General features: G+C 36.0%; 48 protein-coding genes, 1 tRNA gene and 1 pseudogene (2 of these 50 cut by a window edge). 33 read left to right on the top strand and 17 right to left on the bottom strand.

Annotated elements, in window-relative coordinates; translation table 11 throughout:
* The 12 genes from leuS to CQ022_RS12440 form a co-directional block, all read left to right on the top strand.
* On the top strand, nucleotides 1–1,480 hold the 3' portion of the coding sequence (gene leuS, locus CQ022_RS12495) for a leucine--tRNA ligase (RefSeq protein ID WP_105681687.1). It extends 1,334 nt beyond the left edge of the window; 1,480 of the gene's 2,814 nt are visible here — the last part of the coding sequence; its start codon lies beyond the left edge, outside the window; the stop codon is at nucleotides 1,478–1,480.
* Between the two features lie 240 nt (nucleotides 1,481–1,720).
* Entirely contained in the window at nucleotides 1,721–2,584 is an 864-nt protein-coding gene (locus CQ022_RS12490; RefSeq protein ID WP_105681686.1) for a MotA/TolQ/ExbB proton channel family protein, read from the top strand.
* A gap of 61 nt (nucleotides 2,585–2,645) precedes the next feature.
* Nucleotides 2,646–3,254: an ExbD/TolR family protein gene (locus CQ022_RS12485; protein WP_034693033.1), complete on the top strand. Its 609-nt coding sequence runs from the start codon at nucleotides 2,646–2,648 to the stop codon at nucleotides 3,252–3,254.
* An 11-nt stretch (nucleotides 3,255–3,265) separates the two neighbouring features.
* Nucleotides 3,266–3,832: an ExbD/TolR family protein gene (locus tag CQ022_RS12480; RefSeq protein ID WP_034693034.1), complete on the top strand. Its 567-nt coding sequence runs from the start codon at nucleotides 3,266–3,268 to the stop codon at nucleotides 3,830–3,832.
* A gap of 28 nt (nucleotides 3,833–3,860) precedes the next feature.
* On the top strand, nucleotides 3,861–4,700 hold the full coding sequence (locus CQ022_RS12475; RefSeq protein ID WP_105681685.1) for an energy transducer TonB: 840 nt from the start codon (nucleotides 3,861–3,863) through the stop codon (nucleotides 4,698–4,700).
* Nucleotides 4,701–4,775: 75 nt separating this feature from the next.
* Nucleotides 4,776–4,973, top strand: coding sequence for a DUF308 domain-containing protein (locus CQ022_RS12470; protein ID WP_185126800.1), 198 nt, complete (start codon nucleotides 4,776–4,778; stop codon nucleotides 4,971–4,973).
* Nucleotides 4,963–5,835 carry a PstS family phosphate ABC transporter substrate-binding protein gene (locus tag CQ022_RS12465; RefSeq protein ID WP_105681683.1) on the top strand — a complete coding sequence of 291 codons (873 nt, stop codon included), beginning with the start codon at nucleotides 4,963–4,965 and terminating at the stop codon, nucleotides 5,833–5,835. Before CQ022_RS12470 ends, CQ022_RS12465 begins: the two co-directional genes overlap by 11 nt.
* An 89-nt stretch (nucleotides 5,836–5,924) precedes the next feature.
* A complete protein-coding gene (locus tag CQ022_RS12460) occupies nucleotides 5,925–7,577 on the top strand; it encodes a tetratricopeptide repeat protein (protein ID WP_105681682.1) in 1,653 nt (550 codons plus the stop codon).
* Between the two features lie 82 nt (nucleotides 7,578–7,659).
* A complete protein-coding gene (bshB1, locus tag CQ022_RS12455; protein ID WP_105681681.1) occupies nucleotides 7,660–8,379 on the top strand; it encodes a bacillithiol biosynthesis deacetylase BshB1 in 720 nt (239 codons plus the stop codon).
* 35 nt (nucleotides 8,380–8,414) lie between these two features.
* Nucleotides 8,415–8,490, top strand: a tRNA-His gene (locus CQ022_RS12450).
* 258 nt (nucleotides 8,491–8,748) lie between these two features.
* Nucleotides 8,749–11,061 carry a hypothetical protein gene (locus CQ022_RS12445; RefSeq protein ID WP_123864431.1) on the top strand — a complete coding sequence of 771 codons (2,313 nt, stop codon included), beginning with the start codon at nucleotides 8,749–8,751 and terminating at the stop codon, nucleotides 11,059–11,061.
* 46 nt (nucleotides 11,062–11,107) lie between these two features.
* Nucleotides 11,108–13,396: a hypothetical protein gene (locus CQ022_RS12440; protein ID WP_105681679.1), complete on the top strand. Its 2,289-nt coding sequence runs from the start codon at nucleotides 11,108–11,110 to the stop codon at nucleotides 13,394–13,396.
* A 185-nt stretch (nucleotides 13,397–13,581) separates the two neighbouring features.
* Here the strand turns inward: CQ022_RS12440 and CQ022_RS12435 are convergent, their stop codons facing one another.
* On the bottom strand, nucleotides 13,582–13,917 hold the full coding sequence (locus CQ022_RS12435; protein WP_002976288.1) for a DUF3276 family protein: 336 nt from the start codon (nucleotides 13,915–13,917) through the stop codon (nucleotides 13,582–13,584).
* Between the two features lie 99 nt (nucleotides 13,918–14,016).
* A complete protein-coding gene (locus CQ022_RS12430; protein ID WP_105681678.1) occupies nucleotides 14,017–15,678 on the bottom strand; it encodes an ABC transporter ATP-binding protein in 1,662 nt (553 codons plus the stop codon).
* 91 nt (nucleotides 15,679–15,769) lie between these two features.
* On the opposite strand from CQ022_RS12430, the gene CQ022_RS12425 reads away from it, so the two are divergent.
* From CQ022_RS12425 to CQ022_RS12405, 5 genes are all read left to right on the top strand, one after another.
* The gene (locus tag CQ022_RS12425; RefSeq protein ID WP_105681677.1) at nucleotides 15,770–16,675 is read left to right on the top strand and encodes a transcription antitermination protein NusB; all 906 of its coding nucleotides are present in this window, start codon (nucleotides 15,770–15,772) and stop codon (nucleotides 16,673–16,675) included.
* Nucleotide 16,676: 1 nt separating this feature from the next.
* A complete protein-coding gene (locus CQ022_RS12420) occupies nucleotides 16,677–17,183 on the top strand; it encodes a DUF1573 domain-containing protein (protein ID WP_105681676.1) in 507 nt (168 codons plus the stop codon).
* A gap of 10 nt (nucleotides 17,184–17,193) precedes the next feature.
* Nucleotides 17,194–17,556 carry a preprotein translocase subunit YajC gene (gene yajC, locus CQ022_RS12415; protein WP_105681675.1) on the top strand — a complete coding sequence of 121 codons (363 nt, stop codon included), beginning with the start codon at nucleotides 17,194–17,196 and terminating at the stop codon, nucleotides 17,554–17,556.
* Between the two features lie 97 nt (nucleotides 17,557–17,653).
* Nucleotides 17,654–18,388, top strand: a complete 735-nt coding sequence (locus CQ022_RS12410) for an SDR family NAD(P)-dependent oxidoreductase (protein ID WP_105681674.1) — start codon at nucleotides 17,654–17,656, stop codon at nucleotides 18,386–18,388.
* Nucleotides 18,389–18,695: 307 nt separating this feature from the next.
* The gene (locus CQ022_RS12405) at nucleotides 18,696–19,541 is read left to right on the top strand and encodes a mechanosensitive ion channel family protein (RefSeq protein ID WP_105681673.1); all 846 of its coding nucleotides are present in this window, start codon (nucleotides 18,696–18,698) and stop codon (nucleotides 19,539–19,541) included.
* Between the two features lie 75 nt (nucleotides 19,542–19,616).
* Here the strand turns inward: CQ022_RS12405 and CQ022_RS12400 are convergent, their stop codons facing one another.
* The 4 genes from CQ022_RS12400 to CQ022_RS12385 form a co-directional block, all read right to left on the bottom strand.
* Nucleotides 19,617–20,150, bottom strand: coding sequence for a hypothetical protein (locus tag CQ022_RS12400; protein ID WP_105681672.1), 534 nt, complete (start codon nucleotides 20,148–20,150; stop codon nucleotides 19,617–19,619).
* Between the two features lie 29 nt (nucleotides 20,151–20,179).
* Nucleotides 20,180–22,051, bottom strand: coding sequence for a DNA ligase D (ligD, locus tag CQ022_RS12395; RefSeq protein ID WP_105681671.1), 1,872 nt, complete (start codon nucleotides 22,049–22,051; stop codon nucleotides 20,180–20,182).
* 71 nt (nucleotides 22,052–22,122) lie between these two features.
* Nucleotides 22,123–22,728, bottom strand: coding sequence for a DNA polymerase ligase N-terminal domain-containing protein (locus tag CQ022_RS12390; protein ID WP_105681670.1), 606 nt, complete (start codon nucleotides 22,726–22,728; stop codon nucleotides 22,123–22,125).
* Complete coding sequence (locus tag CQ022_RS12385) at nucleotides 22,728–23,513, bottom strand: Ku protein (RefSeq protein ID WP_105681669.1); 786 nt, start codon at nucleotides 23,511–23,513, stop codon at nucleotides 22,728–22,730. Before CQ022_RS12385 ends, CQ022_RS12390 begins: the two co-directional genes overlap by 1 nt.
* 146 nt (nucleotides 23,514–23,659) lie before the next feature.
* Between CQ022_RS12385 and CQ022_RS12380 the strand changes: the two genes are divergently transcribed.
* A complete protein-coding gene (locus CQ022_RS12380; protein WP_105681668.1) occupies nucleotides 23,660–24,229 on the top strand; it encodes a Crp/Fnr family transcriptional regulator in 570 nt (189 codons plus the stop codon).
* 196 nt (nucleotides 24,230–24,425) lie between these two features.
* On the top strand, nucleotides 24,426–25,700 hold the full coding sequence (locus CQ022_RS12375) for an adenylosuccinate synthase (protein ID WP_105681667.1): 1,275 nt from the start codon (nucleotides 24,426–24,428) through the stop codon (nucleotides 25,698–25,700).
* An 86-nt stretch (nucleotides 25,701–25,786) separates the two neighbouring features.
* On the opposite strand, the gene CQ022_RS12370 is transcribed toward CQ022_RS12375, so the two are convergent.
* The 6 genes and pseudogenes from CQ022_RS12370 to CQ022_RS12345 all read right to left on the bottom strand — a co-directional run bounded on the left by CQ022_RS12370 (nucleotide 25,787) and on the right by CQ022_RS12345 (nucleotide 31,568).
* The gene (locus CQ022_RS12370; protein WP_105681666.1) at nucleotides 25,787–27,118 is read right to left on the bottom strand and encodes a M12 family metallopeptidase; all 1,332 of its coding nucleotides are present in this window, start codon (nucleotides 27,116–27,118) and stop codon (nucleotides 25,787–25,789) included.
* Nucleotides 27,119–27,933: 815 nt separating this feature from the next.
* Nucleotides 27,934–29,679: pseudogene (aspS, locus tag CQ022_RS12365) on the bottom strand (aspartate--tRNA ligase); the annotation flags it as partial.
* A gap of 137 nt (nucleotides 29,680–29,816) precedes the next feature.
* Nucleotides 29,817–30,179, bottom strand: coding sequence for an ankyrin repeat domain-containing protein (locus CQ022_RS12360; protein ID WP_123864430.1), 363 nt, complete (start codon nucleotides 30,177–30,179; stop codon nucleotides 29,817–29,819).
* Between the two features lie 144 nt (nucleotides 30,180–30,323).
* Nucleotides 30,324–30,767 (bottom strand): ankyrin repeat domain-containing protein, encoded by a 444-nt coding sequence (locus CQ022_RS12355; RefSeq protein ID WP_105681664.1) that lies wholly within the window; start codon nucleotides 30,765–30,767, stop codon nucleotides 30,324–30,326.
* 10 nt (nucleotides 30,768–30,777) lie between these two features.
* The gene (locus tag CQ022_RS12350) at nucleotides 30,778–30,981 is read right to left on the bottom strand and encodes a helix-turn-helix domain-containing protein (RefSeq protein ID WP_077418859.1); all 204 of its coding nucleotides are present in this window, start codon (nucleotides 30,979–30,981) and stop codon (nucleotides 30,778–30,780) included.
* Between the two features lie 2 nt (nucleotides 30,982–30,983).
* Nucleotides 30,984–31,568: a hypothetical protein gene (locus tag CQ022_RS12345; RefSeq protein ID WP_105681663.1), complete on the bottom strand. Its 585-nt coding sequence runs from the start codon at nucleotides 31,566–31,568 to the stop codon at nucleotides 30,984–30,986.
* A 198-nt stretch (nucleotides 31,569–31,766) separates the two neighbouring features.
* Between CQ022_RS12345 and CQ022_RS12340 the strand changes: the two genes are divergently transcribed.
* Complete coding sequence (locus tag CQ022_RS12340; RefSeq protein WP_105681662.1) at nucleotides 31,767–33,161, top strand: MATE family efflux transporter; 1,395 nt, start codon at nucleotides 31,767–31,769, stop codon at nucleotides 33,159–33,161.
* 348 nt (nucleotides 33,162–33,509) lie between these two features.
* Complete coding sequence (locus CQ022_RS12335) at nucleotides 33,510–33,629, top strand: 30S ribosomal protein THX (protein ID WP_105681661.1); 120 nt, start codon at nucleotides 33,510–33,512, stop codon at nucleotides 33,627–33,629.
* 59 nt (nucleotides 33,630–33,688) lie between these two features.
* Here the strand turns inward: CQ022_RS12335 and CQ022_RS12330 are convergent, their stop codons facing one another.
* The 3 genes from CQ022_RS12330 to CQ022_RS12320 form a co-directional block, all read right to left on the bottom strand.
* Nucleotides 33,689–34,345, bottom strand: a complete 657-nt coding sequence (locus tag CQ022_RS12330) for a DUF937 domain-containing protein (RefSeq protein ID WP_105681660.1) — start codon at nucleotides 34,343–34,345, stop codon at nucleotides 33,689–33,691.
* Between the two features lie 81 nt (nucleotides 34,346–34,426).
* Nucleotides 34,427–35,686: a protein O-mannosyl-transferase family gene (locus tag CQ022_RS12325; RefSeq protein WP_105681659.1), complete on the bottom strand. Its 1,260-nt coding sequence runs from the start codon at nucleotides 35,684–35,686 to the stop codon at nucleotides 34,427–34,429.
* A gap of 1 nt (nucleotide 35,687) precedes the next feature.
* Nucleotides 35,688–36,197, bottom strand: coding sequence for a DUF2480 family protein (locus CQ022_RS12320; RefSeq protein ID WP_105681658.1), 510 nt, complete (start codon nucleotides 36,195–36,197; stop codon nucleotides 35,688–35,690).
* Between the two features lie 78 nt (nucleotides 36,198–36,275).
* Between CQ022_RS12320 and lpxB the strand changes: the two genes are divergently transcribed.
* From lpxB to CQ022_RS12260, 12 genes are all read left to right on the top strand, one after another.
* Nucleotides 36,276–37,379 (top strand): lipid-A-disaccharide synthase, encoded by a 1,104-nt coding sequence (gene lpxB, locus CQ022_RS12315; protein ID WP_105681657.1) that lies wholly within the window; start codon nucleotides 36,276–36,278, stop codon nucleotides 37,377–37,379.
* A gap of 42 nt (nucleotides 37,380–37,421) precedes the next feature.
* Nucleotides 37,422–38,513 carry a glycoside hydrolase family 99 protein gene (locus CQ022_RS12310; RefSeq protein WP_105681656.1) on the top strand — a complete coding sequence of 364 codons (1,092 nt, stop codon included), beginning with the start codon at nucleotides 37,422–37,424 and terminating at the stop codon, nucleotides 38,511–38,513.
* A 141-nt stretch (nucleotides 38,514–38,654) separates the two neighbouring features.
* Nucleotides 38,655–40,427 carry a ComEC/Rec2 family competence protein gene (locus tag CQ022_RS12305; protein WP_228421550.1) on the top strand — a complete coding sequence of 591 codons (1,773 nt, stop codon included), beginning with the start codon at nucleotides 38,655–38,657 and terminating at the stop codon, nucleotides 40,425–40,427.
* Between the two features lie 145 nt (nucleotides 40,428–40,572).
* On the top strand, nucleotides 40,573–41,235 hold the full coding sequence (locus tag CQ022_RS12300; protein ID WP_105681654.1) for a succinate dehydrogenase cytochrome b subunit: 663 nt from the start codon (nucleotides 40,573–40,575) through the stop codon (nucleotides 41,233–41,235).
* Between the two features lie 15 nt (nucleotides 41,236–41,250).
* On the top strand, nucleotides 41,251–43,263 hold the full coding sequence (locus CQ022_RS12295) for a fumarate reductase/succinate dehydrogenase flavoprotein subunit (protein WP_105681653.1): 2,013 nt from the start codon (nucleotides 41,251–41,253) through the stop codon (nucleotides 43,261–43,263).
* A 24-nt stretch (nucleotides 43,264–43,287) separates the two neighbouring features.
* Entirely contained in the window at nucleotides 43,288–44,055 is a 768-nt protein-coding gene (locus CQ022_RS12290) for a succinate dehydrogenase/fumarate reductase iron-sulfur subunit (protein WP_105681652.1), read from the top strand.
* A gap of 308 nt (nucleotides 44,056–44,363) precedes the next feature.
* Nucleotides 44,364–45,905, top strand: coding sequence for a TlpA family protein disulfide reductase (locus CQ022_RS12285; RefSeq protein WP_105681651.1), 1,542 nt, complete (start codon nucleotides 44,364–44,366; stop codon nucleotides 45,903–45,905).
* Nucleotides 45,906–46,013: 108 nt separating this feature from the next.
* Nucleotides 46,014–47,426, top strand: coding sequence for a 23S rRNA (uracil(1939)-C(5))-methyltransferase RlmD (gene rlmD, locus CQ022_RS12280; RefSeq protein WP_105681650.1), 1,413 nt, complete (start codon nucleotides 46,014–46,016; stop codon nucleotides 47,424–47,426).
* Nucleotides 47,427–47,457: 31 nt separating this feature from the next.
* Nucleotides 47,458–47,934 carry a DUF6452 family protein gene (locus CQ022_RS12275; protein ID WP_105681649.1) on the top strand — a complete coding sequence of 159 codons (477 nt, stop codon included), beginning with the start codon at nucleotides 47,458–47,460 and terminating at the stop codon, nucleotides 47,932–47,934.
* Nucleotides 47,900–48,565 carry a DUF6048 family protein gene (locus CQ022_RS12270; RefSeq protein ID WP_105681648.1) on the top strand — a complete coding sequence of 222 codons (666 nt, stop codon included), beginning with the start codon at nucleotides 47,900–47,902 and terminating at the stop codon, nucleotides 48,563–48,565. Before CQ022_RS12275 ends, CQ022_RS12270 begins: the two co-directional genes overlap by 35 nt.
* Before the next feature lie 180 nt (nucleotides 48,566–48,745).
* Nucleotides 48,746–51,781, top strand: coding sequence for a reprolysin-like metallopeptidase (locus CQ022_RS12265; RefSeq protein WP_105681647.1), 3,036 nt, complete (start codon nucleotides 48,746–48,748; stop codon nucleotides 51,779–51,781).
* A 167-nt stretch (nucleotides 51,782–51,948) separates the two neighbouring features.
* On the top strand, nucleotides 51,949–56,379 hold the full coding sequence (locus CQ022_RS12260; protein ID WP_105681646.1) for a GEVED domain-containing protein: 4,431 nt from the start codon (nucleotides 51,949–51,951) through the stop codon (nucleotides 56,377–56,379).
* A 137-nt stretch (nucleotides 56,380–56,516) separates the two neighbouring features.
* Here CQ022_RS12260 and coaE read toward each other — a convergent pair whose 3' ends face one another.
* Both coaE and CQ022_RS12250 read right to left on the bottom strand, forming a co-directional pair.
* Nucleotides 56,517–57,146: a dephospho-CoA kinase gene (coaE, locus tag CQ022_RS12255; protein ID WP_105681645.1), complete on the bottom strand. Its 630-nt coding sequence runs from the start codon at nucleotides 57,144–57,146 to the stop codon at nucleotides 56,517–56,519.
* A 9-nt stretch (nucleotides 57,147–57,155) separates the two neighbouring features.
* Nucleotides 57,156–57,671, bottom strand: the 3' portion of a protein-coding gene (locus CQ022_RS12250) for an MBL fold metallo-hydrolase (RefSeq protein ID WP_105681644.1). 351 nt of this gene lie beyond the right edge of the window; 516 of the gene's 867 nt are visible here — the last part of the coding sequence; its start codon lies beyond the right edge, outside the window — the gene reads right to left on this strand; it ends in the stop codon at nucleotides 57,156–57,158.

The following is a 57,671-nucleotide window of genomic DNA, read 5'->3' as shown; positions in this document are numbered from 1 at the left end:
TTATAATGAGGCAAAGTCAAAAATAATTTCAGAGATCGAAACGAAAGGAATCGGTCATGGAACTACAAATTACAGACAGCGTGATGCTATTTTCTCAAGACAACGTTATTGGGGAGAACCTGTTCCTATATATTATAAGGATGGGATGCCTTACACGTTGCCGACTTCTGCTTTACCATTGGAACTTCCTGAAGTTGAAAAATATTTACCTACAGAAGACGGAGATCCGCCATTAGGAAATGCTAAAGAATTTGCATGGGATGAAGCTAACCAGAAGGTAGTCGCTACAGAACTGGTGGATGATAAAACAATTTTCCCGTTAGAATTATCTACCATGCCAGGTTGGGCAGGAAGCTCATGGTATTTCCTGAGATATATGGATCCGCAAAATGACGGAGAATTCTGTGCAAAGAATCTTTCAGACTATTGGGGACAGGTAGACCTATATATAGGAGGAAGCGAACACGCAACCGGACATTTGTTATATTCCCGTTTCTGGAACATGTTCTTAAAAGACAGAGGATATATCAATCATGATGAGCCATTCCAGAAATTGATCAACCAGGGGATGATCTTAGGAATGAGTGCATTTGTATACAGAATTGATGGAACTAATCAATATGTATCTAAAAATTTAGCTAAAGATTACCAGACTCAGCAGATTCACGTAGACGTATCCTTATTAAAAGGTACCTCAGACGAATTGGATACTGAAGCTTTCAAAGCATGGAGACCGGATTATGCTCATGCAGAATTTATTCTTGAAGATGGAAAATACATCACAGACCGTGAAGTAGAAAAAATGTCCAAGTCAAAATATAACGTAGTAAATCCTGATGACATCTGTGAAGAGTACGGAGCGGATGGGTTAAGATTATATGAAATGTTCTTAGGACCATTGGAGCAATCCAAGCCTTGGAATACACAAGGGCTAAGCGGAGTGTATGGTTTCCTTAAAAAATTCTGGAACCTGTATTTCAACGGTGAAGTATTTGAAGTTTCAGACGAAGAACCTTCAAAAGCAGAATACAAAGTTTTACATACCTTAATAAAGAAGGTTGTATATGATATTGAAAATTTCTCTTTCAATACCTCTGTATCTTCATTTATGATTGCGGTGAACGAGCTTCAGAAAATAAAATGCAACAAGCGCAATATTTTAGAACCACTGGCCGTTATCATTTCTCCGTATGCTCCTCACATCTGTGAAGAACTATGGAGTTTATTAGGACACGATACATCGATAGAATTTGAAAGATTCCCGGCATTAAATGAAGATTATCTGGTTGAAGACGAAATTGAGTATCCGGTAAGCGTAAATGGTAAAATGAAGTTCAAAATTTCACTTTCAGCTCAATTATCTGCTAAGGAAGTGGAAGATTTGGTGATTTCGAACGAGAAAATGCAACAGATTTTGGAGGGTAAAACCCCTAAAAAAATCATTGTAGTCCCTCACCGTATTGTGAATATCGTAATTTAAAAAAAAATTAACATTGGGAAATTAAAAAAAATGGGTGTCTTATTTTTTTGATTTTTTAATTCAAATGTTAAATTTGGAAAAAATAAATAAAATAATTTAAAATAATTACTATTTCGAAATCGTATTAAATTTTCTTTATCAAAAAAAAGCAAAATGTTTAATTAAGACTCTTGCATTTTAATTAATTTTGCCTTTAATTTACACCCTGTAAAATTTTAAAACAATATAATTTAGTTAAATATGGAAATGAATGTTTCAAAAAATGATGAGCAAGTAGTTGCTAGAAAGGCAGGAGGTTTAAATCCAGCTGTTATTATTCCTATTCTATTTGCTATAGGAGTATGTATTTATTTATTCGTTCTTGGTAGCCCAGGAAACTTTAAAGATGCAGATAAACTAGGAAGTGGTTCTGTAGCTTTTTCAAGTGTTGAAGGAAAAGACATTCACCCAGAATCGTTTTTAGGTATTATCTACAAAGGAGGGGTTATCGTACCAATCTTGATTACTTTCATGATTACTGTAATCGTTTTCTCTTTTGAAAGATATTTCGTTCTTGGTAAAGCGGCTGGAAAAGGAAACTTAGACAACTTCGTTGTTCAAGTAAGAAGCTTACTAAACCAAAACAAAATTGACGAAGCTATCGAAGAGTGTGACAGACAACAAGGTTCTGTTGGTAACGTAGTAAAAGAAGGTCTTACTACTTACAAAGCACTTTCTCACGATACTACATTAAATAAAGAGCAGAAAATGGTAGCTCTTAACAAAGCTATCGAAGAAGCTACTACTCTTGAGATGCCAATGCTTGAGAAAAACATGATGATCCTTTCTACTTTAGGTACTGTTGCAACGCTAATCGCACTTCTTGGTACTGTAATCGGGATGATCAAAGCGTTCTTTGCATTAGGTTCAGGAGGTGGTACTCCGGATGCTGCTGCTCTATCTACAGGTATCTCTGAAGCCTTGATCAACACGGCATTAGGTATTGGTACTTCAGCAATCGCTATTATCCTTTATAACTTCTTTACATCTAAAATTGATGGATTAACTTACAAGATCGACGAGATCTCTATGAGTATCCAACAATCTTTCGCTGAATTCAACTAAGAATTAGCAAGATATTTGCATTAGCAATTAAAAGAAGTTTAATTAAAAATATTTTATAATAATGGCGAGAGTCAAACCTAAAAGACATGGAGTCGTAACGGACATGACCGCAATGTGTGACGTTGCGTTCCTACTTCTTACGTTCTTTATCTTGACCACTCAGTTTAAAAAACCTGACGTGGAGCAGATCAAACCGCCATCTTCAATTTCGGAAAAATTGCTTCCTGATGCTAGTTTAATGACTATCAACGCTACTCCGGACGGAAAATTCTATTTCCAGCCAGTAGAAAATGCATCAGAAAGAATTGCTCTTTTGGATAAAATGGGACAAAAGTATGGTATTACTTTTGACAACAACCAAAAAGCTGCTTTCCAGAAAGTTCAGGCAATTGGAGTTCCAATGAACCAGCTTAAAGGGTACTTGGATATGCCTGCAGATGAGCAGAAAAATTATAGAAGTCCATCAGGAATTCCTATGGACAGTACAAATAAGCAATTAATTGATTGGGTAAAAGAAAGTTTGAGCGTTAACCCTGACTACAAGTTAGCTATTAAAGGTGACGTTACAACTCAATACCCTAAAGTGAAAAGCTTATTTGAAGGTTTAAGAGATATTGATTTTCTTAAATTTTGGTTGATTACATCACAAGAAGGTAAACCTAACGAATAATATCGATAGAAATGGCAGAAGTACAAGTACAAGAAAAAGGCGGCAAGGGCGGCAAGGTCCGTTCCAAGAAGCAAAACACCAGAGTCGATATGACTCCGATGGTGGACTTGGGTTTTCTATTGATTACCTTCTTTATGTTCACAACTACGTTCAGCAAACCGAACGTTATGGATTTGGGTCTTCCGGCTAAACCGAAAGATGAAAAACAAAAACCACCTCCAACAGAAATTAAACTTTCTAACTCAATTTCTATTTTATTAGGAAAAAACAATAGAGTTTTTTGGCACCAGCAGGATGCTACATCCTTGAATGACCAAACTCTTATGGAAACTACTCTTGATAGAGAAGGAATTAGAAAAGTAATTCAGCAGGCAAAATCTAGAGCTGCAGATCAAACGAAATTTACCGTGATCATCAAGCCAACTGACGATGCTATATATAAGAACTTTGTTGATATTCTTGACGAAATGGCAATTACCAAAAGTGAGCAGTACGGGGTTACTGATATCAAGCCTTGGGAAAAAGCTATTTATGAGAAGAAAGTAGGAGGTGCTGCTGCACCGGCTGCTACAAAGTAATTTAACCATAAAATTGTATATCTAATCTATGGCAGATGAAAATGTATACGGTCAGAATCTTACTTTAGACGAGATCGTATTTGAAAATAGAAACAAGGAATATGGTGCCTACGATATTAGACATCAGTATCCGAGACTTTTAACAAAGTCTTTTATCATCGGAACAGCTTTATTCCTTTTGGCAGCTTTGTCTCCGTTCATCTATCTTACGATTAAAAATCTTACAGCTCCGCCTAAGCAAGAAGTAAAGGCAGACCTTGTAGATATTATCGAAGAAGAACCAATTATCGAGCAGCCTAAAGACGAAGAACCACCACCTCCTCCTCCTCCAAAAGAAGAAGAGAAAATTGAGGTGATTCAGAACGTAGTTCCTGAGCCTGTAAAAGCTCCGAAAATTGAAACTCCACCACCACCGATTTCTAAGCAGTTGGAAACTACAACTGGTTTGAACAATCAGGAGGGGGTAAAGGCTCCAGCTTATACGCCGCCGCCACCGCCACCATCTACAGGTACTAAAGCTAGTACAGCAGAGGTAAAAGCAAATAATCCTAACGAGATCTATAAAGATGTTGACCAGTCTGCAGAATATCCTGGAGGTATGGGAGCATTAAGAAAATTCTTAGGAGATAACTTTGATACTTCTCTAATGGAAGGAGGTGAAGGGACGCTTAAAACTAAGCTTAAGTTCGTTGTAGAAAAAGACGGAACTGTTTCAAATGTTACTATTGAAGAGAAATCTCCAAATGGCGACTTTAACAGTGAAGCTATGCGTGTAGTTAAGAAACTTAAAAAATGGACTCCTGCGAAGAGAAACGGGGAGAGCGTTAGATCTTACTATAGTGTACCATTTACTATGAACTTTGAATAAGACTTATTTATTCAAAATATAAATAAAAAGAGAAGCATATGCTTCTCTTTTTATTTTTTTTGGTATTTTTGTTACATGATGTTCAATTGGTTATCCCTGGTTACGGGATTGTTTTATATCGTTTTAGGAATTGTAGTGATTGTCTACAAATTCTTCTTTACTAATTTAGAACCTGCTATTGCTTATCCATTAGGAGTATTGCTGGTTATTTATGGTATTTTCAGAATTTACAGGGCGATCTCAAGAATTAAAAAATCGAGAAATGAAGAATAGTTTTAAGCTTGCAGTAGTTTTTGCTTTAAGCATAATGCTTGCAGGCTGCAAAAAGGAGAAAAACGCTCCTTCCTATCACAAAGGTGATCTTACAATTTTCACTGACGAATCTTTTCAAAGCGTTACAGAGGCATTAGCTGAGGGCTATATGATCAACTATCCTGACACCCACATCAAAGTAGAAACCAAGAAAGAAGATTTAGGACTTCTTGATCTTCTTAAGGGAAGTGCTAAAGCAGTGGTAATGTCCAGAAATCTTACCCCAGAAGAAATAAAAACATATGAGGAAAGAACAGACTTGAAGTTTCTTCCTTCCAAATTTGCTGCAGATGCAGTCGTATTTGTGGTTCCTAAAGATTCTCCTAAAGAAAGTATTTCCATGGAGGAAATCAACAGTGGGCTGGTATCTGATAAAAAAGAATTTATCTTCGATGGAACCAATTCAAGTAATCTGAATTTTGTTGCAGAAAAACTTAAAAAACAACCAAAAGACCTTAAATTTTCCATTATTCCGGGAAATCAACAGATTATCGAGGAATTAGGAAAATATCCGAACAAAATTGGCGTTGTTGGACTTAACACTTTTAGCCGTCCTTATGATAAAACTTCAGAAAGGTTGAGAGATATGGTGAAAGTTCTTCCTGTGGTTGAGAAAGGAAAATCATACACAGCAGATTTCGAGGGGCTTCGTACCATGGAATATCCGTTTACAAGAGTACTTTATTTCCTTATTAACGAAGGCAATTTTAATATTGCTAATGGATTTATCAGGTTTTCATGTACCCATTTAGGCCAAAAGATTGTACAGAAAGAAGGTCTGCAGCCTTATAACATCTATAAGAGAGAGGTACAAATGCGTTAAAAAAATTAAATTCACAATTTATCCCTAATAAAATATTGATTTGGTCTGAAAATTGTGTAGAATATAACTCAATTATTAGAAAATATAAAATGAAAGATATAATGAATATGAATGTAAAGAAGATTGCTTTTGGAGCAGCCGTGGTATTTTTTACCGGTTTTGCCTCTGCACAGACATTGCAGGATGGTATTAACAGTATAGACAGTGATAAATTTGCGCAGGCAAAAACAAATTTCACTGAAATGATCGCTAAAGAGCCTACAGCTGATAACTACTTCTATTTAGGAAATACTTTCTTAAGACAAGGAGAGCCAGACTATGCTAAAGCAACTGAAAATTTCAACAAAGGTTTAGCTGCTGACAATAAAAGCTATCTAAACAAAATTGGTTTAGCTGCTGTTAAATTAGGTAAAGGAGATAAAAATGCCATTGCTGAAATTCAAAAAGTAGTTACTGATTCAAGAGAAAAAGATGCTGAAGTGCTGTTCAGAGCGGCAGAAGCTTTAACTTTATTTGAAAAAAACAGTTCACCAGATCTAGCTATCCAGTTTTTGACTAAAGCGATTGAGAAAGCTCAGAAAAAAGGTGTTCCTGCACACTATTACTATACATTAGGAGATGCTTACAGATTAAAGAGAATGCCGGGAGAGGCTATGTCTGCTTATGATAAAGCATTACCTAGTGCTAAAAATAAAGCTTCCGTTTATACAAGAATGGCAACTTTATGGATGGCAGCACAACAATGGCAGCAAGCTAAACAAAACATTGATAAAGCTATTGGTGTAGATGCTACTTATGCTCCTGCATATAAGGCATTGGCTGGTTATGATATCAGATACCAACAAAATGCAAAAGCAACACAGGATCTTATCAACTATACAAAATATGCTGACGAAGATCCATATACTCAATTAGAAATTGCTAAGTTATACTTCACGAATGAAGATTATGCAAACTCTAAAACGGTATTGGATAAAATCTTTGATAAAATCGATGATCCTATTAAGTTCAAATTAAGAGCTTACCAGGCGTATGCAGATAAAAACTATACTGATGCTAAGCAGAATATGGATACTTTCGTTTCTCAGGCTGAAAAAACAAGAGTACAGCCTGCTGACCAAGGTTTACAAGGACTTATCGCTGCAGGTTTAGCAAAAGATGAAAAGGATGCTGCTAAAAAAACAGCTTTAATGACGGAAGCTCAGCAGAAAGTTGCTATTGCAAAAGCTGCTAAAGATGAGACCATGAAATGGGATCTGGAATTAGCTAACATCGCAGGTGGCGGTGGTGTGTCTCAATCAGAAGTTGATAAAGGACCTACTAACCCTGCAATTGAAGCATTGAAACAGCAGGTGGCGGCAAACAACCAGGATTCTGATGCTCTATTTAAATTAGCAACAGCTTACCAGGATATTAAAAACTGGAACGGAGCAATTCTTACATGGCAAAAAATGTCAGCTCTTCTTCCTGATTGGGCTCCTGCATATTACAGCCAGGGGTATTCTTACCAGCAAGCTGGAAACAATGATGCGGCAAAATTGGCTTATGAAAAATTCATCAGTACAGTAAAACCAGCTGATCAGGAGGCTAACAAGCAGACTCTTGCTTACGCTTACTTTGCGGTAGCTTATATGAGCAAAGATTCTGATGCGGCAAAAGCAAAAGATTATGTAGCTAAGTCTTTACAGCTAGATCCTACTTATCAGGATGCTGTAAAATTAAATGCAGAAATCAATAAGTAATTTAAATTTTAAATTATAGATATTAAAACTTCCCATTCGTAATGTTTGGGAAGTTTTTATTTTAAATCCTATCTTTGAATTTATGAAAACTGATATACTTGCTTTTGGCGCCCATCCTGATGATGTAGAACTTGGATGTGGAGGAACTATTGCTAAAATGGTTTCTGAAGGAAAAAAATGTGTGGTTGTAGATCTTACGAGAGGAGAATTGGGAACAAGGGGAACTGATGAAACCAGAAATGCAGAAGCGGCTGATGCTGCTAAAATCTTAGGGCTTTCCGCCAGAGAGAATCTGGGAATGAAAGATGGTTTTTTGGTAAATTCTGAAGAGTACCAAATGAGGATCGTAAAAATGATTCGTAAATACAGACCAGAAATCGTGTTGGCCAACGCAATTGATGATAGACATCCAGACCATGCAAAAGGAGCGAAATTAGTGTCGGATGCGTGCTTTTTGTCCGGGCTGAGAAAAATTGAAACCGTATTGGATGGAGACAATCAGGAAGTATGGAGACCTAAACATGTTTTTCACTATATCCAATGGAAAGATATCAAACCGGAATTTGTAATTGACATTTCAGAACATCTTAATACAAAATTAGAAGCTTGCATGGCCTACAAAACTCAGTTTTATGACCCGACTTCTAAAGAGCCTGAGACTCCTATTACGACAAAAGACTTTTATGAGAGCTTAACATACCGAGCGCAGGATTTAGGCCGATTATCGGGAGTTACTTATGCTGAGGGCTTTACGTCTGAGAAATTAATTTCTTTGAAAAATTTTGACGGAATTGTTTGGTAGTTGAGGAAATTGTCCTATATTTGCACTCAGAAAACGGTGATTGTAGCTCAGTTGGTTAGAGCGTCGGATTGTGGTTCCGAAGGTCGTGGGTTCGAGACCCATCATTCACCCAAAGAAAGTACACTTTTTGAAAGTGTACTTTTTTATTTTGTGCCCATTTCAGTAATCACTGAAGGTTTTCTTTTTTACTTTTTTCTCAATTTTTTTTCATGTATTTCGCTTATAATCTTATGTCAGCGCATAAAAATGGTGTTCTTCTCATCCTTTGAAATAAATACACAGGTTTGTGATTGAAAATTTTATATTTGTTTTGCCAAAATCGCGGGAAATAACTCCCTTTAAATGATCTTAAAATCTAAAACTATTACTATGAAAAAACTCTTTACAATTCTCACAATATTACTTGTATTAAAGTCTTATGCTCAATCTTATTATCGGGATTTTTTTGATAGTATGGGGTATGATGTCCACCTTGGGTATTCCGAAAGTGGAAATCAAACTGATTTTTCATGGGCAACATCTGCTCACATGGAAGCATTAGTATTGATGTATGAAAAAACGCATGATCCTAAATATGCTAATACTTTGATACGATGTATGGGTAATGTAATTGACAGAAGAGATGATCTTAGAGACCTGCTAAATCTACAACAATTTGGCATTAGTAATATATCTGATTACCGTGGAATTTCTGGTGCTGCATGGTCTACCAATCATTATAATACAACTGAGGATTCAGGAGATACTTATGCTCATATGGTGCACAGCGCTAATATTACATATCCTATGGCTAAATTTGCCGCAATAGTGAAGAAAGATTTGACACTTCACAATTTGAAGTCGGATTCGATTCCTCCTGGTCGCTACGCTGGCAAAAAATACCTTATTATTGCTAATGATTTGATAGATAGGGTGAAAGAGACCCTTCTTTATCATGCGGATCAATGGCATACTGAGTCTTCTCCTAATTCTAACAATATTATAGGTTATTATAAAGAAAGAGATTCCATTAATGTTGATTCCCCACCAATAAAGCATAAGGGTATAATTTCTCCATTTAATATGCAAAGTTCTATGGGGAGGGTTTTGGTACAAATGTATAGGGCAACAGATGATGTGGAATATCTTAAACAACTTAATCAAATTGCTAATTTCTTAAAATTGAATACCGTTCTTGATCCCAATCTGGGGGCAAATACTTGGAAATATTGGAAAAAGAATGCTTTACTTCCTGATGATATTTCTCACGCGGGCTTAACTATAGCTTTTCCATACGAATGTTGGAAGTATGGAATTCTAATGGGTGGAAATCTTATTTATACCGATTCTGACATGAAAGCCTATTCTAATACCTTAGCTAAGGATATTTCGTCATCTCCTTTATTCATCCATGTAGGAGTTGGTGATCATAGTAAATCCTGGGATGTTAAGTCTGGAGCTATAACTCCCGAAGCATCATTTGATAATTATATTTCTTATAGATGGCTATGTCTTTCAGATTATGATAGAAAAATATATCAGTTAGTTGACGATTTTTATGCAGCTAAAAATTACTATACTAAAATCCCCATCAATAATTTATCTTATTACTCTTCTCTTACAATCGCCCTTTTAGCAGCTCATGAAAAGTTAATTGTGCCTACCCATACAGATCATGAGTGGGGAGCGGCTTCTGATTGGAAAGGAGTTGCGAATGGACGTTTTTATGGAGAAGCCAAAGATGAGTTTGTCGTAATCAGAAATTTCGATGGGATGATAGGTATTATGAAGCCTCAGGGCAGAATGTTTTATAAGTTTCCGAACCCTAAAGTTTATGGAAATTCATTTGACTGGAGAGGAATTGCGGCTGGTGATTTTTTTGGAGATAATAAAAGTGAGATGATAGCATTAAGCAATCATTCTAATAACGCTGATAATGGTATTTACGTTTTAAAAATTGAAAATAATAATATTATTGAAAGTGATAAGATTACAGGCTGGGGGACACAATCCGATTGGGCAGGAGTAGCTGCAGGAAACTTTATCAGCGGAGGAAAAGATGATTTTATTGTTGCCAGAAACTATAATACAGAAGTCATTGTATATAAATTTAACGGAACTACTGCCCAGCCCGTTTATAGTAATGCACTTAATTTACCTGCAAATTCTAAAATTGCAGCAGTAGCTTCAGGGAATCTTGATAATGAAGATAAAGATGAAATTGTATTACTTGTAAATTCTCCTGATGCTGCATATAGCGGAATACATGTTTACGATATAGATGATAATGGAATAATGACAAAGATTGCTGAACGTACCAATTGGGGACCTGCTTCAGAATGGAGAGGGTTAGCTGTTGGTAATCTTGATGGTAGTGGAGTGGATGAAATTATTGCTCACAGAAATTTTGATGGAGAGTATAATGTATACAAACTAAACGGGAATATTTTAAATGGTGTTGGATCAGAAAGTTTTCCTCTTTTACAAACCGAAGATAATGTAATGTGCTTTGGAAACTTTGATTCAAGTTCACAAAATGAAGAACTGGTTACCCTTAGGAAAGATGGAGGAATAGTGATGTTTTCTGCTGCAAAAGTTATCAAAAGTACTCCTAACAGTAATAAGAGCTCAGATGATCCTTGTCAGAATGAGCTTCCCAATGAGTTATTTAGTTTTCTGAAGCCTGTTCGTTTTAATAAATAAATTGTATTGGTCCTGAAATGCATTTGAACATCTTAAAAATAAAAATATGAAAAAACTCTTTATAACCCTCATTCTGTTATTTGCTCTAAAGTCTTATGCCCAATCTTATTATCAGAATCTTTTTGACAGTATGGGGTATAGTATTTCGGTGGGAAACTCAGTCAGTTTTGACCAGCAAGCTTTTTCTTGGGGTGTACCAGCCAACATGGAAGCATTGGTATTGATGTATGAAAAAACGCATGACGAAAAATATGCAAAAACCTTAATAAAATGTATAGGCAATACAATTGATAGAAGAGATAATCTTAGAGATCTGCTGCAACTACCAAACGTAAGCAATATTTCTGATTATCGTGGTGTTTCTGGGGCTGCATGGTCAACCGATCATTATAATACAACCCCAGGTGATGGAAATGCTTATGGACATTTAGTTCATAGTGCGAACATAATTTACCCTATGGCTAAGTTTGCAGCGATTATTAAAAAAGATAGCAACATTCAAAATATATTGTACCAATCAGGTGGACGATATAATAATATGACTTTTAATGTTATTGCTGATGATATTATACAAAAAGCAAAAGAAACCATTAATTATCATGAAGATCAATGGTATACTGAACCTGGCAATATAGGTTATTATAAAGAACGAAATGATGCCCCAATAGAGCATATCGGAATTTGCCCCTTTAATATGCAAAGCTCAATAGGAAGAGTATTTGTGCAAATGTATAGAGCAACTTCAGAAGGACAATATCTAACAAAAATACGACAACTATCGAACTATATTAAGCTTAATACATCATTCAATACTAATTCAGGAGCTAATATTTGGCCATATTGGAATACTAATGATTTGCCGGAAGATATTTCTCACGGTGGCTTTACCATGAGCTTTCCCTACGAATGTTATCAATATGAAATTTCAGAGGGAGGAAGCTTTATTTATCTGGAATCAGATATTAAAGCATATTCTAATACTTTCACAAATGATCTCTACAGATCTCCATTGAATATAAGTGGCAGAGTAGGACATGATAAAATTTGGGATATTAAAAATAGCCCATCAGGTAGTTTGGCATATGGTGATTACATTAGTTATATGTGGTTATATCTATCCAAAAAAAATAAACCATTATACCAAATGATTGCAGATTTACAGGCAGCGAAAAATTATTATGATCATATCGATGTAGAAAAATCACCTTTAACATTAGCGCTTTTAGCAAATTATGAAAACTTTATTGTGCCGGTAAATACTCACCATTTGTGGGGTGTGGATTCTGACTGGAGAGGAGTTGCAAAGGGTAATTTTGATGGAGATAGTAATGATGAATTTGTAACAATCAGAAATTATGATGGGATGATAGGTACTCTGGAACCTTATGATAAGGGTTTCCGTACTGTTACAAACAGCATGGTCTATAGTGGTCCCTACAATTGGAAAGGATTAGGAGCAGGTGATTTCTTTGGAGATAATAAAAGTGAAATTATTGCCTTGAGTGATCATGCTGATTTTAATAATAATGGCTTTTATATTTTTAAAATTGAAAATAACCAAATCGTTGAGCATTCAAAATTTACTGGTTTTGGGGCAGAATCAGATTGGGTAGGTATTACTGCCGGGGATTTTATCAGTGGGGGAAAAGATGATTTTATTGCTGTCAGAAATTACAACAAAGAAGTAAGAGTATACAAATTTAATGGTACTGATCCTGAATTGGTGTATTTTAATCAGCTCAATCTGCCTGTGAATTCCAAGATTAAAGCGGTTGCTGCGGGTAATCTTGATGACGATCCAAAAGATGAAATTGTATTGCTGATTGATGCTGAAGATTATATGCAGAATGGTGTATATGCTTATGATATTGACGATAATGGGGTAATGACGCTGATTGATAAATCTATAGGATTTGGTGCCGGTTCAGATTGGAAAGGACTGGCTGTTGGAAACCTTGATGGTGATGGAGCGGATGAAATTATTGCCCACCGAAATTTTGACGGAGAATATAAAATCTTTAAACTGAATAAGTCAAATGGAATCCGATTTTTAGATGATATTGGAATTGAAAGTTTTCCTGTTTTACAAACCAAAGATAATGTAATGTGCTTTGGTAACTTTGATCCAGGCTCAAAAAATGATGAACTGGTTACCCTTAGGAAAGATGGAGGGGTAGTTATGTTTTCTGCTGCAAAAGTTATTAAAAATACTGCTACTAATCCTACTAACAAACAATCAGATCCTTGCCATAATGAGTTGCCAGATGTATTGTTCAGCTTTATGAAATCTGCATCTTTTGAAAGAGAAGATATAAAAGAAATATCTGTAAGATAATAAGATGAGGAATAAAAATATAATATTAATAGAAACGGGTTTTAGCCCGTTTTTTTTATGTAGCAAGTAAAATCGGTAAGGTTTAAAATTGATTGGGCAAACTATAAAAAGTGTTAATAAAGAATCCTGTTTTATGGCATAAAAAAAGCATCTTTTTCAGATGCTTGTGTTTTTAGATATTCTTTTTAAACTTCGTCGTCAGAATCAATTGTATAAGATCTGCTCTTAAAGTCTTTGTCATGTTTTTCTGAAATTACATCCTCACCCTTTTCGTTAATGATGAAATCTGTGGACTCATTAAACATCTCCTGAAAACTCTTAAAATCTTCCTTGTAAAGGTAAATTTTATGCTTCTCGAATGTAGCTTCCCCATTCTCTCCGAAATTCTTCTTACTCTCAGTGATTGTAAGATAATAATCTCCTGCTTTCGTCTCGCGCACATCAAAGAAATAAGTTCTTCTCCCTGCTTTTAACACCTTCGTGAAAATCTCATTTTCATGGCGTTCCTTGTATTCACTCATTGTTAGATATTTTTTAATCTTGTTAAGAACAAATATAAAAGAATTCTTTTAATCACAAAATTTTTTTTATGATTTATTTAACAATTGAGAACGAAATGGCTATGCGGTTACAGAATTGGCAATTTCAGTAAGGTTGATAATTTGATGGGCTTTTTGAGCGCTAGACTCTCTGTGTGTGATAATTATGGAAGTAGCATTACTGATTTTTTTATCAATATTTTCCAGAATATTCTGCTCCGTTTCAGTGTCTAATGCAGACAAAGAATCATCAAAAATAATGATATTAGGATCCTTAATTAAGGCTCTTGCGATACAAATTCTTTGCTTTTGTCCCCCGGAAAGCATTACGCCCCGTTCACCTACAAGTGTTTTATATTCATCTTTAAACTCTACAATATTTTTGTGAACATCGGCAATATTTGCGTACTCTACCACTTTCTCATGAGAAGGATTATCAATGGCAAAACCAATATTATTTTCGATAGAATCAGAGAATAGATAGCTCTCCTGAGGAATATATCCGATAAAGTTTCTGTAGTTGTACAGATTATGATCTTTCAGATTTTTGCCATCAATCAGAATCTCTCCTTCACTCGGGTCAATCAGTCTACATAAAAGCAAGGCAATCGTTGATTTTCCGCTTCCGGTTTTGCCCATAATAGCTAATGATTCTCCGGCTTTTACAGTGAAACTTAAATTATCCAGAGCTTTGATTCCTGTATTAGGATATACATAAGAGACGTTTCTGAATTCTATATCTCCTTTGATAGGATAATTTTCAAAATTGGTATTAATAATCTCAGACTTTTTATCCATGAATTCATTGATCCTCTGCATCGATGCTTCAGCTCTCTGATTGACGGAAGTTACCCATCCTACCATAGAGAAAGGGAAAATCAGGGTGTTGATATACATGAAGAAATCTGCAATTTTACCGATACTCAATTCCCCTGCAATATATTTAGCGCCTCCAATCCAGATAACCGCTACGTTTAATAATCCGATGACAAAAAGAATAATAGTAAAGAAGTAGGCTTCTGTTTTGGCAAGATCTAATGCTTTATTTTGATAATCTGTGACTTTTATCCCGTAGTTTTTCCCAATGTATTTTTCTCTCGCGAAAAATTTTACCACACGAATTCCAGAAAAACTGTCCTGTACAAAAGTAGAAATCGCAGACTGGCTTTTCTGCATGATCTTCGACTTTTTGTTAATGATCGAACTTACTTTATAAATGGCATAAGATAAAATCGGAAGCGGAAGTAAAGTCCACATCGTCATAGAAGCATCCGTTTTTACCATATAAATAGCCGTAATCAATACCAGGACGATCAAATTAGCTACATACATCACTCCGGGACCAAGGTACATTCTTACTGCCACAACATCTTCACTCAATCTGTTCATCAGATCTCCGATGGTAGTCTGCTTATAATCTGTTAAAGATAAATCCTGATAATGTCTGTAGATCTTATTTTTAAGCTCGTATTCTATTCTTCTGGAGGCAACAATAATAGTCTGCCTCATCATAAAGGTGAAGAATCCGGTTAAAAGAGAACATCCTACAATAATCCCAACATAAATTAAAACTTGCTGATTGAAGCCAAGATTCCCACTTTTAGTAAGTTCATCTACAGATTTTCCTACAAACTGAACCTTATATATATTAAAGAAATTACTGGCGATGATAAAGAGTACCCCCCAAAACAATAGTATTTTGTGTTTCCAAAAATAAGGGTTTAAGGTTTTTAGCGCTTTCATATAGTTTGGCAAAATTACAAAAATGTCATCACACTACGAATTTCATCAATTTTAAATTTTGTATCTTTGCCCCCATAAAAAAGCTCTTTGAATGTTAGGAAGACGACAAATCCGTGAAAAAGTAGTACAGACAGTGTATTCTTACTACCAAAATCCTGTAAAATTTGATGTTTTAGAGAAAAACATGTTTGCTGGGATAGAGAAAATCTATTATCTGTACATCTACCAACTCAATTTTTTGGTAGCTCTGAAAGAACTGGCAGAACATCAGATCGAAATTGGTAAGAATAAGTTTCTTAAAACTGATGCTGATATTAATCCTAACCAAAAATTCATCAACAACCAAGTATTGCTTAAACTGGAAGAAAACCCTGAAAGATTATTTTTTACAGGGCAGCATAAGCAGCTGAAATGGGATATGCATGATGATTTATTGGTAAAGACTTTCCAAAGAATTACTGCGGGGAAACGTTATCAGGATTTCATGAAAGAAGAAGGATACTCCTTTGAAGAAGATCAGAAATTTATCGGTAAATTATTTTTGAGATATATTGCTGAGAATGAAGATTTTCATGATTATTTAGGAGATAAAGAACTTTCATGGTATGATGATATCCACATTGCCAATTCAATGGTACAAAAAACGATCGGTTTCCTGAGAGAAGATGAAGAAAGCAGAACTTTGATCAAAATGATTAAAGATGAAGAAGATAAAACATTCGCTGCAAAATTGTTGAGAGATACTCTGAACAACTGGGAAAACAATGAAAAGAAGCTGGAAGAAAGATTGGAAAACTGGGATCTGGAAAGAGTTTCTTTAATGGATAAAGTAATTTTGTCTACAGCCATTGCAGAGCTTGATAACTTTGCTTTTACCCCTTCAAGAGTGATCATTAATGAATATATTGAAATTGCAAAAGTATTTGCTACAGACCGTTCCAATATCTTCATCAATGGTATTTTAGATAAATATTGTAAAGATCAAAATAGAATATAAAATGAAAAAGACGTTATCAATTATCGCCTTGTCAATTATAGGCTTTGGGTTAGTTTCATGTAAAAAGGAAAACAAAGAAACTCAAAGCACTGAAACTGCAACTACTGATTCTGCAGCTGTTGCGGCTCCGGTAACCACTGATTCTGCGGCAGCACCTGTAGCGGGTGAAGCAGCTGCTCCGGTTTCTAATGAACCATCTACTTCTGTAGCTTTATCTGAAAACAGCTTCGATTTTGGAAAAATCAAAAAAGGTGATAAAGTAGAGCATGTATATGAAATTACCAACACGGGGAAAAACCCATTGATCATTTCTGAAGTGAAGCCAGGATGCGGATGTACGGCGCCAGACTTTACAAAAGAACCGATTATGCCGGGTAAAAAAGGAAAAGTTACTTTGCATTTCGATTCTTCAAGCTTTGACGGAAACGTTCAGAAGTATGCAGATGTTTTTGCAAACGTAGAAAAAGCTCCAATCAGATTAACTTTCACAGCGAACATTCAACCATAATATTTACAATATGTTGACACTATTTTTACAGGCAGCAGGTGGGTCATCACCAATGATGCTGATCATGATGGGGGTGATGTTTGTAGGATTTTATTTCCTGATGATCAGACCTCAGATGAGAAAACAGAAGCAGGAGAAAAACTTTCAGGAAAACCTTAAAGTAGGAACAAGAGTAGTTCTTACATCAGGTCTTCACGGAAGAATTGCTCAGGTTCAGGATGATGGTTTTGTTATCGAAACATTATCCGGAAAACTGAAATTCGAAAAAGCGGCAGTTTCAAGAGAAATGACAGAAGCTCGTTTTGGAGATAAAGCAAAATCTACTGATAAAACAGAAGATAAAAAAGAAACAGCAACTGAAGAAAAAAAATAATTCAGTCTGAAAATATTTGCTGCGGCGGGTGAACGAAGTTCACCCGCCGCAGCTTTTTTATAGGGTTTTAGTGCCTAATAAAATTTATCTTTGTCCAATGAATCAAAACACAAATAAAACCGTTCTTATTCTTGGCGCTAATTCAGATGTAGCAAAACAATGTATAATACAATATACTGAAAAAGGATTTTCAGTCATTGCTGCTTCCCGAAATACAACATCTTTGGACGATTTTATTGATTCAAACAATCTGAACCGCTCACTAATTTCTGTTTTATATTTTGATGCCGCAGATTTTGATTCTCATCATGAATTTTATTCCAGTCTTTCTGTAAAACCTCATATTGTAGTGTATGCTGCAGGCTTTTTAGTAGACAATCAAAAAGCTTTGACTGATTTTAAAGGCGCCAAACAAATGATGGAAGTCAATTATATGGGTGGGGTGTCAATCCTGAGCATTATGGCAATGGATAAAACCAATTCAAACCTGGAAAGAATCATTGGACTCTCTTCACTTTCTGGAGTAAGAGGAAGAAAAAGTAATTTTGTGTATGGAAGCACAAAAGCCGCATTTACCCAGTTCTTGGCCGGATTAAGACAGGAATTAGCTTCCCGTAACATCATTGTCAATGCTTTGGTTATTGGTTATATCAGAACAAAGATTAATGAAGGATTGGAATTGAATGAATCCTTGATTATGGAACCGGATTATGTGGCCAAATTTATTGTTAATGCAGGAAACTCCTTTACCATTGTTCCAAATTTTAAATGGAAGATTATCTACCATATTCTTAGACTTTTACCGGAAAGCCTGGCCGCAAAATTACCTTAAATAACGTTTATTAACATTATTTTTCTTTGATGACTACCACACTTCGGTATTGTTTTTGTAATTCTATGACCTGAAAATTATTTCTTCCTGCAAGATTCAATTTCTGAATGATTATTGAGTAAAGCAGAAACAATCTGTTCTGCTGTCAATCTATTTTAATCTATAATATTTTTACTTTCACTAGGTTGGTGTAAGGTGAATTTCTTTTTGAACCGGATTATACTTTTGTTCAGTTTCATTTTAAGTCTTGCAGAAGATATCAATATCTTATTGGTATAAATAGTAAAACACATACATACGTACAAAAATGGACGATTTAGAATTGAACAACATTCAACAACACTGGGACACCTTAATTTCTTCAGCAATTTCATGGGCACCGAGAATTTTTACTGCAATTATTTCTGCATTATTAATTTATCTTATCGGGTCATGGATGATCAGAATGATTAAGAAACTGGTGGAGAAAGCTTTCAAAAAAAGAAATATGGAAGCTTCTCTACAGCATTTTCTTTTAAATATTATCAACTGGGGGCTTAATATTCTGTTGTTTATTGTTGTGGTGACACAGCTGGGAGTACAGACTTCTGCATTTGTCGCAATGATTGGTGCTGCCGGTTTGGCTGTAGGTTTAGCCTTACAGGGATCTCTGACGAATTTTGCAGGTGGAATATTAATTTTACTATTAAAACCTTTTAAAATCGGAGATTTTATTTCTACCAATTCCGGAGTTTCAGGGACGGTAGATGCAATAGATATTTTTCATACAAAACTAATCACCCCGCAAAACCAACTCATCGTTATTCCAAACGGAGTAGTTTCAAATAATAGTATTACCAATTTTACCCAATTAGGAACAAGAAGAACATCATTGGATATTGGGGTTGCCTATGATGCAGATCTGAGACAGACCAAAGATGTTTTAATGAATGTTATTAAAAGTAATCAATATGCGCTCGAAACACCTGCGCCCCAAGTAGTGGTGACTCAGCTGGGAGATAGCGCTGTCAATTTATCCATAAGAGTGAGTGCTTCCACTGAAAACTTCTGGACAATGAATGAAGAATTAATCATCGGTTGTAAAGAAGCTCTCGATAAAGCAGGAATAGGAATTCCTTTTCCACAACGAGATATTCATGTTTATAATCAATAATTATATTTAATTTTTTTAAAGCTCCTGCATGGTATTAATGTAGGAGCTTTTTATTCTTTACAATTCAAATGAAAATTATTTATTTTTTGATTTTGTTTTACTTTTTAAAAATTCAAGTATTTCCATATATTGATTAGTTTCTTCCTCACTGACGAGGAAAGTAAAGACTGTACCCAATTCAATATGGATCAATATGATTTTATTGGAAACTTCATAAGTTACTTTTTTCCAAATACTTCTTACATCAAACTGTTCACTTTTGATAAGGATACTGTTTTCATCAAAATATAATTCTGTTATAGGATGGTAGCCTTTTAACTCATCAATATGTTTATCTAATTTAATGGAATGATTGGCTTTCTGATAAAAAAAGTAGATAAGATAAAAGATGCAGACTACTCCGGAAAATATGAATGCAAATCGTAAAAAGTCATACCTGCTCTTATTACCGATAAGACTATCAAAAATAAATAGAGCAAGAAGGGTGTAACATAAATTTCTAAGAATAGTTGGGAGTTTCTTTTTCCATGAATAATAAAAATATTTCCACAATTGTTTGCGTACAATATTTTCATTAAAAGTTACCGGAACATTCAATGTGTTTTCCATTATTATAATTTCCGGCAAAAGTATAGAAATTAATCAATATTCTGCAGCAGTTCCAAAGCCTTTATCATATCAATTCCCTTACCCAGAACAGGTTTGAACAGGTCTCCTTTCTCTTTAATTCTTTCAAGTGCATTGGTAATAGTAAAATCTGTTGGTTTCAGCCCAAACTTTAATTCATCCCAATCCAAAGGCATAGAAACGGAGGCACCTTGTTTAGGCCTAAGACTGTAAGCACTTGCCAGAGTCTGGCCCGTTCTGTTTTGCAGATAATCAAGATAAATTTTTTTATTGTCCCTTTTTTGGAGACTCCTTTCCAAAGTCGTAATCTTAGGGAGCTTATCATTCACCTGTTTCATGAGGATATGAGCAAAATCTTTTACCTGGTCAAAATCATATTTGCCACCCATCGGAATATAAATGTGAATTCCCGTACTCCCTGAAGTTTTGCAGTAACCTTTTATTTTAATTGATTTTAAAACTTCATTCACCTGAAGAGCCGTTTCGATTACTTCATCAAACGTATTCTTTGAAGAAGGGTCAAGATCTAAAGCCAGATAATCCGGATGCTCAAGATCCGGTAAAGAACTATTCCATGGATTGAGGTCAATACAGCCTAAATTATTCAGATATGCTAATGTTGCTTTGTCATTACAATAAATATAATCAATGTATTTATCATTCGATTCAGAATATACCTGTGTGGTTTTTATCCATTCAGGAATATGATCTCCTGCATCTTTCTGATAAAAACTCTGTTTTTCAATTCCATTGGGAAATCGATTGAGAGAAAGGGGGCGGTTTTTTAAATAAGGCAGAATATAACGTGCTATAGATTGATAATAGTCTATGACATCTCCTTTCGTAATATTTTCTTCAGGAAAATAAACTTTATCCTGATTCGTAAGTTTTACAAGATGCTTATCTAAAGTGATCTCTTTTTCTTTCTCAGTAACCTCCGTTTTTTTTGATGCAGTTTTTGATTTCATTTCTTTAGGTTTTTCGGTGAAGGATGATTCTTTAAGGTCTTCCGGACTTTTATCTTCTCTGATTGTCATGAAAACTGGATGTCTGAAGATTCCGTCCCGGGTAATTTCAGAATATTTTATTTCACAAACCAGTTCAGGTTTTATCCATGTCACCGGCATATTGGTTTTGGGAACTGTTTCGAAAGGTGAAGATTTTACAATTAATTTCTGAAACCTTTTATAGAGCTCTTTCAGAGAATTATTATTAAATCCTGTACCTGTATGGCCACAGTAAGTAAGGTTACCATTGATATATTTTCCTAAAATCAATGCTCCGAAACTTTCCCGTGTGCCTCTGGGCTCAGTAAACCCACAAATAATAACCTCATCAGTATTGGAGAATTTTATTTTAAGCCAGTCATCGGTTCTGTGGTTTTCACTGTAGGAGCTATCTGCTCGTTTCGCAATCATACCTTCCAGCTGCATTTTTTTCATCTGAGCAAAAAATTCAATACCCTTTTCCGGAATATGATCACAATATTTAATACTGTCAGTTTCTGTCAGAGCTTCCTTTAAGAGTTCTTTCCGCTGAATAAGAGGAAGATCTTCTGTAGAATGGCCATTAAGCCAAAGAAGATCAAAAACCTGATAAACAATAGCCGCATTGGGATTATCTCCAATTTGTTGCAAAAGCTGGAAATTAGGCTTTCCTTGTTCGTTATAGGCTACAACTTCGCCATCCAGAATCATATGATATTTCTGTTTTTCAAGCTCCGATGCTATTTTTTCGAATTTAGATAAAAATGAAATCCCGTTTCGGGAATAGAGGAGTGGAGTATCTTTACTGAGGTCTGCAATAGCTCTGTAGCCGTCCCATTTTATTTCAAAGATCCAGCCTTTATCATTGAATGCTTCCTCTGAAAGCTTAGCCAGCATAGGTTTGATGAAAGACTTCAGTTTTTTTTCGTTGGTTAAAGAATTAAAACTTCTGAAAGATCTGTCAGATGTTATGACTTCTTTTTTTCTTTTATTTTTAGGCTTTTTTTTTCCTCTAAAAATTTTGTAACCAGAGATTTTGGAGAGGTGTTTTCTTCAGCATCATAATGGGCTTCTGCAAATTCATCTTTATGTTTGATGAGCAGCCATGAATGATCCTCTGTATTTTTCATTTTAACCAAAGCAAATTCACCTTTTAATTTTTTGCCATGTAAAATAAATTTTAAAGAACCTGCATGTAATTCCTTCAGAAGTTCTTTTTCATCTGTAAGTTTAGAATTTTCTTCCAGAGGTTCATAAGTTCCGCTGTCCCATACTTCCACCTGTCCGGCGCCGTAATTTCCTTCAGGAATATTTCCTTCAAAATCTTTATAATCGTAAGGATGATCTTCTACCATCATGGCCAGACGTTTGTCTTTTGGATCTAAAGACGGACCTTTTGGAACTGCCCAGCTTTTCAGTACACCTTCCATTTCAAGCCGGAAGTCATAATGAAGTCTGGAAGCAGCGTGTCTCTGAATCACAAAAATAAGTTTGTCTTTACTTTTCTTGGTTTTTCCTTTTGGTTCGCTGGTTTCATCGAACTTCCTTTTACTATTATAATCTTTAAGAGCCATTATGATGCGGATTTGGATTTGGGGCTGTTAAGACTTGCTTTTAACTGCGCCATCAGGTCAATCACTTTACCTTCTTTTGCAGGCTGTGCTTTTTTAGCTTTTATATTTTTGCCTTTTGCTTTCTGCTTAATGATCTTCATCAGTTCATCAGAATAGGTGTCTTTGTACATCGCAGGATCAAATTCCTGAGAAAGCTGCTCAATAAGATTAACTGCCATTTTAAGTTCTGCAGGCTTGGGAGCTTTTTGAGCAGGGATTTTTAAATCTTTATAATCTCTTATCTCCTGATCAAATCTCAAACGGTTGAGAACGAGGATATCATCTTTGTACGGACGGATCATTCCAATAGCTTCCGTTTCACGGAGTACAAATGTTCCGATTCCCACCATAGCTGTTTTTTCAAGAGCCTTCAGTAAAAGTCTGTAGGCATTTTCTCCATTTTTCTGGGGTTCCAGATAATAAGGATTTTCAAAATACACACTGTCTACTTCCACTTCCTTTACAAACTGGTCAATAGAGAGTATTTTTGACTTTTCAGGGCTTGCTGCTTCGTAATCTTCCTCATCAAGAACGATATATTTTTCGTCCATGAGATAACCTTTGACGATGTTTTCCCATTTAACTTCTTTTCCTGTATTTTCATTTACTCTTTTAAACCGTATATTGGAAAAATCAGATTTGTCGAGCATATCGAGATCCAATTTTGTGGTTTCCGTTGCCGAATAAATTTTAACGGGAATGTTGACTAAACCGAAGCCAATGGCGCCATTCCAAATTGCTTTCATTGTCTTACGTTTTTAAAAATCAAGCAATTAACATGCCGTTGAACACCCGTGTGGTACCTTTAGATGGCTTTGTTGCCAAATGACAATTGTTTTTAGCGCCGACTTTTATATCTTTATCTTTCCGCAATCTGTGGATACAATACAACATGGAAGAACTTTTTAATTATATCAAAAAATTCGGGTCACTGAATCCTCAGGATGAGCTTTTGATTGCTGAAGGCATTCAGGAAGTCACTGTAAAAAAAGGAGAACCTTTTGTAGAAGCAGGAAAGGTGAGCCAAAGAATTGCTTTTGTGAAAAAAGGAGTATTTCGGTCTTTGTATTATAATAAACAGGGTGATGATTTTACCAGGTATTTCATCTATGAAGGAAGATTTATCGGAGATTTTCAGGGCTTTACAGATCAGCTGCCCGCGCATGAAGATATTGAAGCGATTACTGATGCTGTACTTTTGGTGATGGATCTTCAGTATTTTAAAATCCTGGAACAGAAAATTGCAGTGTGGCCGGTTTTATTTGCCAGAATTCATGCCTTTGTGGTGGAGAACAAGTTAAAGGTGGCCAGTATCATGCTGAATCAGGATGCTAAATCACGGTACATTCATTTTTTAAACCATTATCCCGGTCTTGCCAATAGGGTTCCACAGTCTATGCTCGCTTCCTATCTTGGGGTTACTCCTTCTTCATTAAGCCGGATCAGAAGAAATATAGTCTAGAATGATCAATGATGAATGATCATTGATAGATGATACTAATGAGTGTGTAAGAACAACAGACTTTGTAAATTTGGCTAACATCTAACATCTAACATCTAACATCTAATATCTAATTAATAAATCTCTTTTTGTCAAATGGCAATGGCCTTTCTATTTGACTGTCATAGCTTTGCCCTATAAAAATTAAAGTACGAATATGGATATTGTATTAGGATTACAATGGGGTGATGAAGGAAAAGGAAAGTTTATTGATCTTATCAGTGAAAATTATGACATTACAGCGCGTTTTAACGGCGGATCTAACGCTGGGCACAGCATAGAAAGAAATGGCCGCAGAATTACGCTTAAAATGATCCCTTCGGGAATCTTTATGAAAGGAGTGCAGAACGTTATCGGTACGGGAACTGTTCTGGATCCGGTGAGTTTTAAAAAAGAGATTATAAACCTGCAGACATTTGATGAGACAGTTCAGCCGGAAAATAATATCGTTATTTCATTAAAAGCTCACTTTGTACTTCCTACCCATAAGCTTCTGGATATTTTTATGGAGGAGAGTTCTGATTATACTACCATTGGAACAACTAAAAATGGGATTGCTCAGGCCTATTCAAATAAAATTTTAAGACAGAATGTAAGAATAGGAGATATGTTTGCACCGGACTTTGAAAGCAGGGTAAAACATATTTTAGCAAGAGATTACAAAATGCTTGCTGAGGGAAATATAGAGTTACCTTCTTTAGAAGATATCAGTAATGAGTTTTTTGAAGCAGTCGATTTTCTGAAGAGATTTAAGTGTACAGAAACCGAAATATATTTAAACAATGCTTTGACTGAAGGAAAGACAATATTGGCTGAAGGATCTCAGGCAGCCATGCTTGATATTGATCACGGAACCTATCCTTATGTAACTTCTTCTTCCACAACAGCTTCAGGAGCGAGCAGTGGGTTAGGTGTTTCACCGAAAAAGATCGGTGAAATATTTGGAATAGCAAAAGCATACTGTACGAGAGTAGGGAACGGAGTATTTCCAACAGAGTTGTTTGATGAATTAGGAGAAGAGATCCGAACTAAAGGGAATGAGTTTGGTTCCAATACAGGACGTCCGAGAAGAACAGGCTGGCTGGATTTACCTGCTTTAAAATATGCGGTAATGATCAACGGAGTCACGCAGCTGGTTCTGACGAAGGCAGATGTTTTAAGCGGATTGAAAACTGTAGCTGTTTGTACCCATTATGAACTGGAAGATGGAAAAACAGTAGCGGCTTCAGGAATACTTCCGGAAAACGGAAAACCTGTACTGAAATGGATGAACGGCTGGAATGCTGATTTTTCTACAATGAAAAGCCCTTCAGAGTTACCAAAGGAGTTAATTGAATTTTTATCATTTTTGGAGGCTGAATTGGGGATTCCGGTGGCTTATCTTTCAACAGGTCCGGGAAGAAATGAAATGTTAAATTTAACCAGTAAATAATTACAGAACAGAAAGTATATACTGATCTGATAAACAGAAGAGGTTAGGAAATACATTTCCTAACCTCTTTATTTGGATGAAAAAGTTTAGTTAACTTTTGTAAGTACAAAACGTTGCTTTGTAGAAGGCTGAACCGTTTGATCCGTAGTACCGATTACAATAGGAGTAAGATTAGTGGTTAAACCATTCTTTACCTCTAATCTCAATGCTGGCGCATTCTTAGGAGCGAATCCAAAACCATTATTTCCCAGATTGAATAATAACCATTTCTGAGAATCCGCATTAGAATTGGTTCTTAATTCAACAGCAGTTCCATTTGTTGTTCCGTTACTTTTTACGGTTAATACTTTTGCAGGATCCAATATAGATTTGATGATATAATACCCATGATCTGATTTGGTGAAAGTAAATCTCTGGTTATTCCCTGTAGAAGCTGAATACAGAATTATACTGGTGCCGTCTGTAGTGGAACTTCCGGAAATATCTAAATTTTTATCACTCGCTAAAGCCGTTGTCATTGTATAGGTTCCGTTGATTGCAGAAGAGGCATTAACAGGTCCATACAAATGGTTTATTCCGGCATAGTCACCAGCAGATAATCCTGTCCTTTGCTTGGTAAATGTAGATCCGTCCAGCTTAGTCATTACAGGCTGGCTTGCGTCTATAGCAAAGTCTGTAGACTGATACATCATGACTGATCCGAAATCAAAAGCCCCATGTCCCGCATAATCATTATAAAGATTGAAGTTATGACGGCTTCCTTCTACAGCTTTGTTAACATCTACAATAATATACTGATCTCTGTCTGGACGGCACTGCTCATGCATGATTCCCATAGAATGCATTATTTCATGAGCAATAATTGCGGGATAAGTAATATTATAAATTTTAATACCATTAACCCTGTTTTTTTGCCATCCAAGGGGAGAGCTATTGGAGGTTGTATAAGTAAAAGTGATATATTCTGTTTGATTGGTACGTTCAACAAACTGAACACTGGTTTGAGAAGAAATCATATCAAACGCTTTGTTGATATTGGTAAGGAAGGTATTGTAATTCTGAGTACTCAGACTTCCTTGACTGGGTAATGTATAATAAACTGTTGCATTCGGCCATGTCTTAATAAAGGAACTTACAATGGTACTTTTCTCAACGGTTGACATTTCAGAATTGGCCTGCATCTTTAATTTGTCAAACTGCTCAGGGCTAATCGTAATGTCATCGGCGTAAAAATATTCACCGTTTACTTCATTGACATACGTGTAATTTCCGTTAATTAAGAATTTGTGAATCTTTGCATTGTCTAGCTTTGTCGTTGTTTGATCCATTGAATCTGCCTGTGCATTTTCAATATCCGACCTACATGAATTCAGTGCCAAAACAAGGCATCCTGATAATAGTAATAGTTTGCTTTTCATATTATTTAATATTGGTTTGGTGATCAAGGTTTAAAATATGAACAGCTATATTATTATCATACGCATGAGATTATAAAAATACATCAATTTCTAAGTTTTGATTAAGTCTTCATTATAATTCAGCTGTGTGTGGTAAATATATCAATAAAAGTTATTATTTAAATATAACATAATATATTGATTGTTTTGTTGTGTTTTTGTTTGTAAAATGTATTTATTTCGTTAAATAATTTATTTTGATTTAATTTTTACTAGTTATTTTCAAATCTAATTATTTCACGAATATTTGATATAGTGATTAAAACTGTACATTATACTCACGTAAAGTTTATTCTATTAACAAATTAATAAGACATGATTAAATTTATATAGCTATAACTGTAAAAATGTGATTTTCTGAATATCTATTTTTCAAAAAAAATATTGTCTGTATAAAGCAAGGGTAAATGTAGGGTAAATGGAAAACCCCTGTAATTGATAATATAAAAAAAGCGGGGCAAAACCCCGCTATTATCTTATTCTTCTAAGATTATATTGTTTAATCTAATTGTATTATATGATTTGTTTAATAATTCAATACTTTCATTGCTGCTTAAAGATGCTTCAGCAATTTTATTTAATAGACTACTTATTTTGTTAATTTCAGTTGAGCCATCAAGTGGAATATTCAAATCATTGTTCAATTCGAACAAATAATTAATATTTGAACTAACATTATTTTTATTGCTATTCAAAAACTCAATAGTAATTTTATCGATTAAATTTTTGATTTTGAGATCGTTTGAAGAATTGAATTGAATGTTTAATTTATTTTTTAAATTCAATTGTAATTCTAATTCATCGAGCTGTGCATCGGCAATCGAAGCCGGCGCGTCAATCATTACATCTCGTCCTGAATTGTTCTTAGGGAATGCGATATAATCTCTGATTACTTCATTTCCATCAAGAATAGCTACCAAACGGTCAAATCCGAATGCTAAACCACCATGTGGCGGAGCTCCATATTTGAACGCATTCATTAGGAATCCAAACTGAGCTTCTGCTTCTTCTCTGGTGAATCCTAATAAATCAAACATTTTAGACTGAAGATCTCTGTCAAAAATTCTGATAGATCCTCCTCCGATTTCATTTCCGTTAAGAACCATATCGTAAGCGTTGGCTCTTGCTTTTCCAGGGTCTGTTTCCAATAAGTGGATATCTTCTGGTTTTGGAGAGGTGAAAGGGTGGTGCATTGCATGGTATCTTTCAGTATCTTCATCCCATTCCAATAGAGGGAAGTCAACTACCCACAGTGGAGCAAATACATTTCCTTTTCTTAATCCTAGACGGTTTCCAAGTTCCATTCTTAAAGCAGAAAGCTGAGCTCTTACTTTGTTTTCATTTCCGGAAAGAATCAGCATTAAGTCTCCTTCTTTTGCTCCGAATTTCTCGATGATTTTTGCTAAATCTTCTTCGTTGTAGAATTTGTTCACTGATGAGGTTTTCACTCCATCATTCTGGAATTTTGCCCAAACCATTCCTGAAGCTCCAATCTGAGGACGTTTTACCCAATCAACAAGTTCGTCAATTTGCTTTCTCGTATATTCTGCACATCCTTCTACGTTGATTCCGACAACCAATTCTGCATCATCAAATATCTTAAAGTCTTTTCCTTTTACCAGTTCGTTCAATTCTACGAACTCCATTCCGAAACGGATATCCGGTTTGTCGTTTCCGTATTTTCTCATCGCATCTGCGAAAGTCATTCTTGGGAACTCTCCGAATTCCTGACCTGTAATATCTTTAATAAGAGTTTTAGTCATTCCTTCAAATACGTTCATGACATCTTCCTGCTCTACAAAAGCCATCTCACAGTCGATTTGTGTGAATTCCGGCTGTCTGTCTGCTCTTAAATCTTCATCACGGAAACATTTTACAATCTGGAAATATTTATCCATTCCACCTACCATCAAAAGCTGCTTGAAAGTTTGTGGCGATTGTGGTAATGCATAAAACTGCCCCGGATTCATTCTGCTTGGTACCACAAAGTCTCTTGCGCCTTCCGGAGTGGACTTGATCAAAACAGGGGTTTCCACTTCAATGAAACCTTCTTCAGATAAATAATTTCTTACTTTCTGTGCCATTTTATGACGGAAGATCAGTTTATCTTTTACTGGATTTCTTCTGATATCCAGGTAACGGTATTTCATTCTTAATTCTTCGCCACCGTCTGTTTCATCCTCAATAGTGAAAGGAGGAAGCTGAGAGTCGTTCAGAATAGTCAGTTTTTCTACCAGAATTTCAATTTCCCCTGTTGGAATATTAGGGTTTTTACTTACTCTTTCAATAACTCTTCCGGTAGCCTGAATCACAAATTCACGGCCCAGTTTTTTAGCTTCTTCCATCAATTGTGCAGAAGAACGCTCCTGGTCAAAAACCAGCTGGGTAATTCCGTAACGATCTCGTAGATCTACCCAAATCATAAATCCTTTATCACGGATAGTCTGTACCCATCCTGATAGTGTAACTTCTTCATTCAGATTTTTCAGAGATAGCTCTCCGTTGGTGTGTGATCGAAACATAATTATTTGTTTAAAGTTCAATGTTTAAGGTTCATTTTTGAACCTTGAATTTTTCGTTGGCAAAGATAAGATTTTTGCAGGTTTTATAAATAAAAAAAACTTCCTTTCGGAAGTTTCATATATTGTTTTTAGATTTTTTAATTTCTATTACCACCTTTTGCGATCAGAATTCTCTTTATTTCTTCAGTACCTTTTGTTTCATCAGCTACTTCAAGAGGTGTTTTGTTTTGACATTTTTTGTTAACGTTGGCTTTGTTGTCCAAAAGGAAGTTGATAATATTCTTTCTATCAGACATAACACTGAAACCAAGAGGTGAATAAAGTATATCTCCAACAAGGAAGCATTTGTTGTAATCTCCCGGGGCAAACTGTTTTTTAAATGTTGCTATATCATCAGAATAAATGGCTTTCATCTTTTCCTGAGTCATTTTCTGAGCAGATAACATACTGCCAGACAGTAACATTCCAAATAGAAAGGTAGTAGAGATTATTTTTTTCATAAGAATAATTTTTAAGAATATACAAATCTAAATTAAATTTTATTACCAATTGATAAGTTTTGGCAATAAATGTTATTTGATTAAGCGGTCTATTCTTTTAATTATTGTAAAATCGTAAAACAGTTTTTGAGAAATAAAGGGAACTTATTCTAAAAGCTTAATCATTTCAGGTTTTTCATACTTTCGGGCATAATCTAAAGCAATGTAGCCTGCTGAGGTTTTCATGTCTTTTTTTGCTCCGTTGGTCAGAAGTTTTTTTGCTAACTCTGTATTGCCATATTTTGCCGCAAACATTAATGGTGTTTTTCCATCACAGATTTTGTTTAGATCAGCTTTTTCATCAATCAGTTTTTGGAATATCTCCTTGCTGTTCATTTTAATGGCCAGCGCTAATAAAGTATAAGCGTTATTTTCGATTTGATAACACGCATTGATGTTTTCCTTATTGATCAAACCTGCAAAGTAGGCAGTGTTGTCATATTTTAGCATTTGCTTATGCTCATTTGTTAATTCCTGAGCGGTTACAGAGGTCACGGATAACATTCCTAATGCTAGAATGATTGTTTTAAGGGTTTGGTGTAATTGCATATTGTAGTTTTTATGGTTTAAATTCTAAGATATCTCCGGGTTGGCAATCCAGTGCAGTACAGATTGCTTCTAAGGTGGAAATTTTTAAAGCCTTGGCTTTTCCGTTTTTTAAAATGGAGAGATTTGCTTGGGTAATTCCTATTTTCTCGGCCAATTCCTGGGACTGCATTTTCCGTTTGGCAAGCATTACATCAATGTTGATAATGATCGGCATGATTATATAGTTAATTCGTTTTCTGTTTGTAATTCATATCCCTTTTTGAAAAATTCTATAATAAAAAATATAATGATTCCCAATGTGAGGTGAAGTAGGATGAATAGAGGATCTATGCTATAGATAGATTGATCCATACAATATAAAACGATACTATAGATGGGGATAAAGACGATGTTAAGGGTTGCGAATATCTTTAAATCATGGATGACTTTTATATTAAAAATAAGATCAGCACTCATCCCTTTGAATATTCTGAACAAATAAAAAGTAAAAACGCTGTAAAATCCCACAAAAAAAATAATGGAAATAAAGGTATACAGCGTATAACTGCCTTTGATTACAGCACCCGTTAATGGCATTTCGAATTGGAACGTTAAAGAATCAGTTGCTGTTTTTCTTATTTCATTATCGAAATTTCCGGTTGTAAAAGTTTCTGAGAACAACGGTATTCCCTGATGTAAATTATTGTAAAGAATGACAAATCCCAAAATGATATATCCCAGGTATAGAAGCTGAGCAACGGAGCCTGCCAATAGAATTTTACTTAGCAGAGTGGAAACAGATTTTTCACCAATTAATTTCATGCGATATTATTTTTAGTTGTTGTAAATGTATAAAAATTTATCGTATTACGATAAATTTTTATTGCAAAATTAATTTTAAAATATTTTTAACTGAATTTTGATAGCAACAGTCATGATTCAAAAAATGATTAAAACTTTTCATATGCCAACTTTTAATTGCTTTTGAATGAATACTTTTGCTAATAAACCAGGAGAGTCATGACAAAATATATTCAGTTTTTGAAAAAAGCATTCAGTGGCGAAGAAACAGATTTTACAAAAGTGAATATCAGAAGTGCTGTACTGCTTTTAGCGATTCCCATGATGTTGGAGATGGCTATGGAATCTGTATTTGCTCTTGTTGATCTCTATTTTGTTGGTCACCTGAAAGAAAGTGGTTTTGCCATTCAGACGGTAGGCCTTACCGAATCTGTACTTTCCGTGATGTATTCTATTGCGATCGGTATGAGTATGGCGGCAACCGCTTTAGTGGCAAGAAGAATTGGGGAGAAAAACCCAGAACAGGCTTCCAGAAGTGCAGCACAGGTATTGCTCGTTTCCTTTGCTATTACTTTTGTTTTAAGCCTACTTGGAGTGATCTATGCTGAAGAAATTTTGATTCTGATGGGCTCAAAACCTGAAGCGGCAGCTTACGGAAAGAATTTCACCAGAATTATGATGGGAAGCAGTACCATTATTATGCTTTTATTTTTAATCAATGGTATTTTCAGAGGAGCAGGAAATGCGATGATTGCGATGAAAAGTTTATGGATAGCCAATATTGCCAATATTATTCTCTGTCCGATTCTGATAAAAGGCTTAGGGCCAGTTCCGGCTCTGGGATTAACAGGCGCTGCTTTGGCCACAACGATAGGCCGTAGCATAGGAGTGATGTATCAGTTGTATCATCTTTTAGTAGCAGATACGCAGATTCGTATAAAGATTCCTTATTTTAAACCGAATTATGAACTCATCCAATCCATCATAAAAATAGCAACTCCCGGAATTTTTCAGTTTGTCATTGCATCGTGCAGCTGGATTTTCCTTGCAGAACTCGTAGCGACAACAGGCGGTGAGAATGCATCAGCAGGTTATCAGACCGCTTTAAGACTTATGATGTTTTTTATGCTTCCTGCATGGGGACTGAGTAATGCCGCATCTACGCTGGTAGGACAAAATATGGGAGCTAATGAAATGCTGAGAGCAGAACAGTCTGTGATGAAAACCGTGAAATATAATGTCATCTTTATGCTGGTGGTAAGTCTGATCTTCCTTTTTATGGGGAATTTTTTAGTGGGCTTTTTCACGCAGGAAATGGCCATTAAAGATTTTGCTAAAAATGCTCTTCAGATTATGAGCACTGGATTTATCTTTTATGGAATCGGTATGGTAATGATCAATGCATTCAATGGGGCAGGAGATACCTGGACTCCTACATGGGTTAATCTTTTTGGATTCTGGCTGTTTCAGATTCCTTTAGCCTATTTTTTATCCAAATATTTTGACATGGGGCCGAAAGGTGTTTTTATTTCAATTCCGGCGGCAGAAACTTTAATCACCATTGTTGCTTTTATCTTGTTTAAAAAAGGAAAATGGAAAACGATAAAGGTTTAGAAGGCTGGGAGCTGGAAGCTGGATGATGGAAGTCATAAAGGTCTGAAATATTTAAAACGGTTTTTATTAGCAAACATTGGAGTGTAGATTTTTTTTAAGGAAAATGATAAAGGTTTAAAAGGCTGGAGGATGGAAGTCATGAAGGTATGAAATATCTAAAACAGTCTTTAACAGCAATCATATAGTATAGATTTTGATCTGATAACAGAGAAATTGAAAATAGCAACCTGGTGTAACTTCCAGCCTCCCTCTCCCAGCTCCCGGCTATTTATAAAACTTTAACAGCTTTATTAATTGGATTTTAGCGTTGGGTTTTATAAATTCGTAGTACAACAAATACATAATACTATGGGAAAAGGAGACAAAAAATCAAGAAGAGGAAAAATTAATTCCGGAAGTTATGGTAAAAGAAGACCTAAAAAGGCTTCAAAATCTTTTGTAGCTTCTGAAGAAAAACCTAAGAAGTAATCAAAATAAAAAAGACCGAAGATCATATCTCCGGTCTTTTTTTATGAAAATTAAATTAATTATTTACCTCCAAGAATATTACCAAGGATGCTGCCTAAGCCACCACCGCCTTGTTGTTGGTTTCCACCACCCAATACACTTCCCAGTATATCGTTCAGAGGATTTCCTGATGATTGAGCTTGTCCGCCACCTCCTAAAACACTTCCAAGAATGTCATTTAAAGGATTAGACTGCTGAGCCTGAGCCTGATTAGAAGCATTTCCAAGAATTCCTCCTAAAAGATCACCCAAACCGCCGGCACCTACATTATTTTGTTGCTTTTGCTGGCCGATATAACCCATTACAACAGGGGCAAGCATCGCAAGAATAGGACCTATTTTGTCTATTGAAATTCCTGTGTTTTGTGACAGCTGGTTTTCAACAGTACTTTTTTGTCCGCCGAAAATATGATCAAGAATAGATCCTCCTTCAGCCTGTCTTGCTTCAATTTGTGAGGCATCATCTAAAATACTTCCGTTATGGTCTTTATCTAAAGCACTATTTAAAGCTTCTGCTTCTTTAGCATCCTGAGATTTATTTCTAAGATAAGAAATGATAAGGGGAGTAGCTACTGCTAATAAGGCAATTACCTGGTTTTTGCTGATTCCGAATTTGTTTTCAGCCTGTTCTGCAACCTGGTTGCCTGTGTTCCCTGTAAGTAGGTCAATTAAACTCATTTTTTGTGTTTGTTTAGTATTAAGTAAACCAAAGTTATCAAAAAATATGCCTCATAAAATGACCGCCTTTCATAATTATTGTTAAAGTTTTCTGATCTCTTCTTCTGTGTAACCTTTGCTCTTTAACAGCTTTATATATTCTATCGCACTGATGGTCATCCATTCAATAGGTTCAGGTGCCTGCTTCTTATCAATGGTAAACTCCAAAATGCCGACATTGTTATTCATCCATGGAAGTGCATAATAATTAAGCCCTCCTTTATACTCCTTAAACGTGTGAAATTCTTTTCCTTTTTCTGTTAATAATATGACTTTATAGACTAGAAGATATCCCACAGGAATCAACAGGCATACCCATGAAAATTTTCGGAGACTGGTATACTTTGTTGAAGAAAGACCGTACCCGATGGATAAGGCAAAAATTATATTGAATGGTAGGAAAAATACGTAATTATCTGATACAGCATAAAAGGTTGAAAACCCATATACACATACTGCTCCTACTGTAAAAACAAAAAACATTTTTCTATTCGTCTTATACAATAAGAAAATTCCTGCGATTCCAAAATAGATAAAGAGGTTGAAATTATATAAAAGGTATCCCAAAGATTGAAAAAAATCTTTTACATATTGAAAGGTGTCTTTTTTCAACGAATCTTCTACCCAGGTTCCCTGATCAGAACTATAAGGCGATTTGAAAGGAAGTCCCTGGGAAATATTCAGAACGAATAGAGAGCTGAATAATGCAGCAAAAATCAATAGCGAAACCACTGCGTATTTTTTTTCATTTCTGAAGTAAAATAAGAAGACAACCAAAGCAGGGATCAGAAGAATATTCTGAATATGCACCCATAAACTGATTCCTAAAAAGAGGCTGCTCAACAGGATATAGATTCTTTTCTTTTCAGTAAAGCTTCTGATCATTGAAAAAAAGAAAAGACTTACCCAAAGAGAATTATAAGTATATACTTCTACGATCTCCGCATTTCTCCAGAAGGTAAAGCTAAAACCAAAAACAAAAGCAGCTGTAAGAGATGCCCATTCTGTTTTTGAAATGCTTTTTACCGTGAGATAAATAACAGAAACCGTAGCGGCACCTGAAGAAACAACCAAAAACCTGCTTGCTTCAATAGCATTAATGCCTGCCAGGTTTTTGATAAAAATAACGGTGTTGATATAGAGAAAGTGGCTTGTTGCCGTAGCCGTTGTTTCCCATATACCCTTTTCTGCACTGAACACAAACCCAACACAATCGGCAAAAGGAATTTTTGAAAAACTTCCGAAATAATAGATTCCAAGAAAAATAATAAACAAAAATACTGCTGATAAATATTTGTTCATATTAGTTCTTTATGATAGGAACATTCGAACAAGCTTCTCCGAACATCAGAGATTTTACAATGGGTTTTAATTGTTCTACCAATTCAATATAGGCGTTTTCAGGGATTTCTTTATCGGAACAACCTTTTACAAGTACTCTTTTTCCTCTCATTTCCTCAAAATCATGAGTCTGGATGGCATTGTGCATTAAAATAACTTCCAGATCTTCGCGGTTTCCAAAAACGATTTTCTTTGCTACTTCTGTAAGCTTGGCTGTTAAAACAAAATACGCCCAAAGCGGAATAATAGTATCTACAGAATTGTAAATGTATATATAGGCGTCTCTATATTGTTCCGTATCGATGGCATCAACCTTTTCACGGAAATCTTTTTCTTTAAGGATCATTTCCTGAAAAAGGAAATCTTTAAGGTCAATACCTTTTCTTTCCCCTTTTGGAAGTAAAGTGGTAAGGTCAAAATTGATAAGGCCGCTTTCTGCAACTTTATTCCGGATTTCAAATTCTTCTGACATTTTTTATCATTATCTTTGAACAAATTTACGAATTAAGATCATATCAATCTTAATTTGTTCTCTATCCTTACTATAGAAATGAAGTATTATATTATTGCAGGAGAAGCTTCTGGTGACTTACATGGAAGTAATCTGATGAAAGCCTTAAAACAAAAGGATTCCAATGCAGAATTCAGATTTTGGGGTGGCGACCTCATGAAAGCTCAGGGCGGAATATTGGTGAAACATTACCGTGACCTTGCCTTTATGGGATTCCTGGAAGTGGTGATGAACCTTCGTACCATTCTGAATAATATTAAATTCTGTAAAGAGGATATTCAAAAGAACAGACCTGACGTTTTGATTTTGGTAGATTATCCGGGTTTCAATCTGAGAATTGCCAGATTTGCCAAAGAACTTGGAATTAAGGTGGTGTATTATATTTCACCACAGCTTTGGGCTTGGAAAGAAGGCCGCGTAGAAATTATCAAAAAATATGTGGATGAAATGATGGTGATTCTTCCTTTCGAAGAAGATTTTTACAGAAAACATGGAGTTCATTCCCATTTTGTAGGCCATCCTTTGCTGGATGCTATTTCAGATTTACAGGAAATCAGTATTGAAAAATTCAAATCTGAGCATGGACTGAACGAAAAAGAAATCATTGCATTATTACCGGGTTCCAGAGAACAGGAGGTAGAAAAAATGCTTGAAATAATGCTTTCTGTAAGACCGCACTTTAAAAATTACCAGTTTGTAATTGCTGGAGCACCCAGTCTTCCAAAAGAATTTTACGAGAAATATGTGGATGATAATGTTCATTTTGTTTCCAATAAAACTTATGACCTGCTGAGATGCTCAAAAGCAGCTCTTGTTACGTCAGGAACGGCTACTCTGGAAACTGCATTATTGAATATCCCTGAAGTAGTCTGTTATCGCGGAAGTAAAATTTCCTACGCTATTGCTAAAAGATTAGTGAAAAACATCAATTATATTTCTCTGGTTAATCTGATTATGGATAGAGAAGTGGTAAAAGAATTGATTCAAAATGATCTGAATACTAAAAACCTGGTAGAAGAACTCAACAAGATTTTAACAGGAGAAAAAAGAGAACAGGTTCTGAATGACTATAATCTTCTGAGAGAAAAACTTGGCGGAAAAGGAGCCAGCGACCATGCCGCTGAGGTAATATTAAACGTATAGCCTCATCCCAAATCTTTTGAAAAATTAATCTACCTTTTACCTATGAATTATTGTACCCGTTTCCTGTTATTACTGACATTCACCTTATTTTTCTCCCATAGTTTTGCCCAGCAGAACAACATAAGAGATAAAGCTCAGATATTTTATTACGGCTGGTATGGAAATCCATCAACAGACGGAAGTTATCAACACTGGAATCATGAAATTCTTCCTCACTGGAGCAATCCGAAATGGAACAATATGGGGCATCACCAGGGAGGAGATGATATCGGGGCTAATTTTTATCCGGCACTTGGAAATTATAGTTCCAACGACACGAAGATCATTGAAAAACATATGAAAATGATCAAAGAGTCCGGAGTAGGAGTCGTGGTGGTAAGCTGGCTGGGAAAAGATTCATACACGGATAAAAGCCTTATCAATTATTTGGATATTGCAGATCGTTTTGATTTGAAAATTGCATTTCACATTGAACCGTTTTATAAAAATACATCAGAATTAAAGGAGCAGCTTTCTTACCTTATAAAAACATATTCCAATCACCATGCTTTCTATAAAAAAGAGGGAAAACCTCTGTTGTATGTATATGATAGTTATAAAATACCTAAAGAAGAATGGGCAAAAATGCTGTCTGAAAATGGCGAAAAAACAATCCGAAATACAGAATTAGATGCTCTTTATATCGGACTTTGGGTTGAAAAAGATGATGCGAAATTTTTTGAATCGTCAGGTTTTGACGGTTTCTATACCTATTTTGCCAGCGAAGGTTTTGTATATGGAAGCACAACCGCTAATTGGAATTTTATGGCCCAATATGCTAAAGATCATCATCTGATTTTTATTCCTTGTGTAGGCCCTGGATATTCAGATACAAGAATCCGCCCATGGAACGAAGCGAATTTCAAAAGCCGAAACAATGGAAAGTATTATGAAAAGATGTTTGATGCTGCCATAAAAGTAAACCCTGATTTCATCGGGATCACCTCATTCAATGAATGGCATGAAGGAACCCAGATAGAACCTGCTATTCCTAAAAAATCGGGAGATTTTAAATATGAAGATTATGGGAAAGATCCGTTGTTTTATATCAAAGAAACTAAGCGTTTGACGGATAAATTTCTGAAAAAGAAATAGTATACTTTCAATTCTGAATTTTACCATAAAAAATTAAGTGCCCCGTTGATGTTTTTGATGCATAACGGGGCTTTTTTTAGTCAGTTTAGAGATCATATCCCATGGATTAATTATCTACTTTACCCTGATAATTAATTGAAATTGCACAAGCAGCCTCTTCTTATTCTGGCCCTATGTTTTATTCTTGGGATTCTTTTTCAGGATAAAATAGTGTTGACGGAATCTTTCGTTTATGGGATTGCTGCAATCTGCTTAGTTCTGCTTGTTTTAATCTGTTTTCATTCTTACTTTCTGCACAAAACCAAAGTTATCTGGCTTGTGCTTTTGTTCTTTGGTGCTGGGAGTATCCTTCATTTTTATAATGCTTATTCTCCGGATAATAAGGTTCTGGTAGGGAAAAAAGAAACGGTTACTTTTAAGATCGCTCAGAAATTAAATTCTTCTGGAAAATATAGAAAATACGAAGGTGCAGCACAGGTGGGAAATACACGTTTCAATTCCATTTTTTATGTTCCAAAAGACAGAAAAGAGCTGGATTTTATTCACTATTATAAAGCTGAAGCGTATGTAACACAAGCAAAAACGGCCCAATATGATTTTCAGTTTGATTATGCCAGATATCTGAAACGGAAACATATTGATTACCAGATTTATATTTCAAAAGAAATTGTATCTGCAGAACGGAATGAGGTAACGATGGCGGATAAAATGCGGCAATATAGACTTATGGTTCTTCATAAAATTGATACAACTGAAATGTCAGGAAAGACCAAAGAATTTTTAAAAGGAATTATTCTTGCCGACCGTACAGAGATTGATGCGGATACTGTAAAAGATTTCAATAAATCCGGGCTGGTTCATTTTTTGGCTATTTCCGGAACCCATATTGTGGTTATCTTCGGGATATTTTATTTTTTGCTGATCCGTTTTACTCCCTTACGATTCAGAAAATATACTGTAATTGCAAGCTTGGTTTTTATCTGGCTGTTTGCTGCTTTTATTGGATTTGGAAATTCAGTGTTGCGATCCTGTATCATGCTCAGTGTTTATTTTGCTTTTGTATTGCTTCAGCGGAAACCGGATTTGCTTCATTCACTGGCTTTATCTGCATTTTTTATTTTAATTGGTGATACCCAGCAACTTTTTGATGTGGGTTTTCAGCTTAGCTTTTTGGCTGTTTTGGGGATTTATTGGTTGAATCAGCCTCTGTTGAAACATTTTCCAAAACAGGATAACTATATTAAAAAACTCCTGTTTAATACCATCACAATATCTTTATCAGCACAGTTGGCAACCCTTCCTTTGGTCTTGTATTATTTTCATCAGTTTTCATTCATATCAATCATTGCCAATTTTGTTGTTGTTCCTTTTTCTGAACTCATTATTGTTTTCTCTTTTATAATGACTGCCCTGGTTTCTTTTGGAATTGATTTTGAATTTCTCAATGGGATTTATGATTGTATTATACGGATTCTATTGAAAATAATCCACAGTTTTGCTGAGATTGACCTTCTATTTTTTGAAAATATTCCAATGAATATCCTGGAAGTACTTTCGGTGTCTGCTGTAGTTTATGTATTAAGGCCGGTTATCTTAAAGTTCAATTTTAAAAATCTTATGAGACTGATAATGGCGGCCATCGTTTTTTTGATAATAAGAACGGGAAGCACAGCTTTTGAACATCGGAAAGAAGAGATATTGATTCATCATTTTAATAAAAACAAAATTTTTTCAGTAAAAAATGGGGATAGAGTATGTTTCTGGATTTCGGATATGGAAAATATGGCAGAGGTTTTACAGTATATAATAAATCCCTATTGTGCCTCCAGGAGAGTAGATCATTTTGAGGTAAAAACCTTGTCATCCTCCGTTCAAAAAGTAGTTTTCAGAGATAAGATTTACGATCTGAAATGATGGTTCTTAATTTAGGCGTTTTCCTGTATTTATAAAGGGTGGAATTCTTATTTAGAAACATTACAAACTGCCTAATTGTGAGATTTCTCACTTTTCGATATTGTTAAACTTTCTTAATTTTGTAGAAATTCAAATTTAAACTTATATGGCAGGTTTAACGAGTTCTACGATAGGTAGAAAATATGCTATGGCATTATCAGCTCTATTTTTGCTGATTTTTCTTATACTGCATTTGACGACCAATTTGTTATCAGTTCTGAACAAAGATGCATTCAATACAGCATCTGACTTCATGGGCTATAATCCTTTTGTGCAGTTCTTAATGCAGCCTATTCTTGGTTTTGCAGTAATTTTCCATTTCGTAATGGGATTTGTGCTTGAAATCAAGAATAATAAAGCGCGTCCGGTAAAGTATGCAGCAAACAACGCATCAGTGAATTCTTCATGGATGTCCAGAAATATGATTATTTCCGGAGCTGTTATCTTAGCTTTCTTAGCGCTTCACTTATATGATTTCTGGTTGCATGAAATTAATTACAAGTATGTAGAAGGATTAACTCCTGATGCAGAACGTTTCTGGCCTGAACTTCATGAGAAGTTTGCTGATCTTTGGAGAGTGGCTCTATATGTAATTTCTTTTGTTCTACTAGGATTACACTTAGCTCACGGATTCCAGTCTTCATTCCAGTCTATTGGAGCAAGACATCCAAAATACACGCCGGTGATCAAAGCTTTCGGGACATGGTATTCAATCCTTATCCCAGCAGGATTCATCATCGTAGCAGTTTTCCATTTTATAACTCAATAATATCAATATACTAGTATGAGTAAATTAGATTCAAGAATTCCAGCGGGTCCTCTTAAAGACAAGTGGAAAAATCATAAAGACCATATGAACCTTGTTGCACCAAACAACAGAGATAAGATTGATATTATTGTTGTAGGTACAGGTTTGGCAGGAGGTTCTGCAGCAGCTACACTGGCTGAGCAAGGATATAATGTAAAAGCATTCTGCTACCAGGATTCTCCAAGAAGAGCGCACTCTATTGCAGCTCAGGGAGGGATCAACGCCGCTAAAAACTATCAGGGAGACGGTGACTCTACTTACAGATTATTCTATGATACCATTAAAGGTGGTGACTATAGAGCAAGAGAGGCTAACGTTTACAGACTTGCTGAAGTTTCTGCAAATATTATTGACCAGTGTGTTTCCCAAGGGGTTCCTTTCGGGAGAGATTACGGCGGTCAGCTAGATAACCGTTCATTTGGTGGAGTTCAGGTAAAAAGAACTTTCTATGCAAAAGGACAAACAGGACAGCAGTTATTATTAGGTGCATACTCTTCAATGAGCCGCCAGATCGGTAAAGGAAGAATCAAGATGTACAACCGTCATGAAATGCTTGACCTTGTAATTGTAGATGGAAAAGCAAGAGGAATTATCGCAAGAAACCTTGTAACAGGTGAGATCGAAAGACACTCTGCTCACGCTGTAGTAATTGCTTCGGGAGGATACGGAAACGTATATTTCCTTTCTACCAACGCAATGGGATCAAACGTTTCTGCAGCCTGGAAAATTCACAAGAAAGGAGCGTACTTTGCAAACCCTTGCTACGTACAGATTCACCCGACTTGTATTCCTGTTCACGGAACACAACAGTCTAAACTGACTTTGATGTCTGAATCTCTTAGAAACTCTGGAAGAATCTGGGTTCCTAAGAAAATTGAAGATTCTGTAGCCATCAGAGAAGGCAAATTAAGACCTGAAAATATTAAAGAAGAAGATAGAGATTATTATTTAGAAAGAAGATATCCTGCATTCGGAAACTTAGTACCTAGAGACGTTGCGTCTAGAGCGGGTAAAGAAAGATGCGATGCTGGTTTCGGAATCGAAAATAATGATACGAAAGAAGGTGTTTACTTAGATTTCTCTACAGAAATTATCAAAAAAGGTAAAGAAGCCGCTATCGAAAAACATATTCATAATCCTACAGATCAGCAGATTTATGATTTAGGAAAAGCTTGGATTGAGGAGAAATATGGTAACTTGTTCGTTATGTACGAAAAGATTACGGCTGATGATCCTTACAAAACTCCAATGAAGATTTATCCTGCAGTTCACTACACAATGGGAGGTGTTTGGGTTGATTATAACCTTCAGTCTACCATTCCTGGATGTTTCGTAATCGGTGAAGCTAACTTCTCTGACCACGGAGCTAACAGACTTGGTGCTTCTGCATTGATGCAGGGTCTTGCTGACGGATATTTCGTACTTCCTTACACGATTGCAGATTATCTTTCTGCAGATATCAGAACAGGAACTATTCCTACCAATTCAGGAGCGTTTGACGAAGCTGAAAAAGGAATTAAAGAAAAAATTGATTTCTTCTTAAATAATAAAGGAACTCATTCTGTAGACCACTTCCATAAGCAATTAGGAAACATTATGTGGAACAAAGTTGGGATGGGAAGAACTCCTGAAGGTTTAAGAGAGGCAATCAAAGAAATTGAAGAAGTGAAAAACGATTTCTGGAAAAACGTAAAAGTTCCTGGAGATGCTGAAGGAATGAACACTGAACTTGAAAAAGCATTCAGAGTGGCAGACTTTATTGAACTTGGACAATTGATGGCTATTGATGCATTACACAGAAATGAATCTTGTGGTGGGCATTTCAGAGAAGATCATGCTACTCCGGAAGGAGAAGCAGAAAGAGATGACGTGAACTTTAAATATGTAGGAGCTTGGGAATATCAAGGTGATGATATCAAACAAGAAGTTCTGCATAAAGAAGATCTTATCTATGACAATATCGAAGTTAAAGCGAGAAGTTACAAATAATCTCCAACCTATAAATATAACATTATGAGTGCAAAAAAAGGCCTTCATCTTACGCTGAAAATTTGGAGACAAAAAAATAGTAAAACTAAAGGTCAGTTTGAGACCTATAAAATATCAGATGTATCTACAGATTCTTCATTCCTGGAGATGTTGGATATTCTGAATGAAAATATTATTAACGAGGGAAAAGAGCCTATCGCTTTCGACCACGACTGTCGTGAAGGGATCTGCGGTATGTGTTCTCTTTACATCAATGGTAGAGCTCACGGGCCGGATACAGGTATCACAACCTGCCAGCTTCACATGAGAATGTTCAAAGATGGAGAAACGATCGTTATTGAACCTTGGAGAAGTGCTGCTTTCCCTGTTATCAAAGACTTGATGGTAGACAGAAGCGCATTCGACAGAGTAATGGCAGCCGGAGGTTTCATCTCTGTGAATACTTCAGGTAATACCTTAGATGCTAACGCAATTCCGGTTCCTAAAGAAGATGCAGACAAAGCAATGGATGCAGCTGCTTGTATCGGATGTGGAGCTTGTGTAGCGACTTGTAAAAACGGATCTGCAATGCTATTCGTAGGAGCTAAAGTTTCTCAGTATGCATTACTTCCTCAAGGTAGAGTAGAAGCTAAGAGAAGAGTTCTGAACATGGTGAAAGCTATGGATGAAGAAGGATTCGGAAACTGTTCAAACACCGGAGCATGTGAAGTAGAATGTCCTAAAGGTATTTCTCTTGAAAACATCGCAAGAATGAACAGAGAATACATGGCTGCTCTTGTAGATCAAGGATAGAATTGATTCAAATACATAAAAAATCGCCTTCATTTTTGGAGGCGATTTTTTTATGAAAGGGATGACCCTGTTAAAGTTTGTTAACTTATTGATAGATCTTCGTTATTCTTTATTTATTAAGTATATATTTGAAGGGTAATAGAATGGTTTTTTTAAAAAACTTTCCAATACTTTTTACCTGTAAAAAGATAGGGTTCAATAATTAGAATCTCCCTTTTGAACGGTAATAATAAAATTTTTAAAAAAAATAATTAGTGTGAATTAGCAAGCCCTAAAAAGCGTATTTTTGTGTAATATTAAAAATTGAAATGAAAAAATATCTTTTATTGTTTATCATCACATTCTTTGTGATGTCTTGTTCAAAAAAAGTAGAAGTAAAAGGGAAAATTACAGGAAGCTCACCATTAGAAAGAATTGAATTTGTAGAAGCTTCAGGAGTAGGAACCCTGCCTTTAATTAATATAGGTCTAGATAAAGACGGAAACTTTTCAGGAAATTTTGATGCTCCTAAAGATGGGATGTACGTAATTAACTATGCAGGCAGACAAAGCCTGATCTATCTTGAAGGAGGACAAACTGTGAATATTTCTGGAAACGGAACTACTTTCCCAAATGAATATGTGATTACCGGAGATGCTAAAAAGAATAATGATTTCCTTACGGCAAGTATGAAGTTTTTAGCAGACTATGGCAGCAAAGTTAATTTACCGGTATTAATGGGTGGAGATGAAGCTGCATTTTTAAAAGGAATGCATAAAATTGAAGCAGATATTAATAAAAATGTAGATGATCTTGCCAAGAAAAATAACCCAAGCAAAGGATTATTAGAGTGGAAGAAAAACGACGTAAAAGTAACTATTCTTAACTTGCTTGCCAATTATGAAATGGGGCACGGTCCAATGTCTGGAAACCCTTCTTACAAAGCTTCTAAGGCTTTTAAAGATTATGAAACTCAGTTAGAGACAGATAAAGATGCAATGGTGAAAACGATTCCTCTTTACAGACAATATCTTCTTGTAAAAATGACTCCTGATTTCCAGAAGTATGCGGAAGCAAACAGCAAAGGAAAAACAGGAATTACAACTTCTGAGATGTTTGCTCAATATTTAAAAACAAAGAAAGACTTATCTCAGACTGCAAAAGATTATCTTCTTGCTTTTGTAATGGCTCAGGCTGATATTCATCCAACGACTCCGGTTGCCAATATCGACAAGATTAAAAAGATTATCGATTCAGATATTAAAGATGCTACCATTAAAAGTGATCTTTTAAAAATGCAGGTAGCGATTACAGGTCTTAAAATCGGAGATGCAGCTCCTGAAGCGGCTTTAGCAAAACAAGACGGAAAAGCTTATAAACTTTCTGAAAACAAAGGAAAACCTTATATGTTATTCTTCTATGCTTCATGGAATCCTTACATCAGCGAAGCTACAGTACCTGTGCTAAAAGAAGTGGTAAACTTCTACAAGTCTAAAATGAATTTTGTATTTGTAAACGTTGATGATACAAAAGACCAGTTCATTAAAACAAGTAACTCCTTATTAAAAGGGATTCAGGGAGTAAATGTTTATGGAGAAGGAGGTTTGAACTCAGATATCGCTAAGAAATATGGTGTATACGGATTCAAGTTACCTTGCTTTGTAATCATTGATAAAGATGGTAAAATTGCCAGCAGATCTTTTGTAAACCTGGGTGAGCAGGAATTAGTAACGATTCTTGATAAACAAACAGGTCTTTCAGCTCCAAAAGTAGAGCCGAATATGCAAACGCAGCCGCAATTACAGCTTGATCCTTCTGCAATGCAGCAAGCTCCACAGCCCGCAAATCCACAGCCGGCTCCAACAAAATAATAAACTTTAACACAGTATAGAAACCTTATCTTCGGATAAGGTTTTTTTTATTGTATTTTTGCAAACTGGAACGTAAAAGTTTCAATTAGGAAAATAGAAAATTTTAGAATGAGTAGGAAGAAAAAAAGAGATTTAATTCTTGAAAATATAAAGCTATTGACTGCCGGAGCAAAAGGCGTGGCAATCGGAAGAACAGAAGAAGGAAAAGCCGTGATGGTTTCAGGAGCAATTCCAGGGGATATTGTGAATGTAAAAGTGAAGAAAGCGAAGTCAAAATATTATGAAGGCGAAGCTATTGAAGTACTTGAAAAATCTCCCTACAGGGTTGATCCTAAATGCGTTCATTTCGGAACCTGCGGAGGATGCAAATGGCAGAATATGAGCTATGAAAAACAGCTCGATTTTAAACAGGAAGAAGTATATAATAATATCAAAAGAATCGGAGGAATTGATGACTTTGAAACCGTGTCAATTCTAGGATCTGAAGAACAGTATTTTTATAGAAACAAAATGGAGTTTTCCTTCTCCAATGCAAGATGGCTTACTCAGTATGAAATCAGTTCCGAAGAGAATTTCGGAAGCAGAGATGCCCTAGGATTCCATATCCCGGGAATGTGGAGTAAGATTCTTGATCTGAAAGAGTGTTTTCTTCAGGAAGATCCTTCCAATGCAATAAGACTGGCTGTAAAAGAATATGGAGTAAATAACGGTCTGGACTTCTTTGATGTAAGAAATCAGGAAGGGTTTTTAAGAACCTTGATGATGAGACAGAACTCTAAAGGAGAATGGATGGTTCTTTTCCAGCTTTACAGAGAAGAAAAAGAAAACAGAGAGAAGCTTTTTGAATTCTTATTGGAAAAATTCCCTCAGATTAAAACATTGGTATATGCCATTAATCCTAAGCAGAATGATTCTATTTATGATTTAAATATCAATGTGTATTTCGGAGAAGGTTACCTTATGGAAGAAATGGACGGACTGAAGTTTAAGATAGGACCGAAATCATTCTTCCAGACCAACTACAAACAGGCATTGGAATTATACAGAAAAACACTTGAATTTGCTGATCTGAAAGGAGATGAAGTGGTATATGACCTTTATACAGGAACAGGAACAATTGCACAATATGTAGCAAGAAATGCAAAACAGGTTATTGGAATAGAATCTGTACAGGAAGCTATAGATGCGGCCATAGAACATGCTGCATTGAACGGTTTAACAAATACAACGTTCTATTGTGGAGATATGAAAGATATTTTCAATGATGAATTCATGGCAAACCACCCTAAAGCAGATGTATTGATCACAGATCCACCAAGAGACGGAATGCACCAGAAGGTCGTAGAGCAGATCTTAAAACTTTCACCGGAAAAAGTAGTTTATGTAAGCTGTAATTCCGCTACTCAGGCAAGAGACCTTGCTTTGATGAAAGATCACTATACTTTAGTGAAGATCTTGCCGGTAGATATGTTCCCGCAGACGCACCATGTTGAGAACATTGCGTTGTTGATTAAAAAATAAATTTATTTAAATTTGAATTTCAAATCTTAATATGAAGTATTTTAAATTTCTCATAGCAATCTGTTTTTTAGGAATGCTTGTTTCCTGTGGAGGAGATGATGATATTTGCGAAAGCGGAGAAGGAACTCCAAGAATGAAGGTAGCTTTCAGATCCCTGGATTCTGGAAAGGAGAGAACTCTGGATTCACTCTATGTGGCTGTAGATTACGGGGCAGGAAAAGTAGATCTGGGAGGACTTGCAAAGATTGATTCAAGGTTGATTCCTCTACGGGTAGACAACTCGCCGTATACAGATGTTTATTTTAAACTTACCAATAAAGGGGTAGAGTCTAAAGTAAGGATTAATTATAGTACGAAGTCAACTTATGTTTCTCCCGGATGTGGGATCAAAAAAACTTATGAGAATTTAAGTTCAGAATTATTAACTCCTAATCCAGTTCTGAAACTGGAAGCTGGACAAAATCAGATAGAGAATGAAGACAAGACTAATCTTTACCTTTCTTTTTAGTTTATTTGGAATAATAAGCTGGGCACAGGATAAAAAAAAGGAAGCAGAGAAGAAGGTTCACGAAAAATATGAACCCAATTTTATGGTTGGCCTTGATGTATTGAATACAGGAGCCGGATTTTTTTCGGACAGAAAATTGTACCAGGGATTTATTTCCTCAAAAATCAGAGGAAATATTCATGCTATTGCAGAAGCCGGTTTTGAAAAAAACATATATCAGAAGAATGGGTATGATGCTAAGGCAAGCGGCCCTTTCGTTAAGTTAGGCGCATTTTATATGCTGGCAAAAGATTCCGAAAATGAATTCAACGGATTTTATGCCGGTGGAAAAGCTGCCGGATCATTCTATAATCAGGAATATATGGCTGTCCCCGTTCGCGGATTTGGAGGAAGTAATTCCTCTGAAGCGTTTCCTTCATCCTCACAAACTTCTTTTTGGCTGGAAGGAACAATAGGAGGCAGGGTACAGTTATTCAGTTCCAACTTCTATATCGATGTGAATCTTCAGCCAAGATATATGGTATATACTTCTAAGCAGGATGATATCTCTCCGATGATTGTTCCCGGTTTTGGAAGAAGTTCATCAAAATTCAATATGGGATTTGCATGGAATATTGCTTATAAGTTCTAGAAATAGTAGTCTTTTACCTTTAAAATATATAAAATACAAACTTTAGATTATTCTAAAGTTTGTATTTTTTTTAATGAATATGCTTATTAGGTGTATAATATTAAAAAATATTAACTTATTTTATTTGCATGAGTTATAAAATAGCTATATTTGGCGGAAATTATAATTGTGTTTTAATTTATGAAAAGAGTATTTACTGCTTTAATGTTTACTTTTATAGGAGGCGCAGTGTTCGGCCAATGGACACCCACTTCTCTTAAAAAAGGAGACGATAACAAAAGAAGTACAGGATTTAGAGTAGATCAATCCAATGTAAGAGGTAACGGGTACTATAAGTTAGACCTGAACTTACTGAGATCTCAGCTGAAGAATGCACAGGAAATGGGATCTAATTCCACTCCTGTAGTAATTTCTCTTCCTACGATGAGCGGGAAGATTGAAAGGTTTAATGTATATAGTTTTCCAGTAGTTGTAAAAGAACTGGCGGACAAGTATGAATTAGGATCTTATGTTGGAGCAAGTGTCGATGACCCTACCAAATTTTTAAGATTCAGTATTGCTCCTAATGATTTTCAGTCGATGATCATTCATGGAGATAAGTATGAATTTATTGACCCTGCCTCTGCAGATAAAACAGTGTATGCTGTTCATCCTAAAACAAAAAAGGAAAAGAATGGTTTCTTATGTTCTACAGAAGAATCTCCTGCTGCTAAGAAGGAAATAGATGCTTTATTAAAAAATGGGCAGTCATTCTCTAATCAGGCAACAACTTTTAACAAAAGTTCTGATAAGAAATACAGAACAATGAGATTGGCAATGTCTGTTACTGGTGAGTATACCCAATACTTTATGGGACTTGCTGGTGTACCTGCTACAGCTACAGATGACCAAAAAAGAGCTCCTGCACTTGTTGCCATCAACAATACTTTAACCAGAGTAAATGGAGTTTTTGAGAAAGATTTTGCATTGCATTTGAATTTGCAGAATTTTCCTAATGTAATTTATATTGATCCGGCTACCGATCCATATGCTGCTGCATCAACAGGTGCTGGAGGTGCATGGAATACACAACTACAGGGTGCTTTGACAGCCAATGTAGGAAATGAAAACTATGATATCGGACACTTATTCGGTAAATCAGGAGGTGGAGGAAACGCCGGATGTATCGGGTGTGTATGTATTAATCCTACCACGGCAGCTCCTAAAGGAAAAGGTTCAGGATTTACTTCTCCAGCGAACGGAATTCCATCAGGAGATAGCTTTGATATCGACTACGTTGCCCATGAGATGGGTCACCAGTTAGGAGCTAACCATACTTTCTCTCACAACCTTGAAGGAAGTGGTGTAAATATGGAACCAGGTTCAGGAACTACCATCATGGGATACGCAGGTATTACAGGTCCTGATACAGATGTTCAGGCTAATTCTGATCCTTATTTCCATAAAGCAAGTATCGGTCAGGTACAAGCTAACTTAATTGCAAAAACTTGTGACGTAGAAACTACAATTACCAATAACCCTCCGGTAATTGCTGATCTACCAACATATACAATACCAAAAGGAACTGCTTTTGCTTTAACAGGTAGTGCTACAGATCCTGAAAATGATCCAATGACTTATTCTTGGGAAGAAGTAGATGATGCTTCAGTTTCTATTGATAAGTATAACTTAGGAAATACAATGTCTGGAGCTTCTTTCAGATCTGCTGCTCCAAACGCAAGCCCAACAAGATACTTCCCGAAATTTGCTTCTGTAATGAGTGGAGTACTAAATAATGCAAACAATACTTGGGAAGCTGTATCTACTACAGCAAGAACTACAAATTTTGCATTAACTGTAAGAGATAACAATTCTAACGTAGCTCAACAGCAGTCAGCTTTTAAAGTTCAGACAATTGTTGTAGGAGATAATGGTCCTTTCAGATTAGCTAACCAATATGCTGATGTGAATACTCCAACTCCGGTTCAGTGGATTGTTGCAAATACTAACGCAGCTCCTTATAATGTTGCTAACGTAAAGATTGACTATACTACAGATAACGGAACAACTTGGACTGTATTATCAGCTTCAACTCCTAACGACGGATCTGAAAACTTTACTTTCCCTTCTTCATTGAACGGTCAGACTATTAAAGTAAGAATTTCTTCAATAGGAAATGTTTTCTATGCTGTAGGTCCTGTTAGTATCGCTCCTCTATCTGCATGTAGCAGTGCGGCACCAACTAACGTAGTGGTGAGCAATATCACGGTGTCTTCAGGAAGTGTATCATGGATGTCTTATACTGGAGCTACTTATAAAGTACGTTACAGAAAAGTAGGTTCAACTGTATGGACTGAGGCGGATACAACAGTTCCTTCAATCAACTTAAGTAACTTAATTGATGGTACAACTTATGAAGTTCAGGTAGCTTTAGTTTGTGGTACTACAGTAGGAACATATTCAGCTTCTGTAAACTTCAGTACACCTGCACTTACTTATTGTACAGCTTCTACAGGAAGTGCAAACTATGAGTATATTGCCAATGTAACTCTTGCTAATGTTAATAATACTTCTGCAAACAGTACATATACAAACTATACGACGAATTCAGCTCTTCAGATTAACTTAACAAAAGGAAATACTTATCCTATGTCTGTTACTGTGGGTAACCCTGATATTGCAGATTATGATGCAGTAGCAGCATTTATTGACTTTAACAAGGATGGTGTTTTCAGTGATTCAGAAAGAGTATTGAATTATCCTGTAACATTAACGCAGCCATCAACAGTGATCAATGCAAACGTTGCAATTCCAAGTAATGCTGTAGAAGGACAGCCATTAAGAATGAGAGTTGTAGCATTCTATGTGGGAGCTGGTACTGGAAACGTAAATGTTGGTTTATCATTACCTTCAGATTATGTATGTGGAGACCTTTTCGATTACGGAGAAGTTGAAGACTATAACGTAGTTATTACAGGTAACCTTGCTACTTCTGAAAATGCTGTTAAAAATAATGGTATTCAGATTTATCCAAATCCTGCAACGGATGTTCTAAACGTTACTAAAGTTTCAGATAAAGCAACTTATAAAATTTATAGTGCTGCCGGACAATTAGTAGATAGAGGAAATATCAATAGTGGAAAGGTAAATGTTTCAACTTTAGTTAAAGGTGGATACGTAATTACAATAGATGATAAAGGAATTGAACAATTCAAATCTAAATTTATCAAGAAATAAAGATAACCTTTAAATATTAGTAAATCCCCGGGAACTCCCGGGGATTTCTTTATTTAGAGCATAAGTGGAAAAAATATTGTTTTTTTTCAGAAAAAACCCAAATGCACTTATAAATTAATAATAAAAAATGATTAGATTTGTGTGATTAATATTATAATGAAAACATTATGAAGAAACTCTTTACCTCTTTAATTCTGTTTCTCTGTTTGATTTGTACAGGCTTTGTATCCAAAGTCTCGGCTCAGGCAGGGCAGATTGGGACAGGAACGGGTACCTCTGTGTATCTTCCCATACGTTCCTATTATGGGTATAGTTATTCCCAGCAGATTTATACTGCTGCGGAGCTTACGACTGCCATAGGTACGTCGAACTATATCACGGCCATAAAGTTTTATTCCACTACCGTTTCAACTTCTCAGGATGTGTATAAGGATTGGGTGGTATATATGGGTAATACAACCCAGAATGCCTTTACGTCCAATACAAACTGGGTTCCGTTAGGTTCATTAACTCAGGTGTTTGCCGGAACTTTACCTACCTTAACAAACGGAAACTGGGTAACTCTTCAATTGGCTACACCGTTTTTATGGAACGGGACAGACAACCTTGTGGTTGCTGTAAATGAAAAAACTCCAGGCTATTCATCTTCGCCAGGTACGGCTTGGGGATCTTATAATGCAGGGGCAAACCGAGGTATCATCTATTATGAAGATACTACAAACCCGGATCCTGCTGCACCCCCTTCTGCAAAAGACAGACTTGCAGATATTCCTAGAATACAATTGGAAAGCCACCCGCTACCGGCTTGTTCAACAGCTCCACCTACAAATATCACGGTTTCAAACCTGACAACAACTTCAGCTAATGTAGGTTGGTATCTTTCTGCAGGAGCTACTTATGTGGTAAGGTACAGACCTGTATCAGGAGGAGCCTGGACAACAATCAATGTTACAACTCCTTTGGTGGGAAATCAGCTCATTACGGGATTAACAGAACAGACTCAGTATGAAGTTCAGGTAGCTACGATCTGCGGTGGTTCTCAGGGAGCATTCTCTTCCAGCGTAAACTTTACAACTCCGGCACTTACTTATTGTGCGTCCGGTGCTACGAGTACTTTTATTGATGGATATATCAACCAGGTTTCTGTTAATGCACAAGGTGCTCCGTCAATGACCAGCAACTCTGATCAGAGTGGTTATACAGATTACAGTACAGATCCTACAAGAGTAGTTACTTTGGTAAGAGGAGGTAGTGCTACTGTTTCTGTTTCAAAGACCTGGCCAGGTTATCAATATAGCTTCTTAACAGGAGTTTGGATTGATTTTAACCGTAATGGTGTTTTTGAAACAAACGAAAGAGTACTTACTTCACCAAGTAATACAACAACTCCGGTTACAGCTACATTTACAGTACCAACTGTTGCTGGTGGTGTTTACACTGGAAACCTGACTACAAGAATGCGTGTTGTATTAAACGAATACAGCCCTATTAATGCTTGTGGAACATACTCTTATGGTGAAACTGAAGACTATGCTGTTAAGTTTATAGACTTATCACCTTGTTCTACAGCGCCGCCTTCTAATATTATGGTAAATAACGTAACTCCTTCTTCTGCTAATGTTACTTGGACATCAGCTACAGGAGCTACTTATATTGTAAGATACAGAGTTTCTCCTTCCGGAGCATGGCAGCAGATTGCAGTCAATACACCATTAATCAGTAATCAAATACTTTCAGGATTATTGGAGCAGACTACATATGAAGTACAGGTAGCTACTGTTTGTGGAGGAACAACTGGAGCATTCTCATCAAGTGTTACTTTTACAACGCCAGCTCTTACTTATTGTACAGCAGGTCCTACAAGTAATACTGCGACAAGTGGATATATTAATAATGTAACTGTTACTCCTACGAATACTCCTATCATGTTGAGTAATTCCGGATCTGACAATTATAAAGATTATACAACAGATGCTACAAGAGTAGTTATCTTTGAAAGAGGTTCAGCAAATAATAAAATTTCTGTCAACAAATACTGGCCAGGTTCTCCTTCTTCATACGGAGTTTCAGCTTGGGTAGACTTTAACAGAAACGGAACATTTGAAACCAGTGAGAGAATTCTTAATACTACCTATAATACAACTACTCCGGTAACGGCTACTTTTGCAGTGCCAACCGTTGCAAGTGGTAATGTATATACAGGAACTCTTCCTACTCGTATGCGTGTAGTGATGAGATATTTTGATAATGCTAATCCTTGTGGTACATTCAGCCAGGGAGAAGTAGAAGATTATGCAGTAAAATTTGTAGATCCTCAAAACTGTACAACGGCTCCTCCGACAAATATTACAGTAAACAATATTGGAGCAACTACGGCAACAGTATCATGGGTGGCTACTGCTGGAGCTACTTATAACATTAGATGGAGAACAACTCCTGGAGGTGTTTGGCAAACAGCAACTGTTCCTGCAGGTCAGAACTACTATGGAATTACAGGTCTTAATGAGCAGACGAATTATGAAGTTCAGGTTTCAACAACTTGTAACGGTTCTACAGGAGCTTATTCAGGATCAGTAACATTTACAACACCACCATTGTCTTACTGTCAAATGACAGGTACAGGAACGAATGACCATATTTCGAATGTAACAGTTACCTCTTCGAATCTTGGAGTTCCACCAATGAATAATACTTCAGTACAGACAAATTATATCAGCTATACTACTCCGGAGACTCTTATTACTTTAGATGTAAATTCTCAAAATAATAAAATCTCTGTAGCAAAAGGGTGGACAGGCGCAACAGGTAATGACGCTGTAACAGCTTGGATTGACTTTGACAGAAACGGACAGTTTACAGATGCTGAGAGAATCTTAATTTCTCCGGCTAACACAACAACTCCGGTTACAGCTACTTTTGCGGTTCCTTCAACTGCTTATACAGGACCATTGACAACTACAATGAGAGTTGTATTGAAGCGTACAAGTGCTCCTACAATGTGCCAGAATGCAGTAGATGGAGAAGTTGAAGATTACAGAGTTAGAATCAGACCTTGTAGCAATGCAACTCCTAACGCACCAACATTTACTACAACGCATACAACAGCTACTGTTACCATTACAGGAGCAGGAGTGAGCTATGTAGTAAGATACAGAGTTCAGGGAACAACAGCCTGGACACAAGTATATGCTTCAACACAATTGGGTAACCTTCCGTTAGTAATCAGTGGATTGACACCAGCTACTACTTATGAAGTAGAGGTAGCAGCAATTTGTGGAGATATTGTGGGAACTGCAACTCCTATCAAAACATTCACTACGAGATGTGATCCTACTCCTCCAAATGTAACAGTAAGTAACATTACTCCAACAACAGCATTGATTACATGGGCTCCGCTAGCAGCAAGCTCTACGTATACTATGAGATGGAGAAAAGTAGGGACTGCTCCTTGGAATATTGTGAGTTTACCAGCAGCTCCTGCAAATACTTATGTATTAGGAAGTGCAACTCCTTTAGATCCATATACTACATATGAAGTTCAGATTGCGAACCAGTGTAACGGAGAAACAACATTGAATCCATATTCTAACCCTAAAGTATTTACGACAGAAAGAATATGTGAAATTCCTCCTCCAGGATTAACAATTACTCAATTGCTTCCTACATCGGCAGCGATTCAGTGGGATCCTTTCCCAGGAGCGACATACGTTCTTAGATATAGAAAAGTGGGTATTCCAAGCTGGACAGAAGTACCTTCATTAGTTAATAATCTTGTATTAACAGGACTTACAGAATTAACGAAATATGAGATGCAGGTAGTTAATATCTGTAACGGTACACCAGGAAACTATACTCCTCCATACTACTTTACAACGCCTACAGTAATTTACTGTAAGATGAAAGCAGAAAGTTCTACAGGAGAGCATATTTCTAAAGTTACTGTGAAGCCTACCGGTAAGAAAACAATGGAGAATGAATCCGGAGCTTCTACCTATACAGATTATACAGGAGTGCCTAAGACATTCATCGAGATGATTCAGGGATCAACCGACAATGAGATCATCATCGAGAAGAAATGGACAGGAACTACTTACAACGAAGGAATCGCAGTATGGATTGACTTCAACAGAAACGGAGAGTTTGATATCAACGAAAGAGTATTCACTTCTTCACCGAATTCAAACAGCCCTGTATCTGGTAAATTCAATGTACCAGCAGATGCTTTTGTAAGTATGACAGACTATAAATATGTAGTGATGAGAGTAGCCATGTCAAGAGATGGTATCCCTGTAAACTGTACTGACTTCAAAAACGGAGAAGTAGAGGATTACACGGTGAGAATCTCTAAACCGATCGTTGCTAATCCGATTGATCAGACAAGTGTTATGATTTATCCTAACCCGGTAAGCTCAGTATTGTTTGTGAAAAATGTTAGCAAGAGAGCTAAATATAAGATCTACAATGCTGCAGGACAGGTAATCGCTGACGGTATCTTATTAAACAACCAGATCAACGTAAGCAGATTGATTAACGGTGTTTATGTGATTGATATCGATGATAACGGTAATACTGCCCAAAAGAAATTTATCAAAGAATAAATCATTTAAATTTCAGATACAATAAGCCTCCAGAAATGGAGGCTTATTTTTTGTAAAAGAATCTTGGTTGAACCTTCCCTAAGAAATATTTTTTAGCAGAAAAAAACTCGTTAGAAAAGCTTCTAACGAGTTCTTATTTATTCAATACTGAAGATCACTTTCTCAGTCTGTTCTTTTAATTCTTCCAGATTGGTATTGTTGTAGATGATACAATCTGCCATTTTAATTTTATCCCTTTCAGGCATTTGTTTTTCCATGACAGTTTCTACCTCGCGGTAGGTTTTATGATCTCTATCCATGACCCTTTTGATTCTGATGTTATCCTCAGCGGTTACCAAAAGAGATTTGTAACATTGTCTGTTGAGCTTTAGTTCAAACAATAGTGCTGTTTCTTTGAAAACTAAATATTTGCTTTGCTTCTTTACCCAGTCTTCAAAATCAATCCTTACGGCAGGGTGTATGATTTCGTTTAATTGCTGAAGCAGATCTCTGTTATTAAAAACTTTATCAGCAACAAATTTTCTGTCATACAATCCATTTTCATCATAAGATTCTTCACCAAGAAGTTCTTTGATTTTTATTTTCAGATCTTCGCTTTCATTAACGATGGCTTTAGCTCTGTCATCGGAATAATAGACCGGAAAACCGAATTCCTCTATAAAGCGTGCTACTGTGGTTTTTCCTGAGCCTATTCCTCCGGTTAAACCAATGATCTTGGGTGCTGGTTCCGGTTCTGTCTGTTGTGTTTCTGAATGTAATTCTTCCATGATTCAAAATTAATATCCAAAAACATCATTAAAGCTAAACGTTTCATCAAGCCTTACTCCTTTGTCAGTCATTTTAAGACTTGCAAGCTCGTTATGCGCATCATGCTCAAAGAACAGTAAATATTCGTTGTCTACACATTGCTTAAGGAATTTGCCTTTTTCTTCCATTGTTAAAAGAGGTCTGGTATCATATCCCATCACATACACAGGGTTGATATGTCCTGCTGTAGGAATAAGGTCTGCGGCAAAAACAACTGTTTTTTCCTGGTATTGAATGACCGGCAGCATCTGCTTTTCGGTATGTCCGTCTACAAAGATGACATCCATTTTCAGATCCGGAGCAAAACTGTAATTTCCGGTAGTAGGAAGAGGTAAAAAGTTAAGCTGCCCGCTTTCCTGCATCGGCATAATATTTTCCTTCAGGAAGCTTGCTTTTTCTCTTGCATTAGGTTCTGTTGCCCACTGCCAGTGATTTTCATTAGTCCAGAAATTGGCATTTTTGAAGGCTGGTCTGTATCCGGTTCT

Source organism: Chryseobacterium culicis, assembly GCF_002979755.1.
Classification (GTDB): domain Bacteria; phylum Bacteroidota; class Bacteroidia; order Flavobacteriales; family Weeksellaceae; genus Chryseobacterium; species Chryseobacterium culicis_A.
This window is presented reverse-complemented; position numbering and strand designations above follow the sequence as displayed.

What these genes read in the sequence shown, in the direction of transcription:
- CQ022_RS12490 (WP_105681686.1), top strand. Translation starts at nt 1,721, where the DNA reads ATGGAAATGAATGTTTCAAAAAATGATGAGCAAGTAGTTGCTAGAAAG.
- CQ022_RS12485 (WP_034693033.1), top strand. Translation starts at nt 2,646, where the DNA reads ATGGCGAGAGTCAAACCTAAAAGACATGGAGTCGTAACGGACATGACC.
- CQ022_RS12480 (WP_034693034.1), top strand. Translation starts at nt 3,266, where the DNA reads ATGGCAGAAGTACAAGTACAAGAAAAAGGCGGCAAGGGCGGCAAGGTC.
- CQ022_RS12475 (WP_105681685.1), top strand. Translation starts at nt 3,861, where the DNA reads ATGGCAGATGAAAATGTATACGGTCAGAATCTTACTTTAGACGAGATC.
- CQ022_RS12470 (WP_185126800.1), top strand. Translation starts at nt 4,776, where the DNA reads ATGATGTTCAATTGGTTATCCCTGGTTACGGGATTGTTTTATATCGTT.
- CQ022_RS12465 (WP_105681683.1), top strand. Translation starts at nt 4,963, where the DNA reads ATGAAGAATAGTTTTAAGCTTGCAGTAGTTTTTGCTTTAAGCATAATG.
- CQ022_RS12460 (WP_105681682.1), top strand. Translation starts at nt 5,925, where the DNA reads ATGAAAGATATAATGAATATGAATGTAAAGAAGATTGCTTTTGGAGCA.
- bshB1 (WP_105681681.1), top strand. Translation starts at nt 7,660, where the DNA reads ATGAAAACTGATATACTTGCTTTTGGCGCCCATCCTGATGATGTAGAA.
- CQ022_RS12445 (WP_123864431.1), top strand. Translation starts at nt 8,749, where the DNA reads ATGAAAAAACTCTTTACAATTCTCACAATATTACTTGTATTAAAGTCT.
- CQ022_RS12440 (WP_105681679.1), top strand. Translation starts at nt 11,108, where the DNA reads ATGAAAAAACTCTTTATAACCCTCATTCTGTTATTTGCTCTAAAGTCT.
- CQ022_RS12435 (WP_002976288.1), bottom strand. Translation starts at nt 13,917, where the DNA reads ATGAGTGAATACAAGGAACGCCATGAAAATGAGATTTTCACGAAGGTG.
- CQ022_RS12430 (WP_105681678.1), bottom strand. Translation starts at nt 15,678, where the DNA reads ATGAAAGCGCTAAAAACCTTAAACCCTTATTTTTGGAAACACAAAATA.
- CQ022_RS12425 (WP_105681677.1), top strand. Translation starts at nt 15,770, where the DNA reads ATGTTAGGAAGACGACAAATCCGTGAAAAAGTAGTACAGACAGTGTAT.
- CQ022_RS12420 (WP_105681676.1), top strand. Translation starts at nt 16,677, where the DNA reads ATGAAAAAGACGTTATCAATTATCGCCTTGTCAATTATAGGCTTTGGG.
- yajC (WP_105681675.1), top strand. Translation starts at nt 17,194, where the DNA reads ATGTTGACACTATTTTTACAGGCAGCAGGTGGGTCATCACCAATGATG.
- CQ022_RS12410 (WP_105681674.1), top strand. Translation starts at nt 17,654, where the DNA reads ATGAATCAAAACACAAATAAAACCGTTCTTATTCTTGGCGCTAATTCA.
- CQ022_RS12405 (WP_105681673.1), top strand. Translation starts at nt 18,696, where the DNA reads ATGGACGATTTAGAATTGAACAACATTCAACAACACTGGGACACCTTA.
- CQ022_RS12400 (WP_105681672.1), bottom strand. Translation starts at nt 20,150, where the DNA reads ATGGAAAACACATTGAATGTTCCGGTAACTTTTAATGAAAATATTGTA.
- ligD (WP_105681671.1), bottom strand. Translation starts at nt 22,051, where the DNA reads ATGCTGGCTAAGCTTTCAGAGGAAGCATTCAATGATAAAGGCTGGATC.
- CQ022_RS12390 (WP_105681670.1), bottom strand. Translation starts at nt 22,728, where the DNA reads ATGGCTCTTAAAGATTATAATAGTAAAAGGAAGTTCGATGAAACCAGC.
- CQ022_RS12385 (WP_105681669.1), bottom strand. Translation starts at nt 23,513, where the DNA reads ATGAAAGCAATTTGGAATGGCGCCATTGGCTTCGGTTTAGTCAACATT.
- CQ022_RS12380 (WP_105681668.1), top strand. Translation starts at nt 23,660, where the DNA reads ATGGAAGAACTTTTTAATTATATCAAAAAATTCGGGTCACTGAATCCT.
- CQ022_RS12375 (WP_105681667.1), top strand. Translation starts at nt 24,426, where the DNA reads ATGGATATTGTATTAGGATTACAATGGGGTGATGAAGGAAAAGGAAAG.
- CQ022_RS12370 (WP_105681666.1), bottom strand. Translation starts at nt 27,118, where the DNA reads ATGAAAAGCAAACTATTACTATTATCAGGATGCCTTGTTTTGGCACTG.
- CQ022_RS12360 (WP_123864430.1), bottom strand. Translation starts at nt 30,179, where the DNA reads ATGAAAAAAATAATCTCTACTACCTTTCTATTTGGAATGTTACTGTCT.
- CQ022_RS12355 (WP_105681664.1), bottom strand. Translation starts at nt 30,767, where the DNA reads ATGCAATTACACCAAACCCTTAAAACAATCATTCTAGCATTAGGAATG.
- CQ022_RS12350 (WP_077418859.1), bottom strand. Translation starts at nt 30,981, where the DNA reads ATGCCGATCATTATCAACATTGATGTAATGCTTGCCAAACGGAAAATG.
- CQ022_RS12345 (WP_105681663.1), bottom strand. Translation starts at nt 31,568, where the DNA reads ATGAAATTAATTGGTGAAAAATCTGTTTCCACTCTGCTAAGTAAAATT.
- CQ022_RS12340 (WP_105681662.1), top strand. Translation starts at nt 31,767, where the DNA reads ATGACAAAATATATTCAGTTTTTGAAAAAAGCATTCAGTGGCGAAGAA.
- CQ022_RS12335 (WP_105681661.1), top strand. Translation starts at nt 33,510, where the DNA reads ATGGGAAAAGGAGACAAAAAATCAAGAAGAGGAAAAATTAATTCCGGA.
- CQ022_RS12330 (WP_105681660.1), bottom strand. Translation starts at nt 34,345, where the DNA reads ATGAGTTTAATTGACCTACTTACAGGGAACACAGGCAACCAGGTTGCA.
- CQ022_RS12325 (WP_105681659.1), bottom strand. Translation starts at nt 35,686, where the DNA reads ATGAACAAATATTTATCAGCAGTATTTTTGTTTATTATTTTTCTTGGA.
- CQ022_RS12320 (WP_105681658.1), bottom strand. Translation starts at nt 36,197, where the DNA reads ATGTCAGAAGAATTTGAAATCCGGAATAAAGTTGCAGAAAGCGGCCTT.
- lpxB (WP_105681657.1), top strand. Translation starts at nt 36,276, where the DNA reads ATGAAGTATTATATTATTGCAGGAGAAGCTTCTGGTGACTTACATGGA.
- CQ022_RS12310 (WP_105681656.1), top strand. Translation starts at nt 37,422, where the DNA reads ATGAATTATTGTACCCGTTTCCTGTTATTACTGACATTCACCTTATTT.
- CQ022_RS12300 (WP_105681654.1), top strand. Translation starts at nt 40,573, where the DNA reads ATGGCAGGTTTAACGAGTTCTACGATAGGTAGAAAATATGCTATGGCA.
- CQ022_RS12295 (WP_105681653.1), top strand. Translation starts at nt 41,251, where the DNA reads ATGAGTAAATTAGATTCAAGAATTCCAGCGGGTCCTCTTAAAGACAAG.
- CQ022_RS12290 (WP_105681652.1), top strand. Translation starts at nt 43,288, where the DNA reads ATGAGTGCAAAAAAAGGCCTTCATCTTACGCTGAAAATTTGGAGACAA.
- CQ022_RS12285 (WP_105681651.1), top strand. Translation starts at nt 44,364, where the DNA reads ATGAAAAAATATCTTTTATTGTTTATCATCACATTCTTTGTGATGTCT.
- rlmD (WP_105681650.1), top strand. Translation starts at nt 46,014, where the DNA reads ATGAGTAGGAAGAAAAAAAGAGATTTAATTCTTGAAAATATAAAGCTA.
- CQ022_RS12275 (WP_105681649.1), top strand. Translation starts at nt 47,458, where the DNA reads ATGAAGTATTTTAAATTTCTCATAGCAATCTGTTTTTTAGGAATGCTT.
- CQ022_RS12270 (WP_105681648.1), top strand. Translation starts at nt 47,900, where the DNA reads ATGAAGACAAGACTAATCTTTACCTTTCTTTTTAGTTTATTTGGAATA.
- CQ022_RS12265 (WP_105681647.1), top strand. Translation starts at nt 48,746, where the DNA reads ATGAAAAGAGTATTTACTGCTTTAATGTTTACTTTTATAGGAGGCGCA.
- CQ022_RS12260 (WP_105681646.1), top strand. Translation starts at nt 51,949, where the DNA reads ATGAAGAAACTCTTTACCTCTTTAATTCTGTTTCTCTGTTTGATTTGT.
- coaE (WP_105681645.1), bottom strand. Translation starts at nt 57,146, where the DNA reads ATGGAAGAATTACATTCAGAAACACAACAGACAGAACCGGAACCAGCA.